We start from the raw sequence: 55,541 nt of genomic DNA, 5'->3' as shown, positions 1-55,541 counted from the left end.
AGATACCCCTTTGGCATCTGCGCTTTTGGGCAATGAGGATAAGAAAGAAGCTTCAAATAAAAGACATCCTTTGGGTAGGTATGGCCAGCCCGAAGATATTGCGGGTGCTGCTGTTTTTTTACTTTCCCAAGATGCTGCTTGGATGACCGGTCAGATTTTACATCTTGACGGAGGAATGTCTTCGGTAAAAGGCATGTAGTTTTGAAGATTTCAAACAATTAGTGAGGATTATTGTATTAGAGTTGGGTATTCTCCCTGAGTAAAAAGTATTAAATATTATGAGGACTCCACCAGAATCATTTTTGATTTTCAAGGAAGAACTGGAAAAGGCCAGACTGGAAAAGGAAAGGCTTAAGAAAGAGTATGAAGCCAAACTAGGAGACATGAATAGAGAACTTTCGAGGTTGAAAGAACAGATTCATTCCCAACAAGAGCTTATCAAGACAACTTTGGATTATGCTATACGTCTTGAAGAGAATCTAGGTAGCTTTAAGGAAGAAGTTACAAATGGTAAAAACATGAAAAACCGGTCTTTTCACTAATTACAATCCCAGACACCATCATGAATATCACTGCCAATACCATCGAGCTAAATAACTTTGAACTGATGTTTGAAGAAAAATATGCCAAGGTATACGCCAATCAAGAAAAGGGAATGATCATCTGTGAGTTGTTGACAGACTACATTCCGATTGATGACTTCAAAAATACCTTCGCCCATATCAGCTCCATTGTGGAAAAAGGAAAGTACAAAAAATTCATTTTTGATAAAAGATCACTGCGTGCCTTTCACCAGCCAAGCATGGAATGGTATTTTCTAAATTGGAAGAATAAAATGCTCGAACTTGGATTGGATCAGCACCGGAAAATTCTTCCTGAAGAAAAATGGTTTGAAAAAATGGTAATGATCGCCAAAGAACAAATCATAAAAAATAATCCTGACAATATCATCCACCTTTTGGATATCAAATATTGTAATTCCATAGAAGAAGCCATTTTGATATGAGGAAGCATTTCGATAAGGCTTCCATTTTGGAGGCCGAATCGTCTTTTAGAAGGGATTTTATCAATTGCCTTTCAGGGTACAAAAGCCTGAACCTCATTGGTACCAAAAGCCGGAATGGAGTCACCAATCTTTCTCCTTTCTCCCAGGTTTTTCATATCGGAGCCAGCCCTCCTTTGGTGGGGATTTTGTTCAGACCTCATTCAGTCGAAAGGCATACCCTCGAAAATATCCTCGAAACAGGGTATTTTACCCTTAATCATGTTACAGAAGATTTCTACAGGGAAGCCCACCAAACAGCGGCAAGGTATTCCGGTTCAGAATTCGAAGCCACAGGATTGGAAGAAGAATACTTCGGAGATTTTTATGCCCCATTTGTAGCCAAAAGTCCAGTGCAAGTAGGGTGCAAATTAGTAGAAACCCAAACCCTCCAGGTCAACGGTACGGAACTTCTCATAGGTGCTATTGAGCATGTTTGGGTTGAGGAAAAGGGTCTGAGATCAGACGGTTCACTGGATCTGAATGTATTGGGCACCGTTACGGTAACAGGTTTGGATGAATACCATGTAGGGAAAAAAATCGCAAGATTGAGTTATCCAAAGCCGGGAAAAGAACTTGAGGAGATTTAGGGTAAGGATGAGGGAGAAATGGGAAGGATGAGAGAGGAAGGAAATCTAAAAGTTTGGGATTGGGTTAAGGTAACGAGAAAAATATGAATCTGCTTGAATTGACGCCGTCAGGATTGTATTGTCCTAAAGCTGATATTTTTATTGATCCTTGGCGGCCTGTAGACAAGGCAGTCATCACCCACGCCCATTCAGACCATGCCCGATGGGGAATGAAGCATTATCTTTCTCATCATCATTCTAGAGAGGTGATGAAACTCCGTCTCGGTCAGGAGATTTCTTTAGAAACTCTCGAATATGGAGAAAAATTGGAGGTGAATGGGGTGATGTTGTCTCTCCATCCTGCGGGCCATATACCCGGTTCTGCTCAGGTCAGATTAGAATACAAAGGAAAAACCGTTGTCATTTCCGGAGATTATAAGACTGAAGATGATGGTCTTTCACAGGTTTTTGAACCAGTAAAGTGTCACGAGTTTGTGTCGGAATGTACCTTCGGCATGCCAGTTTATAAATGGCAGTCCCAAAAAGAAATCTTCAGCGATATCAATGCTTGGTGGAAGCAAAATTCTGTTGATGGGAGAAATTCAGTCCTTTTTGCCTATTCCTTGGGAAAGGCCCAAAGAATCATCAACCATCTTGACTTGTCTATTGGGGAGGTATTTGCCCATGGGGCTATTTGGAATACCAATCAGGCACTGATCGCCAATGGCATCAACGTCACAGACATCCCAAAAGTTACTGCCGAAATTTCCAAAAGCAGGTTCAAAGGAGCCATGATCATTGCTCCGCCATCTGCAATGGGTTCTCCATGGATGAAGCAATTTTCTCCCTACCAAACAGGAATCTGCTCGGGTTGGATGCAGGTGCGTGGCGCTAGGAGAAGGCGGGCAGCTGATGTCGGGTTTGTTTTGTCCGACCATGCAGATTGGGAGGGATTGATCACTTCCATCAAAGCGACAGAAGCTGAGAAAGTTTACCTGACCCATGGCAGCACTGCGGTTTTTGGAAGGTACTTGGAAGAAGTGGAGAAAATCCATGCAGTAGAATTGAAGACTTTGTTTGAAGGAGAAAACAGCAATCTGGAGGATTCTTAATCCATCTTTCTTAACTTATGGAAAAAATTCTATTCCATGAGAGTTTTAATCCCGCTTTTCCTATTTGTTATCGTATTTGGATGTACCCCTCAGGAAGCTGAGCAGGGTAAAATCTATTCCGTAAACGGAGAAATTTCCCCTTCCGAAATGGGTCTTACTTTGATCCATGAGCATATTTTGGTGGACTTTATCGGAGCAGATTCTACGGGATATCACCGTTGGGACAAGGATTCCGTGGTTCAGAGGGTTTTGCCTTTTTTGGAGGAAATCAAAGCAAGAGGTGTCAAAACCTTGGTGGAATGTACGCCTTCCTATTTGGGTAAAGATCCTGTTTTACTCCAAAAGCTTGCGGAAGCTTCAGACATTCAGTTTGTTTCCAATACCGGCTACTACGGTGCTGTGGAGGGGAAATACCTGCCGGCACATGCCTTCACTGAATCAGCAGAGCAATTAGCGAAAAGATGGGTTACAGAATTTCAGGAAGGAATAGAAGACACCGGCGTTAGACCAGGATTTATCAAAATCTCAGTCAATAGCGGCGCTCCACTTTCAGAGATGGATAAAAAACTGGTCAGGGCAGCAGCTTTTACCCACATGGAAACAGGGCTTTTGATCGTGTCCCATACCGGAAACTGGGAAACAGCCAATGCCGAAATCGAAGTTTTGAAAGAAGAAAAGATCGACCTTTTTCATTTTGTATGGGTACACGCACAGGCAGAGAAAGACTTTGAGAATTATAAGAAAGCCGCTGAAGAGGGAGTTTGGATCAGCTTGGATGGCATCGCTTGGGATATTCCCGGCCATTTGGAGAGGATCTTATATTGTAAGGAAAATGGGCTTTTAGACCATGTGCTACTTTCTCATGATGCGGGATGGTACAGTCCGGGCGAACCTGATGGGGGTGATTTTAAAGGCTTCACGGCTTTGTTCGATGAGTTGATTCCTATGCTTAGGGAAAAAGGATTTACCCAATCCGAGTTGGATTTGATGTTGGTCCAAAATCCGGGTAAAGCATTTTCGATTAAATAAAAAAACAGCTATAAAATCTATCCAGCTTCTTAATAAGCAGGATAACAGGGAAGCAGTTTGACCGTTAAACCTATGGCCAATTAACTCCATATCCATTAGCTTACCAATTTTCCAATCTTTCAATTTTGTAATTTTCCAAGCCCATTTTCCAAAATAATCTTCTGAAAATATTTCCCTTTCCTTTTTCCAATATCCCTGCCCTGTGTACCTTTGCGCATGGCAGAACAAATCCTCATCCTAGACTTTGGTTCCCAATACACACAACTCATCGCCCGCAGGGTGAGGGAACTCAATGTATATTGCGAAATCCACCCCTTCAATAAAATTCCTGAAATCACTTCTGACATCAAAGGAGTAATCCTTTCCGGCAGCCCCTGCTCAGTCAGAGATGCCGGATCCCCTGATTTAGACCTTGATAGGCTTCGCGGTAAATTACCGCTTTTGGGAGTTTGCTATGGCGCCCAGCTCTTGGCTAACAAATACGGAGGAGAAGTCCTTCCTTCAGAAATCCGGGAATATGGCCGCGCCAATCTCGATGACATTGACCTGCATTATGGTCTTCTCAAAGAAATGACCCATGGTTCGCAGGTATGGATGTCCCACGGTGACACCATCAAATCGCTTCCAGGTGGATTTGATGTCATCGCAAGTACTGCTTCAGTAAAAGTAGCTGCTTTCAAAGTGCAGGGGGAAGAAACCTACGGCATCCAATTCCATCCTGAGGTAACCCATTCATTGGAAGGAAAAAACCTATTGAGAAATTTTGTGGTGCATATTTGTGGATGTGCGCAGGATTGGACTTCTGATACTTTTATTGACACGACTATCGCCCAACTGAAAGCCAAAATTGGAAATGACAATGTGGTCATGGGCCTTTCCGGTGGCGTGGATTCTTCTGTGGCGGCGACATTGATCCACCGTGCTATTGGCAAAAACCTATACTGTGTTTTTGTAGACAATGGATTGCTCCGCAAAAATGAATACGAGGAAGTTTTGGAATCCTATAAAACTCTAGGCCTGAATGTCATCGGAGTCGATGCCAAGCAACGTTTTTATGATGCCTTGGCGGGATTGAGTGATCCTGAAGCCAAAAGAAAAGCAATTGGACGTGCATTTATTGAAGTTTTTGATGACGAGGCACACAAGATTGAGGGTGTCAAATGGCTTGGACAAGGCACCATCTATCCCGATGTGATCGAGTCCGTATCCGTCAAGGGACCATCTGCCACCATCAAATCCCACCATAATGTGGGAGGCTTGCCGGACTTTATGAAGCTTTCAGTAGTGGAGCCGTTGAACACCTTGTTCAAAGATGAGGTGCGAGAAGTAGGCAGGGCTTTGGATATTCCTGAGACCATCATTGGAAGACATCCTTTTCCTGGACCTGGACTCGCCATCAGGATCCTTGGTGATATTACTGCAGAGAAAGTCAAAACCCTTCAGGAAGTGGATTATATTTTCATCCAAGGACTCAAAGATTCAGGATTGTACAATCAGGTATGGCAGGCAGGAGCGATCCTTCTCCCCATCCAATCCGTCGGAGTCATGGGTGATGAGCGTACCTATGAAAAGGTCGTGGCGCTGCGGGCTGTGGGTTCTGTGGACGGCATGACAGCAGATTGGATCCATTTGCCTTATGAGTTTCTCGGGAAAATGTCCAATGAAATCATCAACCGTGTCAAAGGCGTCAACCGCGTGGTCTATGACATTTCTTCCAAGCCGCCGGCTACTATTGAGTGGGAATAGAAAATAAAATAATTCAAAAAAAAATAATCCATAAATCAAAGAAGGGACACCTAAAAATGTTCCTTCTTTTGCTTTTTCGGTATTTTCATTCCAATAAGGTTTTAAATATTACCTAGAATCAGTTAATTTGAAGGATGACAATTTCTTAAAGACCAAGATTTTTTCATTTGTAAACCACAACACATTTTGAGTTATGAGAAAAAGACAAATCATTGTTACAGCCTTTTTGGTACTTTGTATCATTGTGATTTTACTCTCTGATGTCCGTCACCATCATTGGCTTGTGTCTTTTTGCCTTATTTTGATGTTTATTTTTTATGGAAGAGAGCATTACAAATTGGTGATTAGGGGTGTTGGTGGGGAATTATTTTTGCGGAGGCAAAAAAAGAGTTTCAGAAAATGGACATTGGCCCTTGCAGTTGGCGGTACAATATTATTTTTTATTGGTGTTCCCATACCAAAATGGTCAATGGTCCTCTTTTGGTTGATCGTCCTTTATGAGTGTTTTTTATTCCTTTTGGTCAAAAACCTCAATCCCATTACCTTGGTATTGGATGGTTACCAATTGAAATTCCGAGGAGTCATCAATTCCCATCGCAATATCTCAGGAATGACCAAAATTGACCATAATGGTTCATCCGGCGGGTTACGGTTTTCCTTCAAGGATGAAAACGACATTCAGATCAAAAAGACAGATTACCTGGATTCGGATATTTTTCAGTTGATAGAAATCTGCAAAGAGCGGACCAAGGAAGACCTTGTTCTCTCCGAAAATCTGATCAGGCTGGATTTGAGGTAAATTGTTTTTGGGATCATTTTTGATCCACTATTTTTTATATCATACCAAGGTCCTTTCTGAATTGTTGGAAAAAGCAATCTAAATTAGTTACAGCGTTGTTTGGGAAAACAATATCCAATTAATATCCAATAGTACCGATAGGTGTGGAAGAGGCATAATAAAAACATAATCAGGATTACTGACTTAAGCCCGCATAAGTATGCTACTTTTGTGGCAGCAAATGAAAATCAAAGAATTCAAGTACTCAGAAAATTTTTGTGAGGAAAACATCTGGCATTTATGCCAAAATCCTGAACTCGAGGGATTTACCAAAAAGGTGTTGATCATCTCCAACAGCAACAGAAATTGTTCCTTCAGATTCCAAAAATCCCCTAACGGTTATGAAGTGGTATGGTGGGATTACCATGTGATTTTGTTGGCATTCAATTCTGAATCCCAATTGATCTATGATTTTGATTCTACTTTGGAATTTCCTTCTTCATTGAATCACTATTTGGATGCTACTTTTGTGGCTGACCCTGACCAAGACGGCAATGACCTTCCCGGATTCAAATCAATCGCATCTGAAGATTTTATCCACTCATTTATTTCCGACAGGGGACACATGAAGGACGATCATGGTAATTGGCTCTCTTCTCCCCCAAAATGGCCTACCATCGGCAATAACGGCAACCTTCCTTTGCCCGATCTTCTGGATTTTAGCGAAACGAGCAAAGAGCGGATCTTTAGTCTTGTAGAAATATATCTTGGTGACAAATTGAACTTGGACTGAAAGTCAATATTTGATTTTTTTTATTGTTGCACTGAGCAGTTTTTGATTAAGTGTTTATAACCAAAATATGCGATCCGTTTTTGTCATTGATTTGATTTCCTTTTTCAAATGAAAAGATTGTAATTTTGAAACATGACAATTGTTGATAAAAATATTGATCAGGTTAAGGAATTGTGCAATAAGCATATGGTGTCCAAATTATTTGTATTTGGATCCATCTTGGCTGACCATTTTGGGAAAACAAGCGACATTGATTTCCTTGTTGATTTTGAAGGTGTGGAAATATATGACTATGCAGATAATTACTTTGATTTTAAAAAATCACTTGAAAATCTTTTCCAAAGAAAAGTAGATCTACTTGAAAATAAAGCCATCAATAATCCTTTTTTGAGAGAAAATATCGATTCTTCTAAAAGACTGATTTATGGATAAGGAAATCAAGACATGGTTGTTTGACAGGATTCAAGCTATCAATGAAATTGAAAGTTTTTATGAAAATTGGCCTAAAAAATTTGAGAAATATGTAAATGAAATCAAAACGAAAAGGGCTATTGAAAGAGACCTGGAAATCATAGTTGAAGCTGCAAATAGAATTTATAAGAAGGATAAGAATTTCAAACTGTCAAATGTTGAAAAAATAATCGCAATCAGAAATCGGATAATACACGGTTATGACAAGATTTCTGATGATTTAATATTGAGCATAGTAATAAATTATATTCCTAAATTGAAGGAAGAAGTTAAGATGCTCCTAAAATAGAAATCCTAACCCAAAGTAATCCATCCAACATGAAATCCTCAGCCTTATTTTTATTGATCATTTTCATTTTTTCTTCCTGTCAGGAACAAAAAGAAAACAGCCATCAGAAGCACCTCGGCGGTATGGCTGCCATGGCCGAAATGGTCGCTGCGGACGTCAAGCCTATTGCCCTGAGCGAACCGATGGAATCAGCTGAGATAGATGCCATTTGGGCGGAATCGTCAGCGATTGCTGAAAAATATGGCGTGGAAGTATTTAGAGAAACTGAACTGATCAAAACCAAGCTGTTTCCTGAGTCCGTAGCTGACGGAAAAGAAGTCTTGGTTTTTCACAAGCCAAATGCTTTGGAAGCCTACCTTGATTTGAAAAAAACCATTGCCGAAGGCAAAAACAGTTTTGATGAAGCGCGCCGATTCGGGAGATTGTTGGGATATCCCAATCAGCATATCAATACCCTATTGGCCAAAAATACTGAGTTCAGGTCTTTGCCTGATTTTGATATTCAGGGAACCAATGTTTTTCTGTATTACAAAGATTTGGCTACTGCCAAAGACTTTTATCATCAGACATTGGGGATGGAAATTGTGTCAGATTATGGTTTTGCGGCCACAGTCCGCATCTCCCATGATGCCTTCCTGACTTTGGTGGATGAATCAAAAGGGATGCATAAAGCTTCCGAGCCAAAGACTGTTGCCATCGCTTTGTTGACTGACCAACTTCCTGAATGGTACGCCTACCTGCAAGGAAAAAATGTCCCCATCAAATACACTTACAAACCCAAAGAAAACAATGCCCATGACGGTTTTGTGGCCATCGATCCGGAAGGTTACCTGCTGGAATTTGAAATGTTCAAGCAACATGAAGAAAACGAATTGCTGATTCCCCAAATGAGAAAATACCCTGCCTTACCGACCGTTTCGGAAGGTGTGGCAGCGGGATTGGGTTTTTATGGTGCAGTGACTTGGACCTATTACCAAGATATGCTTGTGGCGGAGAAGTTTTATGAGGAAATCATGGGACTGCGGTTGATCGTCGATCAGGGTTGGGCCAAAGTTTATCAGGTATCTGAGACAGGCTATATCGGCCTCGTGGACGAACGTCGTGGCATGCATACCTTTTCTGATAGCAAAGCCGTGAATGTGTCTTTTTTGCTTGGTGATGTGTCAGGTTGGTTTGATTATGTCAAGAAAAGCAATTCCTTTCCCTTGAGACAGGATAGCCTTGAAGTAGGTACTGAAGGGAAATACAAAGGATTTGTGGGTTTTGATCCCGGAGGATATTTCCTCGAGTTTGACCAATTCTTCCCACATTCTGATAATTACAGATTGTTAGAGTTATTGGGAAAACTGCAAAAATGAAAGACGCAAAGTTTAAAGATTTGCCTTTTGGAAAGAATTGTTTTTTTTGGTCTTTGAATCATGCTCCCATTCCGCCTTTTGAAACCATTCCTCATCCTCAATCCAATTTTCCTTTCATTTTTTGGAATATTATTGCAGTTTTGCACAAATAATAACCTTTATGGCCGTACTGCTCCAATCGCTCAGGTTAATTGATTCACACAGGATCCATCCCCCAAAAAATTTCATTTTTACCGGTTCTGAAATCGTTGAATATAATGGTGATTCTGGATTGAAAATCAAAGAAACCATCGACTGTTCGGCTTTTTTTGCTTCCAGGGGATGGGCTGATTTGAGGTGTATGTCTGGCGAACCGGGAGAAGAATACCGCGAGTCCTTGGACAGCTTGGGGGATTTGTTGGCCGCAAGTGGTTTTGCCAAAGCCGTCTTGATTCCCAATACCAAGCCTGCCATCCAAACAAAAAATGAGATCCAATATGTCATGTCCAAAACCAAGAATTGGCTGACAGACCTGTGCATCATGGCGGCCGCAACCAAAGATTGCCATGGCGAAGATTTCACCGACATTCTGGATTTAAACAATGAGGGTGTTTTTGTTTTTGGTGACGGGATCCATCCGATTTCCAATCCAGACCGCTTTCTTAAGATTTTACAGTATTTGCAGAAGTTCGACGGATTACTGGTTGATCAGACCTATGATCCATATTTATCACTTTTTGGACAGATGCATGAGGGTGTCACTTCGACAAGATTGGGGATGAAAGGAATCCCAAATTTATCCGAAGAAGTAGCCGTGTACCGCAACCTTGAAATCCTCAAATATGCTGGGGGAAGGCTTCACCTGCAGACCATCAGCAGCAAAGGATCTGTAGATAAAATCCGACAGGCCAAAAAAGACGGTTTGAAAGTCACCGCGGATGTATCCCTTTACCAATTGCTTTTCTCTGATGAGGACATGGTCACTTTCGATACCAACCTGAAAGTTATGCCTCCTTTCCGTGGCAGGGAAGATAGGGATGGCCTGATTGAAGGTTTGAAAGATGGGACACTAGATGCCATTGTGTCAAACCATAATCCGCAGGATTTTGATTCCAAGTTTATGGAATTTGATTTGGCGGCATTTGGAATGTCAGGCCTGCAGACTTTTCTGCCGGGAATGGCGAAGTTGGCGAGCGAACTCACTTGGCCGCTACTGATCTCCAAAATTACCGAAGGACCTGCCAAAGTGCTTGGCTTTGATACTTCCAAAATGGAAGATCTGACCATTTTTGACCCTGAGGAAAACTGGGTTTTTGACCAAAAATCAAATAAATCACTTTCTGCCAATATGCCTTGGTTCAATAGCACTTTGAAGGGGAAAGTAAAATTTGTCATCAACAGAGGCCGTTTTGTCAAAATCTAGATGAAGCGGTATCTCGGATCAACTTACCTGTTTGGATTGATTGGGGGCGTGTTTTGTGTCCTCGCATTTTTATTGTTTAAGTGGATCGGATTTGATGCCACCAACCTCAGCATGTTGTTTGGCTATGTGCTGATCCCGATATTTCTCTTTCTGGGAATCCGGTTTTTTAGGAATGATATCAACAGCGGAGAACTTTCATTTGCCCATGGGATGACCATAGGATTTCTGATTTATACTATGATTGCGCTAATCGCAGGTTTGGGGATATGGCTGGTTTTGTTTTTGAGTCCGGAGTTTTTTCAGGAAATCAAAGCTACAAAAGTCGCTGTGATGGACACCAACAAAGACCTGATCGTAGGGCAGTTGGGACAGGAATCCTTTGACTTTACTTATGAAAAAATACAGGCTTTGACCGCTTTGGACATCGCTTTGAATGATTTTATATGGAAAATCCTTCCTGGATTATTCTTTACAATCATTATTTCTATAATTTTAAGGAGAACAAAATTTTAACTCTATGGAAAATCAAGAATCACCATTCAAAGCAGGACTCAATTCAGGTTTGATATTGGGTATCATTTCAGTTGTAATTACTTACATCCTTTACTTTATCGATCCCACCTTTTTGGTGGCGTGGTATGTAGGCATCGGGATTTTGGTATTGTATTTTGGACTGATCATCTATTTTGGCGGTCAATACAGAGCCTCTATCGGTGGATTTATGACCTTCGGAACTGCTTTTAATTTTGCATTCGTAGCCATGGTCGTTTCCGGGATAATCAGTATGCTTGGCAGTCTGTTGCTTTATAATGTTGTTGATCCGGCACTTCCGGGCGTGTTGATAGAAAGTCAGATGGAAACCCAAATGGCCATGTTGGAGAGGTTTGGTGCTGCAGATGCCATGACTTCTGAGCAGATTGATGATATCCGTACCAGCCTTGAAGGAGGCTATACTGTTTTGGGTCAAGTGAAGGCTTTTGGATTTCTGTTGATTGCCTATGCCATTATCGCACTGATCCTTGGAGCAATATTGAAGAAAAGAGACAAGTCTCTGGATTATTGATACTGATCCCCTAAGCCATTGGATATTAATTCCAATGGCTTAGGGTTATTTAAAGGAAAACCAAAAAAGAATAAGTGGATTCCTTTACCAATTTGATTTTCGTAAAACCAAAATGACTCAAATCTCAGTCGTTATACCTGTTTACAATGAGCAGGAATCTCTTGCCGAATTACATAACTGGATATGCCGGGTCATGGAAGGCCATGGTTTTTCCTATGAAATCATATTTGTCAATGATGGCAGCAATGATGGTTCATGGAAGGAAATCCAAAAACTCGCCAACCTCAATCCCTTTGTAAAAGGTATCAGTTTCGGTAGGAATTATGGCAAATCTGCGGCGTTGGACATGGGCTTCAGCAGGGCTGAGGGAGAAGTGGTCATTACTTTGGATGCTGACTTGCAGGACAGTCCCGATGAGATTCCTGAGCTGTACGACATGATCGTCAATGGTGGATTTGATATTGTTTCCGGGTGGAAAAAGACAAGACATGACCCCATCAGCAAGACGATACCGTCAAGATTTTTTAATTGGGTGACCCGGGTGATTTCGGGCATCAAACTTCATGATTTCAACTGTGGACTGAAGGCCTACGACAGGAAAGTCGTCAAAAATATCCACCTCTATGGTGAAATGCACCGCTACATTCCCTTGATCGGAAAATGGGCAGGCTTTTCCAAAATCGGTGAAAAAACCGTCGAACACCGGCCAAGGAAATACGGCTATACCAAATTTGGTTGGGAAAGATTCCTGAACGGTTTCCTCGACCTGATTTCCGTTTCTTTTGTCAACAGGTACAAAAAGCGGCCCATGCATTTCTTTGGAACCTTGGGCTCGGTCTCCTTTTTGGCGGGTTTTTTCATTACTTCCTGGCTTATCTTTCAAAAAATTTATGGACTTTATCAAGGCCGAGCGGTAAGGGAAATCACCGCGCAGCCTTTGTTCTTTTTGGCATTGGTGGCATTGATTGTGGGTGTTCAGTTGTTTTTGACGGGATTTCTCGCAGAGATGATGACCTCCAACAGCAGTCGAAAATCCGATTACAACATTGACTCCGAACTGAATTTCAAGGATTGATGGTTTTTTCGGTAATCATACCGGTGTACAACCGTCCCGATGAAATCAGGGAATTGCTTCAGAGTCTGACTACACAGACTTTTACTGACTTTGAGGTGATTATCGTGGATGATGGATCTGATAATCCCTGCAAGCTTGTCGTAGAATCCTTCAAAGAAGAACTCCAAGTACGTTATTTTTGGATTGAAAATATTGCCCAAGGCTTTGCACGGAACTTCGGGATGAATCTGGCCAAAGGCGATTATTTTGTGCTTTTTGATTCCGATTGCATCATTCCTTCTCAATATTTTGAGGTTTTGGATAAAGCCATCAAAACCCGGAAGCTCGATGCCCATGGCGGTCCTGATGCTGCTGAGGAGGGTTTTTCCAACTTCCAAAAAGCTATCAACTACAGTATGACCTCCCTATTAACTACGGGAGGAATCCGGGGAAAATTAAAAGATCCATCGAAGTACCAAGCACGTGGATTCAATATGGGTTTATCCAAAAAGGCATTTGAAGTGACCAAAGGTTTTGTCGACCCAAACAGGGGCGAGGATATCGAGCTGAGTATGCGGCTCAAAAAAATGGGTTTCAGGTTGGAATTGGTGGAGGAAGCTCTTGTATACCACAAAAGAAAAAACACTTGGCAGAGCTTTTTCAGACAGAGTTATTCCTTTGGCCAAAACCGAATTAATGTCAGCCGTTACCATCGGGATGCGGTGAAATTGGTACATCTGATGCCTGCGGTTTTTTTACTTGGATGGATAATGGTTATTGGGTTGATGGTTATTGGTTATTGGATTCCCGCCTTCTCGGTTTTCTTGACAGCAGGGTTCTTGGTTTATGGGCTATGGATTTTAGCTGTTTTCGTTCATTCTACTTTCATAAACAAATCACCTTGGGTAGGATTCCTTTCTGTTTTTACCGCTTTTGGGCAGCTGAGTAGCTACGGCGCTGGGTTGATTACTGAATGGGTGAGGAAGGTTTTTAAGGGATAAAATCCAATTAATTTTTTACACACAAATAGTCAGGAAAGCTGGTTGGATTTTTAGGGTATTAGTTTTATGTTTAGATGATTCAAATATTTCTGCAACTGTTGCTGTTTGTATTCCATATACCATACATATTGCAATGATTTCGTGAAGCAAAACGTTAGCTGCAGGAAAAAAAAAGACAAGGCTAGAACAATGAAAATTAAATACTTCTTGATAATTATTATTTCATTATTTTCATCATGTAAGGGACAGAACAGAACTGTCCCTGTTTGGGCGAAGTTTTTCGACAAAAAGGAATATAACTTTTTTATTGACATAATTGAAGAATATTTCAAACAAAAGAACTTTGAAATTTCAATAAACGATGGAGTTGTAATTGTGGAGAATGGGGACTTTGGATTAAACAATCTTGGATTAGTTAATCTTGCACAGATTTGTAAACAGGAAAATAGAAATGTATGGAAAGAGATTGTTTCAGACCATTTCAATAGAATGATTGAAGCCAATGAATTTCAGACTGACTTTAATAAAAAAATTAAGGATTTCGAACAAATTCAAAAATATATTGGAGTGAGACTTTACCATAAAGAATATATTGAGGCAGTTGGAAAAGAAAATACGGTTTACAAAGAGCTTACAGATGAAATTGTTGAACTACTTGTTTTTGATTTACCGCATACAGTAACAAGCATTAAACCTGAAAATGTAACCGCGTGGAACAGGCAGACAAAAGAATTGTTTGATATAGGTTTCAAAAATATCAAATCCAATTATCCACTTGAAATTTCGCAACAGGATATGAAGGATTATAAAATATGGTTAATACAAAGTGATAATGTCTTTGCATCAAATATTTTACTTGATAAGAAAGACTTAAAAAAATATATCGGAAAACACGGTGCATTGATTGGTGTGCCTCATAGACATGCTGTAATTATTTATCCAATTGAAAATTTGGAGGTTGCTAAAGCTATTAACTCCTTAATTCCTATAATCAAAGGGATGAATAATGAAGGCCCAGGTTCAATAAGTGACAGGCTTTATTGGTACAAGGACAACCAATTGATTAATTTACCTTACAATTTTCTTGACAATAAATTACAATTTTATCCACCAGATAATTTTGTATCGATGTTGAATGAATTAAAAAAGGAAGATTAATAATCTTCGGTTCCTAAATTACCTATAGGCAACAGGGGTTTTATGATTCAAGGTCAGTTCAGTGTTAGCACACAGTTTTCGTCTCCGAAATCTCAAACTTTTTAAACCCTCCAAAAGTTAGAGTGGATTAAAAGAACTCCCCACATTTTTGGAAAATGTTATCTTTTGAGATAACTTTGTAAATATGGTAAGGAAGATAATTTTTTATGAAAACCACTTTATTGAATTTTACCAAAATCAAGATGAAAAGGTAAAGAGTAAGATTCAATATGTTTTTGAGATGATCAAGCAAGTGGAAAGGGTGCCAGAGAAGTTTCTCAAACATCTGGAAGGAACTGAGAGCTTGTTTGAAGTTAGAGTGGAATGCCAATCAAACATTTATAGAATTTTCTGCTGCTTTGATGAAGGAAGGTTAGTCGTGCTCTTCAACGGTTTTCAAAAAAAGAGTCAAAAGACCCCAAAGAATGAAATAGAGAAAGCAGGAAGGTTAATGAAGGAATATTTTCAATCAAAGAAATAAGATTATGAAGGATTATAGCAAAGTCAAAACATTTGATGAACTGATTGAACTGGAACACGGCAAAGTCGGAAGTGAGAGCAGAAACAAGTATGAAGAAAATGCCCAGATGTTCATCATAAGCGAAATGCTTAAAGATGCAAGAAAGGAAGCAAACCTTACCCAGGAGCAATTGGCGGAAAAGGCAGGGACAAAGAAAAGTTATATCTCAAAACTTGAAAATGGAAAAGGAAATATCCAATTGTCAACCTTGATCCGGATTTTCGAACAAGGTTTGAATAAAAGAATTGGATTAACCTTCCTTTAAAGGGGCAAAAGGAATAAGGCACTCTAACATTACCTTGGATACAGCGGGCGGTACCGACTAACTACAAATGAAATGTCTTTTAGAAGTTAATGGTATACTTGAAAGGAACGTCTGCGAATGCCCGAGGTCTTCAAGCTGAATCCCGTATGATCAAAGGATTTTTACCCCTTTTTTTGAATCCCCCTTCTTCATTCTTAATTTTTCATTCTTTTATTCTCCCTTTTTTACAATAAAAAATCACCTCATTCTCAGGCAAAGCATTTTTCAAGACTACAGCGGGATCAAGGGTTTTGACAAATAGGTTTTCTCGGACTTCGAGTCCTGATTGGCGTAATTCCAAATGGGCAAGAAATAACATTTTTCGTATCATAACCGATTCCAATCGTATCAAATCGTATCGTTTTGGGCTAACCTTTTTATATCAAGGATCTTTGGATTCAATTCCTGCATTGATTTTTTGAAAGAGAAGGCTAGCTTTATTATTCAAAACTAGGCCATAATCCCTCAACAATCATTTTTTTTCATCCTTCCTCCCTCACCCTTCATCCTTTACTCCCTTTTTACAATAAAAAATCACCTCATTCTCAGGCAAAGCATTTTTCAAGACTACAGCGGGATCAAGGGTTTTGACAAATAGGTTTTCTTGGACATCGAGTCCTGATAGGCTGAGGCGCTTGGCGTAGTCATGCCCATATTTGCGGACGTGGTCCCTTTGGCCGAAGAGTCTTTCGCGCTCGGCGGCATCGGTGATGGTTTTGTCCTCTATGGTCTTGGGTATGTCGTAGACCGGGGATTGGATGATTCCCCAACCGTTTGGTTTGAGCACGCGGTTGATTTCGCTGCATGCGAGGATATCGTCGTCGACATGTTCCATGACATGGTTACAGAATACAACATCAAAAGTATTGGCCTCAAATGGGATCTGATGGACATCCATTTTGACTTTGGCTAAAGGAGACTCGATATCAGCGGTGATGTACTCCAGGTTTTTCATGGCTTCCATCCGGTCGATAAAGCAAAGCTCAGGAGCGATATGAAGTACTTTGAGTTTATCCGTAAAGAAGTTCGTCTCCTGCTGCAAAAACAACCACATCAGCCTATGCCTTTCCAAAGCAAGGCAGTTTGGGCAAAGGGCGTTGTCACGTCCCTTTCTTCCATACGGCAAAAATTTCCGGAAAGAATGGTCACAGACATTGCACGTCACCTGATTTCCCTGATAAAAGACCGCCATTATCCGCAGGAAAAAATGGGAAACAAGCTGCAAATATTTCCTTGGGATGTATCGGATAATAAAACTGATCAATGACTTCATATCAGGGTTTGGTCGGTTTTTGGGGAGGTAAAAACCCCAATGAGCGCGCAATTTATCAATTCCATTTCAATTTTTCGGTTTTCCGTTTCCTGCACTCAGGATAAATTATAAATTACTTTAATGGTTTTATAACATGCTTATTGGGCTGATGTTGCACTCATTTATGGCTAACTTTGACTACACCAAAATAACTGTCCAGTCATGCAAAGAAAGTATATTTATACAGGACTTGGGGTACTTGCAGCTCTGATTGTCATATACCGAATTTTTTTTTACTCAAGTAATGAGGGTAACTTCGAAATATTGACAGAAGTTAAAAAAGGGCAGTTTAAAGTAGAAATCACTTCTTCAGGCGAATTGCAGGCCTTGAATTCTATAGAAATCCTTGGACCCATCGAGGCAAGGAGATATCGGATCGGGAACTTCACGATCGAAACCATGGTCGATGAGGGTACTGTCGTCAAGAAGGGAGATTTCATTGCCGCCCTTGACAAAACAGAACTTTTTGGAAGATTGGAGGACAGGCGCCTGGACTTGGAACAGACTAGGGCCGCCTACGAACAGACACAGTTGGACACCTCCTTGGTCCTCAGACTCGAAAGGGATAACCTGATCAACTTGGATTATGAAGTTGGAGCCAAAAAATTGGTATTGGATCAGTCCCAATATGAACCGCCGGCCATCATCAAGCAAAATGAGTACAACTACCAAAAAGCCATCAGAGACCTACAACAGGCCAAAGAAAGGTATAGGATCAAATCCCTGCAGGAAAAAGCGAGGATGGTTGAGGTGTCTGCAAGGTTGAGAGAAGCGGAGTTGGAAGTTTCCCAAATGCAGGAAGCTTTGGAAAAATTCACCGTACTCGCGCCACAAAACGGCATGGTGATATACCGTCAGGGAAGGGGCGGAAAAGTAAAAGAAGGCTCACAGATCAGTTCCTGGGACCCTGTGGTAGCCACACTTCCCGATCTCAGCACGATGCAAAGCATCACGTACATCAATGAAGTGGATATCAGAAAAATCAAAGTAGGCCAATCTGTGGTAATCGGTTTGGATGCTTTTCCCGACAAAACATTGACAGGGAAGGTCATTCAGGTCGCTAATGTGGGACAACAAAGGCCAAATTCGGATGCCAAAGTTTTTGAAGTTTTGGTAAGGGTCAATGAAAGTGACGACCTCCTTCGTCCCGCAATGACTACCAGCAATTCCATTTTGATAGAGGAAAAAAGTGATGTGGTCTACGTGCCATTGGAGGCCATCAATGTAGAAAGTGACAGCATTAATTATGTCTACCTCAAAAACGGCAGAAAGCAGGAAGTAAAACTCGGCCTGGCCAATTCCAACGATGTGATTATCGAAATGGGATTGGAAGAAGGGCAGGATGTATTCCTTTCTACCCCCGAATGGTCCCAAAACACAAGTATCAGTTTATTGGCAGAATTAAATGGCAAAAGGAACCTCAAAATCGAGGTGCCAATTTCCGTACCGGATTCCTCTATGAGAACCGGGTATCAAGTCAGGCCTGTCAATAATTAAGATACATTTATGAATATTCTTTTCGACCGAAATGAAAGATTGAAGGCCAATTTCCACATCGCCTTAGAAGCGGTCCTTGCCAATAAATTAAGGTCTTTGCTGACAGCTTTGGGGATAATTTTTGGAGTTGCGGCTGTGATTGCGATGCTTGCCATCGGCAACGGCGCCCAACAGGAAATCCTCGAGCAAATCAGGCTGGTCGGTGTCAACAATATTGTCATTACCCCTGTGGTCAATCAAATTGAGGAAAATCTGGCCGAAGAATCAGACTTAGAAGAGGAAAGGGGAAAGTTTTCGCCCGGACTGAAACTCTCCGATGTCGAATCCATCATGAAGACCATTCCCGGAATCAAAAAAATCAGCCCTGAAATCGTATTGGAAACTAACCTGGTCAAAAGTGGAATCAGGCGCTCGGCCAAGTTGGTAGGCGTCACTCCTGCCTATTTTGAAGTCTTGGATTTCAAATTGCGGGAAGGAAAAATGTTTACCGAATCCAATCTTCTCCTCGGGGCTCCTGTTTGTATCATTGGGAGGTCGGTTCAGACCAAATTTTTTTCAAAGGAAAACCCAATAGGAAAGATGATCAAAAGCGGAAACCAATGGCTTGAAGTCATCGGAGTGATGGAAGAGCGGTTGGTCTCAGAGCAGAGCATTTCCAAATTGGGTATCCGGGATTTCAACATGGACGTTTATGTGCCTATCCAAACGATGCTGATCAGGTTCAAAAACAGGGATTTGGTGACAGGAGCAGGTGTGATGAACCAAGAATCAGCTTCCCTTTTCGTTGACCCCAATTACCATCAGATTGACAAAATAGTGGTGCAGGTAGAGGAAAGCGAATCCCTCAATCCTACTGCCGAGGTGATTTCCAAGCTTTTGGAGAGAAGGCATATGATGGTGGTAGACTTTGAGATTACGATTCCTGAGCTCTTGCTCAAACAACAGCAGCGCACCCAAAACATCTTTAACATTGTCCTCGGGGCCATTGCAGGGATATCACTTTTGGTCGGAGGGATAGGAATTATGAACATCATGTTGGCCTCAGTCATGGAAAGGATTAAAGAAATAGGATTAAGGCTTTCGTTAGGTGCAAAAAAATCCGATATTGTCAATCAGTTTCTGTTTGAAGCCATCATGATCAGTATCACAGGAGGGATTATAGGAGTTGCATTGGGTGTGCTTTTGGCCCATTTGGTGTCTACTTTTGGAGATTTTCCGACCATCATTACCCTTCCCTCCATATTTCTTTCTTTTGGCGTCGCAGCGACAGTCGGGTTGGTTTTTGGAATCGCTCCGGCAAGAAAAGCAGCAATGCAGGACCCTATAACTTCTTTAAGGTATGAGTAAACAGTATTATTGGAGTGTATTATTTGTTTGGTTGGTTGTTGTCCCCATCCAATCTTTTTCTCAAGAAAGAATTACTTTCACCCTCGAGGACATGGTAGCAAGGGCAAAGGCGAGGTCTCCGGCAGCCCTTCGCGCACAAACGCGAAAAGAAAACAGGTATTGGAATTATCGTTTTTACCAATCCAATTACAATCCACAGCTGAGACTAAGCGGAACGATTCCCGGATTCTCACAGGCATTCAACAATGTGACACAACCTGACGGTACCATCGAATTCAGGGAAGTAAGACAAAACTTCATGGACCTGGAATTGGGTATTGAGCAGCAAATAGCCGCTACCGGTGGGAATATTTCCATCAATTCATCAACCAACAGATTCGATAATTTTTTGGCTCCGGTCACCTCTTCACAGACCCAATGGAGTGGAGTTCCGGTAAACGTCCGGTTGAGGCAGCCTATTTTTGCCTTCAATCCTTTGAAATGGGACAGGAAAATTGAACCGTTGATTTTTGAAGAAAGCAAGAGAGGATATGTGGAGGAAATGGAACAGATAGGAATGACGGTAACTACCTTATTTTTCGATTTTTTGGTATCACAGGTTAATCTCGAGATCGCCACTAAAAACCTTGTCAATACGCAGGAAATTCTCAAAATCGAGCAGGGTAGGTACAATATAGGAACTACTTATGAAGATAAATTACTTCAGGTGGAGTTGCAAGTCCTTCAGGCAAGGCAGGATCTAGCCCAGGCACAATTGGATTTGGAAGCCAATAACCTTAGGCTCAAATCTTATATTGGCCTTAATGAGACAGCCGAATTGACCTTGATACCCCCTAATGTTATTGTTCCAATCGATATCAAGGTGGAGGAAGCCATTGAATTTGCATTTCTCAACAGGGCGGATGCCATGGGTTTTGATAGAAGAAAACTGGAGGCGGAATCAGGTGTGGCGCAAGCGAGGGGAGAGCGATTCAATGTCCTCCTAAATGCGAGCTATGGTCTCAACAATGCAGGTCTGACTTGGGGAGATATTTATGTGGATCCCAATAGACAGACCTTGGTCAATCTTGGATTTTCTATCCCGATCCTGGATTGGGGCAGGAATAAAGCAAGGATGGGTCAGGCACAGGCAAATAAGCAATTGGTGGAATACACCGTCGAACAGGACATCATCAATTTTGAGCAGGAGATTTTTACCAAAGTAAAGAATTTTGCTATGCTGCGCGATAGACTGAAAATCACTGAACTTTCTGATGAGGTAGCCGACAAACGTTATGAGATTTCTTTGAGAAGGTACCAAAACGGAAATGTGACCATCACTGACCTGAATATCGCACAGCAGGAAAAAGACCAAAACAGAAGGGCTTATATTCAATCTTTGAGGGATTACTGGACCGCATTTTATGAAATGCGTCAGCTGACATTATATGATTTTGAATTCAGGCAGTTGCTTTATAATCCGGATGCGGATTAAGAAAAAGACCCGGATCTATTCAGATTCCGGGTCTTTTTTTATTGGGGAAGGAAGTCTTCCTGACTTTTTCAGTGCTTCATGAATGATCCATTCCAGCTGTCCGTTGGCACTTCGAAACTCATCATCCGCCCACTTTTCTACAGCTTTCAAGAGATTCTCATCGATACGTAAAGCAAAAGGTTTCTTAGCTGCCATGGTTTCTGGATTTGTACTCTTCAAACACCCCAATTGCTATTTTTGCCTCTTCAGGTTTATGGGTACCAAGAAGGAATTTTTTGTCTTTGGTCTTCACTAGGATACCAAATTTTCCACCGGTATTGTATGCCCAAGAATCAAAATTGTACCTGATACCCCATCCTCCGTACTCCCAAGGAGAATTGTATTTCTTCAATTCCATGGATTCTATTTCCTTAAAATTGTATTTTCTTTTGCGGATAAAGGGGAAATAGCTAAAGGCCAAAGAATTGGTATCTATAGTAGTTTTGAGTACCATGGAAAGAAACAATGCAAACACAAGACCAATGATTCCCATGGGGATAAGTAAATCAATATATTTTACTTCTTCTAAACCGTAAGGGCTAAAAAAAACGATTCCTGCTATAAGGACCAACGGTATCCAAATCCACAACTGATTGAATTTTTGAGTTTCTTTAAAAGAGTAATCTTTCATTTTAATTCTCGTTTACAAATCCGTTTTCATTCCAGACAGCAACCATTTCCTTGATTTCATGGTGTTTCCGAGTGCTGAATACCAGCTTTTTTTTAGGAAGCTTCACCTCCACTACATGATCTGAAAAGAAGATATATGCCTTTACACTTCTTGAATACCTGACACCTATACCCCCATATTCCAAAAGGCCGTCCATTTTTTTGACTTGGATCGAATCGATTTCATTAAAAGGGATTTTTTGCCATTTGTTTTTCAGGGGAGGATTTCGGAATGAAATGGACTTATCGTCCATTCTCAATTCCAACTTGATGCTCATCAGAAAAAGAAAAGTGACCACAATGATTGCTCCAACAAACAAAACTGCAGGCAAGCCATCCTCTCCCAATTTTCCTTTTTGCCAAAGTACAATCAAAAGTACTAGAGTCGGGATTTCGAGCATGATCATTCCAAACATGATGATACTTCCCCGGAAACTTTGTGTCTCATTTACTACCATTTTCTATTGGTTCAAAGTCCCTACATTCAAAACCGGGCTCGCACTTCTGTCCGAGCATAGTACCACCATCAGGTTGCTGACCATGGCTGCTTTTTTGGATTCTTCAAAATCGATGATGCCTTTGATTTTGAGGTCTTCCAAGGCCATTTCGACCATTCCCACGGCGCCGTCCACGATCATCCTTCTTGCAGCGACGATGGCTGTGGCCTGTTGTCTCTGTAGCATGGCGGAGGCGATTTCGGAAGCATAAGCGAGATGGGAAATCCTTGCCTCAATGACTTTGATCCCGGCGGATTTCAGCCTGTCCGATATTTCAGCTTCAAGGGAATGGTTCACTTCCTCTACACCTGACCGGAGTGTGATTTCTGCATGTTGGTGCTCAAAATCATCGTAAGGATAAAGTCCCGCCATTTTCCGGACCGCGGCATCGGTCTGTAAATGAACGAAGTTTTCATAATCCTCCACTTCAAAGGAGGCCTTGAAGGTATTCTCAACCTGCCAGACCACGATCGTGCCGACCATGACCGGGTTGCCTATTTTGTCGTTCACTTTCAGCGGCTTGTTCTCAAAGTTTCTGACACGGAGAGAGATTTTCTTTTTGGTCATAAATGGGTTAACCCAAAAGAAACCGGTGTCCTTCACCGTGCCTTTATAAGCACCGAAGAGGACGAGCACCATGGCCATGTTGGGTTGTAAAGTAAAAAACCCAGGAGTAATCATGATAAAGGCAAATCCAAGGATCACCCCCAAAAGATGCCATTCATTGATAAATGAAAATGCTGTGGCCGGAATCAGTGCAATGACCACCAAAACCATCAAGTAGCCGGAAACAGGTTTAGTTATTTTTTCCATATTGTTATGATATTAAAATGATATCAATGCAATATACTTTCTTTGATTTAAAAAGTTGCATGCAAGGGGGAAATATTTTTTTTAGGCCTTTTGATTTTCTTTGAAAAAGGCAAGACAAATAATTTTTAGGGTATATTTAATTATATTTTTAGAACCGAATCCTAATGAAAGCCATAGAAATCAAAGCCAAAACAGACGAAAACGGGAATTTATTGATTTCTGAAAAGCTTCATTTTTCAAATAAAGAGGTGAGGGATTTGATTTTGGTTGAGGACGAGGATATTGATGAAAAATCTTGGTTAAAAGCACTTTCCAAAAACCCTTCTTTTGATTTTTTGTCTGAACCCGAAGAGGATATTTACACAACCAAACACGGAAGGCCATTTCATGATTAGAATTTTTTTTATTTTTTAACAAAATGAGATACAATCCAAATTAAAATTACTTTTTGGGATTAAATCATAGTATACAATAACCAGATTTATCGACTAATCTGTTATTTTCGGATTATGCTCAAAAGTCCCTTTTCCCAAATTCTGTTTTTGTTTGTTTCTATTACCCTGTTTTCCTGTGAAGAAAAGGCTTCTGATGAAATATATGTTGGGAAGCTTGAGGAATTGGCTGTAGAGGATTGGATTTTTTATAAAGATACAGAAACCCCTAATATCCAATATTTGAAAACCATTCCCGATCATGATGATGTGGTAATTTTGGCTTCGGGCCTGTTAGACAATAGTGGATTAGAAATTAAGTTTTATGATATCCGGACCTCAAAAAAAACACAGCAAATAAAAATACCCTATGAAGGGCCCCAATCTATTAAAGGTGGAATGGGAGGAAAGATACTGGTGCGTGACATGAACACTATTTTATTGTTTGGGAGAACTGGGAGGTTGGGTTTTTATGATATTTTGGGTCAGAAAACCAAAGAGATTGGTATAGACTCGATTTTAGACGAGCAGGTAATTGATTTTGATAACTTCATGAATGGAAATGGTATCCTCATATCAGGTGAAACCTGGCTTCAGATAAACCAAAATCCCGCTAAAACCTACTTCGATATCAGTTCAGGCCTAGGGAAAGCAGATTTTCCTGTTGAATTCAAAAACTGGTTTACCCAAATCAATCTCAAAACCGGTGAGGTAAGACACTCTGATTTTAAAATACCATCAGGATATGAATTTTTTAAAGGAGATGGATTTGCAACGAATTTGATCGGTGTTTTAGACACAAAAAGAGGTTATTATTATTTTTCCTGGCCCTACTCTGATGCTGTCTACAAGTTAAATAATTTAATCCTTGAAGAAGAAATCATCCCAGAAACAAAGGTTAACTTTACCTACATCCCCGGAAAGGAAACTCCTTGGGGTGAAGGATTTACGGTTTTTGCGGCCCCTAAAGAGGCCTCATCCCATATTTTCCTGCTTTACGATTCATCCAATGATTTATTCGTAAGAGCTTCTAAAACCCATGAATCGGGGGAAGGGGAAACCAAATTTGAAAGAACCAAACATTATGTATTGTCCTTTTACTCCGGAGATTGGGAACCCTTTGGAGAATATTTCTTTGACTTTGAAGGTGAATTGGATTTGGAAAACTGGTTTTTGACAGGAGGGAGATTATTTATCAATAAACCCGAACAGCCCAATGAAGACCAATACGAGTTCTACAGATTGGATCTCAGCAAAATCAAAAAACCCTAACCGGGATATTCCGACCAGGGCTTTTGAACATTCTAAATTCTAAAATTTTCTAGTTTCTCGCCTCTCGCTTCTTGTCTCTCGCTTCTCAAGTTAGCATCGCTCCATCTACTTGGATGACTTGTCCTGAGATATACGAACTCATATCCGAAGCTAGGAAAACGCATGCATTGGCAACTTCTTCCGGTTGGCCTCCCCGCTTCATCGGAATACCGTCTCTCCAGCCCTGGACAGTTTTCTCATCCAATACCGCTGTCATTTCAGTTTCGATAAATCCCGGAGCCACGGCATTTGCCCTGATATTTCTTGATCCCAATTCTAAAGCTACAGATTTGGTAAAACCGATAATCCCGGATTTGGAGGCGGCATAATTGGCTTGTCCGGCATTGCCTTTGATGCCGACGACGGAGGTGATGTTGATGATGGAACCTGACTTGGCTTTCATCATTGGACGCGTTGCGGCTTTGACGGTATTAAAGCAGGATTTGAGGTTGACTCCGATGACTTCATCCCAAGCTTCCTCAGTCATTCTCATCAGGAGATTGTCACGTGTGATACCGGCATTGTTGACCAAGATGTCCAAACTGCCGAATTCCGCCACCACGCCGTTAACAAGTTCCTCGGCAGCTTTGAAGTCAGAGGCATCCGAACGGTACCCTTTTGCTTTGATCCCAAAGGCTGTCAGTTCTGCCTCAAGAGCCTGTCCTTTTTCTACACTTGATAGGTAAGTGAAGGCCACATTGGCACCTTCTTGGGCGAATCTTACTGCTATCGCTTTGCCGATTCCTTTGGATGCCCCGGTGATCAGAGCTGTTTTTCCGCTTAATAATCCCATGTTATTTTCTTTGGTTGGTTTCTGTTAAAAACCCAAAAATAAGAAAAATTTGTCTTAATGGGTTGCTCACGCAGAGACGTGGAGACGCAAAAAGAGAAAAGAAAGGAATTATTAACATTAGGATGTAATATTCAAAATCGGTTTTCCATTTTCAAGTTTGTGGTTATTGATCTTCCAATCCGTTCACTATTCTTCGGATCCCATCTTTGATCAAGTTTTCATTGAAATTAATCAATAAGCCAAGTTTCAGATTTGTCAATTTCAAGTAGGTCAAAACTTGTTTATAATGCTTTTTGGAGATTTCTTCCACAGATTTTAACTCCACCAAAACTTTTTCTTCTACAATTAAATCCGCTCTAAAGCCTTGTTCAAAAACCAATCCATCCCATATCACATCAATTGGTATTTCTTTTTGGACTTTCAGTCCTTTTTTGACCAATTCATAAAAAAGGATATTCTCATAGACACTTTCATAAAGCCCCGGACCCAATTGGCTGTGGATTTTGTAACAGGCATCTACGACTTCTCTTGATATCTCATTTTCTTTCATATTGTCTTTGCTTTTCCTGACATCCAAAAATTAGCTTATTATTTTGCAAAGTTCAGCGTCCTTTGCCCAACTTAGTCGACTAATTGAATGTGGGTTACACTCATATTTAACCTCCTTTTATTTTTCTCTGCGGCTCTGCGTGATGCAAATCATGTCTATTTTCGATTTTTTTCTCTGCCTAAAAGCCCTATTTTTGCGAAGCTTATTTTAATATTAACCAGTAAGAATATGTCTTCAACAAAATATGATGTGATTGTTTTGGGTTCCGGTCCGGGTGGGTATGTTGCGGCGATCCGCGCTTCTCAGTTGGGTCTGAAAACTGCCATAGTGGAAGCCGCCGAGTTAGGTGGTATATGTCTGAACTGGGGTTGTATTCCTACCAAAGCTTTGATTAAAAGTGCGCAGGTATTCGAATACATCAGCCATTCTGAAGATTATGGTATCAAGGTAAATGGTGCGGAAGTGGATTTTCCAAACATGATCAAAAGAAGCCGTGATGTGGCAGCCGGAATGTCCAAAGGAGTTCAGTTTTTGCTTAAGAAAAATAAAATAGACCAGATTTTAGGTTGGGGCAAAATCCAGCCCGGCAAAAAAATCGAAGTCTCGGACAGCGAAGGTAAAAAAACCGTCTATGCTGCAGACCATATCATCATCGCGACAGGCGGCCGTGCAAGAGAACTTCCCGCAGTGAAGATTGACAACGATAAAATCATCGGTTACCGCAAGGCAATGGTCTTGGAAAAGAAACCTGCTAAAATGGTTGTCGTAGGTTCCGGTGCGATAGGCGTTGAGTTTGCTTACGTCTACAGTTCTATAGGCACTGAGGTGACGATCGTGGAGTTTTTGGACAGGATTGTGCCCAATGAAGATGAGGAAGTATCCAAAGCATTGGAAAAAATATATAAGAAAAACGGCATCAAAATCATGACCTCCACAGAGGTGACTGCGGTGGACACCAAAGGCAAAGGATGCAAGGTGACCGTCAAGGATAAAAAAGGAGCAGAAACAGTCATCGAATGTGACGTGGTGCTGTCCGCTGTCGGAGTAGTGTCCAATGTTGAAAATATAGGATTGGAGGATGTTGGGATATTGGTGGAAAGAGGAAAAATCAAAGTTGACGAATTCTACAAGACCAATATGCCGGGTTACTATGCCATCGGTGATGTGACCACAGGCCCTGCTTTGGCACACGTGGCTTCTGCCGAGGGAATCATTTGCGTAGAAAAAATCGCCAACCACCATCCTGAACCGCTTGATTATAACAATATCCCCGGATGTACTTATTGTATTCCTGAGATTGCCTCTGTCGGGTATACCGAAGCCAAAGCAAAAGAAGCAGGCTATGAAGTGAAAGTCGGCAAGTTCCCCTTCTCTGCCTCAGGAAAAGCTTCCGCTGCAGGAGCAAAAGACGGGTTTGTGAAATTGGTATTTGATGCCAAATACGGAGAGCTTCTTGGCGCACATATGATCGGAGCCAATGTGACAGAAATGATCGCTGAAATTGTCGCCATCCGCAAATTGGAGACTACGGGTATGGATTTGATCAAGACGGTCCACCCGCATCCAACGATGTCTGAAGCCATCATGGAAGCCGCTGCACAGGCTTATGGTGAAGTGATCCACCTTTGATTCAGATTGCTTTTTAAGAACAAACGAAGCCCGGAAGTCTTTCCGGGTTTTTGTTTTTTATCCCAAATCTTATTTAAATTGAACCAACCATGGAACTCAAAATATCCACACCTGCCCTTCTTTTTTCGGCGATTACCCTGATGATGCTCGCTTTTACCAATAGGTTTTTGGCCGTTGCGAGTTTGATTAGGGGACTTCATAAAAAATTTCTGGAAAACCCCGATCAGGAAATTATCATTGAACAGATTCACAACCTCAAGCGCCGTCTCAGCATGATCAAATACATGCAGCTGTGCGGGGTTTTGAGTTTCTTTCTCTGCGTGATATGTATGTATCTCATCTTTAGGGAAATTCAGCCTGCCGCCGATTATGTGTTTATTGCCAGTATGCTGACGTTGCTCGTTTCTTTAGGGATATCTTTAATAGAGATATTTATTTCCAACCAAGCCCTTAACCTGGAATTGCAGGATATGGAAAACCTATTTGAGAAAAGAAAAAGCAGCCTTGATTTTTGGTTCAAAAAAGATAAAAACGATGAGTAAATTCAAAAACATATTCAGAATTGTATTGCTGGGATTGATTCTTTTTTCCTGTAATACTTCCAAACCGGGAAATACCAATACAAATCCAAAACCTACTGAATTCCGGATTGGCGTAGAATCGACAAAAGAAGCCAAAGAGTTTTACTCTTGGACTTCGGACCGGATTCCATTGGTCAGCGCGCACCGCGGTGGACCTTATCCCGGTTTTCCTGAAAATGCCCTTGAGACATTCCAAAACGTCATCGAACATACCCCTTCCATCATTGAATTTGACGTGGCACTTTCCAAAGATTCTGTTTTGGTTTTGATGCACGACAATACTTTGGATAGGACGACCAATGGTTCAGGAAAAGTCATTGACCATACTTTTGAGGAAATCAGGAAACTGAAGCTGGTTGACAATGAAGGAAAAGAAACAGATTTTCAGGTACCTACTTTAGAAGAGGCTTTGATTTGGGGCAAAGGAAAGGTGTTGTTCACGGTGGATATCAAGCGTGAAGTTCCGTTTGAAATGGTCGTGGAAGCCATCAAAAAATATCAGGCGGAAGCTTACGCCGCGGTAATCACATACAGTGTGGACGCTGCTAAGAAAGTTCATAGTCTTCATCCTGATCTGATGCTTTCAGTCACCATCCGCAATGAGGAAGAATTAAAGAGATTTGAGGAATCCGGTATACCTGTGGAGCAATGGATAGCTTTTACAGGCACTTCCGAAAGAAGTCCCGAGTTCAACACCAAGTTGCATGAAATGGGGGTTTTTACGATTTTGGGTGTATTGGGAAACCTTGACAAAAGTGCTGTTGCAAGAGGTGATCAGTTGTATGTTGATTTTGTCAAAGACGGAGCGGATATCCTTGCCACAGATAGACCGATCGAGGCAGCAGAGGCGATCAAGTCCTTAATTCCTGAAAAGAGCTCGAAAAGCAAATATTTTGAAATAAAGTAGAAATACGATCGAATAAAGTAGAAATACGGTAGATATAATGTTGAAATACAACGGAAATACAATGGAAATACGATCGAAATAAAGTGAAAATACATTTGAAATATAGTAGAAATAGATTAAAAATACGGTAGAAATAAGGTTGAAATACAATGGAAATACGTTAGAAATAAGGTTGATATACAATTGAAATAGAGTAGAAATATGAAAGAAATAAAGTTGAAATATGGTAGAAATACGATTGAAATAAAGTTGATATAAAATGGAAAATAAGGCTTGATGCTGTAAGATTATTTCGCCGTAGGCATACTTCCACATATTTCGCAAAGCCTATTTCAATAAAACACATATTTCGGCGCAAACATATTTCCATTTATTTCGCGAAGCATATTTCCATTAATATTTCGCCGAATGCATATTTCCATTTATTTCGCGTAGCATATTTCATTTAAATCAATTCATCCAAATGATTATAGACTTACGTTCAGATACCCTCACCAAGCCTACCCAAGGCATGTTGGAAGCCATGTGGTCAGCCCAAGTGGGCGATGATGTATTTGGGGAAGATCCGACTGTCAATGCTTTGGAGCAGAAGTTGGCTGATATGTTTGGCATGGAAGCTGGGCTCTTTTGCCCTTCCGGTACCATGACCAATCAGATTGCGATCCGGCTCCATACCCGGCCCCAGACCGAGCTGATCTGTCACAAGTATTCCCACATTTACCTCTATGAAGGAGGAGGAATTATGTCAAATTCCCATGCTTCGGTCAAACTTTTGGATGGGGAATATGGTAAAATCAGTCCCTCTGACATCGCCGATGCCATCAATCCTGATGATGTACATGCGCCTGAGACAACTTTGGTTTCTCTCGAAAACACCATGAACAAAGGCGGAGGCAGTATTTATACTTTAGAAGAAATAAAACCAATTAAAGCCCTTTGTGATCAGCATGGGATCAAACTCCACCTGGATGGAGCAAGGATTTTCAATGCTTTGGTAGTCACTGGCGAAAGTCCCAAAGCTTGGGGAGCGATGTTCGATACCATTTCTGTTTGCCTGAGCAAAGGATTGGGTTGTCCGGTAGGTTCTGTCCTTCTAGGGTCAAAAGAAGACATCAAGCGTGCCAGAAAAGTCAGAAAATCTTTTGGTGGCGGAATGAGGCAGGCGGGTTTTTTGGCGGCAGCGGGAATCTATGCCCTCGATCACCAAGTCAAGAGACTTGCCGAAGACCATGACAGGGCAAAGAAATTGGGGGAGATCCTGGAGCAACATCCTTTGGTATCGGAAGTTTTTCCCGTCGTCACCAATATCGTTATTGCGAGATTGAAGGACATCACTCCGGCCGAAATGCTTCAAAAATTGGATGCTGAAGGCATTAAAGCCGTCCGCTTCGGCAAAGACCAAATCAGGTTTGTCACCCATTTGGATTTTGGAGATGAGGGATTGGAGGAGTTTGGAAAAAGGATCAGGGAAATAAGATAGAAATATGCTCTGCGAAATAGGTTGAAATAATTTGAACAGAAATACTGAGAGAATTTGCCGTTTCAGTAATGGTACCGGCACTGTAAAATAAAAACCGAATCGTTTTCTACTCGATAAACCAACCTATGCTCCAGGTCTATTCTCCTTGACCACCATCCTGCAAGGTCATGTTTCAATGGTTCAGGTTTTCCATTCCCTTGAAAAGGACTTCTTTGGACTTCTTTAATCAGTGCATTGATTTTTTTAAGGGTTTTCTTATCAGTGACCTGCCAATACAAATAATCCTCCCATCCGGTACTGAGAAAAATCAGTTTCATAGAGTTCAGGATTATTCAACCAATTCTTTTTCCTGACCCAATCCTTTTTCATATTCTTCAAGACCAAGAAGTAGCCGTTCTGCATTCTTCGGACTTTTCATCAAATAAAAAGTTTCCTGCATGCTTTCGTAATCTGATTTTGAAAGTACCACCACATCCTCTCCATTTGCCCTTGTTACAAAAAGGGGACTGTGGTCAGTAAATACTTTATCTAGAAAAGTTTTAAGATTTTGCCTGAAGTTGGTATATGTTGTGATTTCCATCGCCTTGCTTTTTTGTAAAAATAAGAATAATTTACATTATGTACAATAAACTGTACAGATGTATTTACCTTAGATCAATTAATCCTAAAATATGCATCCTTACATTCCACATTTGCTCGAAGATATTGCGAATGCTTACAGGAAGAAATCCAAAGAAGAATTCCCAAAGCCCCAGACCATAGAAGAACATTTTGAAGAAATCGAAAATTGGATTGCGCAAGATCCACCAAAAACCTTTGGTGATTATTGTGGTTTGAAAGCAGAAGATTTCCCTCCCTCCAACCAACTTTCTGATGATGATATGAAGATCGTCTGCAAAGCTTTCAATAAAATGATGTCAAGTTGGAACCTCGATATTGATCTGCCTGAAAATCTGCCCATACCAATTTCATATTGGATGACAGTGGACACACTCAATCAAAAAACTTCAATTGTAAATCATGGCTTTATGACTTTTGATTATTGCTCGGGTTCTCCTGACGGTTGCATTTTTAAAGAGTATTGTCCATGTATCGACAGACTTAAAGACCTTCCAAAAGATTTTGACTTGGATTTTGGAGATGAAGAGCTTACTTCCTAATCTCTTATAAAACAAAAAAAGCCCGCATTTCTGCGAGCTTCTATGTACCCAGAGCCGGAGTCGAACCGGCACGAGTGTAACCTCATTGGTGTTTGAGACCAACGCGTCTACCAATTCCGCCATCTGGGCATTTCAATCATTTTCCGTCCCTTGCTGAACGGGATGCAAATATGAGTAAAGATTTTTTTTCCTGCAACACCTTTCAGGGCAGTTTTTGGATTTTTTTGGAACTGAAAGCAACAGGTTTTTCTGCAAAAAGGGTTTTGGTAAATGACCATACAGATTTAAACAGCTGGGAATCACGGTATTGATTCAGAGACTCTTCACTTTGCCAATGACTATAGGTCATGAAAATATTTTTGTTGTTCTCGTCTTGCCACAGTTCCAGATGGCTACATCCTGGGAAATTTCTGATTTTTTGCTTGTTGGCTTCAAAATTTTCTAAAAAAGCTTCTACCGCTTCCTCTCTAAAAGTCATCCTTACTACCCTTATTAGCATATCATTCAATCTCATAATTGATAAAAACAGGACTGTCATGTCTCAATCCCAACAAATCTGCACCATGGCCATGGTTGATGCCGATTTCCAGGAGTTCGATGCTGTTGAAGAAAGCGAAGCAATCGCCGGAGTCTACATTGTCATAGGTTTTGTGTAGTCTGTTGATACTTTCTCTACCAAATTCCACATTGTATTTACCGGGATTGAGTTTGTCAAAAACTTCTTTGGGAATATTGGTAATCAGGTTGCCATAGTTATCGATACGGATGACGTGGCCGATTATCTGTTTTTTGGTGGCTTTGAATTGTCTTGGAATCATCTTTTTGATCTGCATCAGTGGTCCACCAAAATCATGGATGGCAGCACCGGAAGCTACTTTGGCCGCGATGGGTGCAAGGATGTCTTTGACAGGGAAAGTACTTTCCTTGATATGCATTTCAGAAAAAAGCACACAAATCCCCGGATCATAATCGGATAGCAGACTGAGTACGCCGTTGTTTGGCCCCAAAAAAATATGTTCTTCCAACTTGATACCTATGTAGCCTTCTGTGCTGGCGCTTGTGCTGTTCATCGCGACAAGGTGTACCGTTCCTTTTGGGAAATCCTTGTAGATTGCTTTAAGGACAAAAGCGGCATGTGCAATATCGTAAATATTGATTTTGTGGGTGATGTCTACGATGTTCAACTGGGGGTTGATGGATAACATTTTGGCCTTCACCGCCGGTACATAGTAGTCGGCGTCTCCAAAATCTGAGGTGAATGTTATCAATGCCATGGAAGCAAGTCTGTTAAAATTTTGTACTTTTGTAGCGGTGTGAACAAAATTAGGAATTTTATGCTTACACCCTCTATAGACTTCACAATTCAAGGAAATTAGATTGGTAGAAAAAATAATCACTCTGGAAAACATCCCGCTACTGGACTTTTTAGGCTCAGAAAACGAGAACATCCGCCGCATTGCTGATGCTTTTCCCCAAAGTAAGATAGTATCTCGCGGCAATGAAATCCGTATTCAAGGCCGTGCCCCCGAGATTCTCCGAATCAATGATGTGATCAATATGCTCCTGCAGCATTTCCACCGATTTGGCCATGTGACCCCAGACAATGTAAAGGAATACATTGCTTTGGAAGGTCAGCCATTTGAAGAAAATGAAAAGAATGATGTCATTTTGTATGGTAACAAGGGGCTTGTTGTCAAGCCCAAATCTCCCAACCAACGCAAACTTGTAGAGTCAGCTTTTAAAAATGACCTTGTCTTTGCTTTGGGTCCTGCAGGTACAGGAAAAACTTACATTGCCGTTGCTTTAGCAGTCAGGGCATTGAAAAACAGAGAAGTCAAAAGAATCATCATCACCCGCCCGGCTGTGGAGGCAGGCGAAAATCTAGGATTCCTTCCGGGAGACTTACAGGAAAAACTGGATCCCTATCTAAGACCGATTTATGATGCTTTGGCCGACATGGTGCCTGCTGAGAAGCTGAAATATTATCAGGAAACAAGAGTTATAGAAATAGCTCCTCTTGCCTATATGAGGGGGAGAACTTTGCATGACGCTTTTGTCTTGTTGGATGAGGCGCAGAATACGACAAGTGAGCAGATCAAAATGTTTCTGACCCGGATGGGGCCCAATTCCAAGGTTATCATCACAGGGGATCAGACCCAGGTAGACCTTCCCACCAAAAAGAAATCCGGACTCACTGAAGCCTTGCATATCCTCAAAGATGTCAAAGGTATCGGCGTTGTAAGCCTGAGTGGAAAGGATGTCATCCGCCATAAATTAGTCAAATCGATCATTGAAGCATACGAAAAAGATGAATCCCAAAGAGACGAAAGAAGAGAAGCCTATCTCCGTAGAAAAAGTACTGACGGAGGAGCAGCTTAAAACAGTTTTTGGCATCCGTGAGGAAGTTTTTGTCATCGAGCAAGAAGTCGATCCTGCTGAGGAATATGACGAGTTTGAGGATACTTCCATCCATTTTTTAGCAAAATCAACAGGAGATCCTGCCGGAACTGCGAGATGGAGATTCACTGACAAAGGCGTGAAACTTGAGCGCTTTGCAGTATTGAAACCGATGCGCGGAAAAGGAGTGGGCTTTGCTTTGGTCGATGCAGTGGTACAGGACATCAAACTTCACCCGGATTCAAAAGGCAAAAAACTTTACTTACACGCCCAATTGGACGCCATGCCTCTATATGCAAAATTTGGATTTCAGAAAGTTGGCGACATGTTTGAGGAGTGTAATATCAAACATTTTAAAATGGAATTATACCTTTGATTTCCGTAAGGATAAATTTTACCGTAAACCGACACTTTTGATATGAAAAAATTATTGTTTGCTGTTATATGTTTTGTCTTTTTTCAGGCAAATTCTTTTGCTCAATCCTTGGAAGATCCGAAAGGTGAGATCAGGCTTAATTTTCTAAACACTATTGTTCTTGGCTCTGTGGAATTGGGATATGAGAAATTTTTAAAACCTGATCAATCATTGGGACTCGAAGTCCATCTCAATGACCGGTTCGGTTACAGGACTCAGGGTAATGGCAGTAATTTTTCTGCCACCTCGTTTTTAGTGTCCTACAACTTTTACTTCGCAGGAAACAATGATGGCAAGATGTATATTTCGCCTTATTTCAAATACAGGATCGGAGAATTTACAGAAGTGGTGAATAATGCCAACGTAGTAACGAGTCTGAACAGTGCTTACATTGGTTTGATAGGAGGTTACAGATGGAACTACAATAATTTTGCTTTTGGACCTTTTGGGGCAATCGGCCGGGGCTTATCGCAAAGCGTGGCTGACAGGTTTTCAATAATTGAGCTGAAGGCAGGGTTCAATGTCGGTTACCGTTTCTAAACAATATTAAACGTTTAAATTAGGGGAAAAGGAGTCAGGGATGATTCCTTTTTCTTTTTTTGTTTTTAAATTCCACGAAACATTGCTGCCATGCGTTTTTCGGAATTTCCATTTTTGCGATATGCTCTTTTCTTTATCCTCGGGATAGTTTTGTATCCTGTTTTAAGCCAAATCGGAATTTGGGTAATAATTGGAGCTGCAGCCGCTTCCGGTTTGATTTACCTCTCTTTGGTTTTTGCCAAAGACGATTACAGAAGGTATAGATTCCAAATCATCCTTCCACTTTTGGCTTACATCCAATTGGCTGCCGCCGGTTTTTTTTTCACTTATCAAAAAGACATCAAAAATCATCCAAACCATCTTCTGAATTCCAATAAAGAAATCAAGGCTTATATAGGTACGGTAATAAGCTATGACGAAGCAAAGCCCAATTCGATAGCAAACAGGAACAATGTCAAAAAGGTATTTGATGGGAATAGGTGGGAAGAAACGAAGGGTGAAGTACTGATTTATCACAGGTCAGAACAAGGGCTTTACTCGGGTGATTTGGTCTTGGTATCAGGTAGTCCTCAAAAAATCCAAGCGCCAAACAATCCTTTTGAATTTGATTACCGCAAATTCATGCAAAACCAAAAGGTTTCCCATCAGCATTTTATTGGAGAAAAATTTGAAAAAATAGGAAACCTGACTGAAAATCCCATCGAGGCTTTTTTTATCAGTATCAGATCCGAAATCCTCTCAGGAATGGACAGTCTCATACATGACAGGCAAGCAAATCAGATTGCAAAGGCGATTTTGTTAGGACAAAAGAAAGATATGGATCGGGATATTTCAGATGCCTATGTCACTGCCGGAGCCATGCATATTCTGGCAGTTTCGGGATTACATGTGGGGATCGTGTATGGGTTCTTTTTTCTATTCATAAAACCGTACAGGCTTAAAGTCAAAAAAAGGGTAATTTACCTCAGCATAATCATTTTATTGATTTGGGGGTATGCGTTGCTGACTGGAATGTCACCTTCAGTCATGCGGGCTGCGACGATGTTTTCACTGATGGCCATGGCACAGATGAAATCCCGCAATCCCTCGATATTCAACGCCATTGCTTTGTCAGCGGTAGTTTTATTACTGTATGATCCTTTTCTGATCTATGCTGTCGGTTTTCAGCTTTCCTACCTGGCACTGATCGGAATTTTGGTGATTCAGCCCTTATTGGTGCGTCTTTGGAGTCCTACAAATAGGATTGTCGACTATATTTGGCAAATTACAACAGTCAGTTTTGCCGCCCAACTAGCCACTTTCCCTATCTCTGCTTACTACTTTCACGTCTTCCCGACATATTTTGCAATCGCTAACTTGGTGGCCATTCCCGGGGCGTTTTTGATGATGGCTTTGGGAGTTCCCCTGATGCTTTTGATTAAAGTCCCTTATATTTCTTTGGTCTTGGCTTGGTTGACAGAAAAAACGATTATTGTGGTCAATACGCTGATTTTTTGGTTTCAGGAATTACCCGGTTCGAGGATTTCAGATATTTATTTTTCATCAGGGTTTATTTGGGTGTATTGGCTGATACTTTCAGTATTCATTTTACTTTGGCTCTATCCCGGAAGGAAAATGGCCTTTACTTTATTGGTATTGTTAGGATTGGTTGGGATAATGCGGTTTGTTTTTGCTTTTATTCCAAAGGAAAAAAATGAAATCACTTTATATGTTGCAGGAAAGGGATTTGCCATTGATTACCAAATTGGAGAAACGCTTTTTTGGTATGACCAAGCTTCAGAACAGGATATCAGCTTCAAGGTACTGCCAAACAGAAATGCATCCACGGCTAAATCCCGATTTCCAATGGTGGCTTTTGAAACCCCGAAGGGGCTTGAAGTTCCAATTCCCGGTCTTAATCAAAATCTGATTATTCAGAAGAATGTTTTTCGCTTACCGCGAGAGAGTGATTATTCAGTATATAGATGGGATGAAAAAAAATGGGAATCGATTCCCAAAACAGATTCCATTTTCTTGGACACCTATTCATACAAAATAATATTAAACTCTCTCTAACCTTGGAAGAGCAAAAGCAGTCGGTTATCTTTCAATTATAGATTTTCACAAGCTCGTAGAATTTCCCTTCGCCATGGACCAACCTATAATAACGCAGATCAAAGACAGGATAGGTTACATCATCCTCAACAGACCCGAAAAAAGAAATGCCTTAAACGGCGAAATGATCTCTTTTCTCGATGCTGCGCTTACGGATTTTGAAAGGGATGATACAGTCAAAGTAATTGTGATAAAAGCCGAAGGGAAAGTCTTTTGTTCAGGCGCTGACCTTGCGGCACTACATGCTCTTCAGTTTAATTCTTTCGAGGAAAACCTGATTGACAGCCGTGGCCTTAAAGACCTTTTTCACAAAATTTATACTTTCCCCAAGGTCATCATTGCTCAGATTCAGGGACATGCCTTGGCTGGTGGATGTGGCTTGGCAAGTATCTGTGATTTTTCATTTGCCGTTTCCGAAGCAAAATTTGGTTATACTGAAGTCAAAATCGGATTTATTCCCGCTATTGTCATGGTTTTTCTCCTTCGGAAAATCGGGGAAGGCAAAGCCAAGCAGCTGCTGCTGGAAGGGGACCTGATTTCTGCTACCTATGCCCAATCCATGGGTTTGATCAATAGGGTGGTGGAAGCTCCCGAATTGGAAGAAAAGGTTTATGGATTTGCACAAAAACTGATTGAACAAAACTCGGATGAAGCCATGTCGCTTACCAAAGAGATGATAGGAAGGGTGCAGGAAAGGACCTTGGAAGAAGCTTTGGAGTATGCTGCTTCCATGAATGCCAAGGCAAGGGGAACTGAAGATTGCAAAAAGGGAATTGCCGCGTTTCTGAAAAAAGAACAAATCAAATGGTAAATTGAAAGAAAAGGCTTTCCATATTCTCAGTACGGTTTTTGGATACAGTGACTTCCGTCCTGTTCAGTTGGATATCGTGCTTTCTGTTTTGGAAGGAAAGGATACACTTGCACTTTTGCCCACCGGTGGGGGAAAATCCATTTGTTTCCAGGTTCCGGCCCTGACGATGGACGGAATCTGTGTGGTGGTGAGCCCGCTGATTGCATTGATGAAAGATCAGGTGGACAACCTTCGGAAAAAGGGGGTTTTGGCTGCAGCGATTTATTCAGGGATGGGAAAAAGAGAGATCGATACCGTATTGGACAACTGCATTTACGGTAATTACAAGTTCCTTTACGTTTCCCCAGAGCGGCTCAAAACCGAGATTTTTATTGAGCGCTTCAAAAAAATGAAGGTCAATCTGATCGCTGTTGATGAAGCGCATTGCATCTCACAATGGGGATATGATTTCAGACCGCCTTATTTGGAGATTGCGCTGATCCGTGAATTTCACCCGAATGTTCCATGTCTTGCCCTGACTGCTTCCGCTACTTTGAAAGTAAAGGCAGACATCATTGAGAAGTTGGAGCTCAAAAAACCATCGGTCTTTGTTCGTTCTTTTTCCCGCAAAAACCTCAGCTATTCGGTCAGATTGGTGGAAAACAAGCTTGAAAAAGCCATTGAGATTCTGAATAAAATCCCCGGCTCGGCCATTATCTATGTCAGAAACCGGAAAGGCACCAAGGATATCGCCAATGTGCTCAATCAGATGGGGATATCGGCGAGTTTTTACCATGCCGGCCTAGACAATGAGACGAGAGACAAGCGGCAAAATGAATGGAAGAAAAACCAAATCCGGGTCATCGTCGCCACCAATGCTTTTGGGATGGGTATCGACAAGCCGGATGTCAGGTCAGTCATCCATATGGACCTGCCCGAAAACCTGGAAAACTACTATCAGGAAGCAGGCCGTGCAGGGCGGGACGAACACAAAGCTTATGGGGTTTTGCTCACCAATGAGCAGGACATGATGGTCTTGGAAGAGCGTGCCGCAATGGCTTATCCTCCGATTGATTTCTTGAAGAAAGTATACCAAAGTCTGGCAAACCAATACCGGATAGCGGTGGGAAGCGGATTTATGGTCAGTTATGATTTTGACATGTCTTCCTTTACGTCGACATATGGGCTTGATTTGCTGACAACGTATAATGCTTTGAAAGTTCTTCAGGAAGAAGCGTTTCTGGAACTGAATGAAAGTTTTTATTCGCCTTCGACCATTCATTTTTTGGTTGACCAAAGCAAACTATACGAATTTCAGATCGCCAATGCCAAATTGGACCCTTTGATCAAAGTCTTGATGCGAACCTACGGCGGGGAGCTTTTTGTCGAATACCTCAAAATCCAAGAATCTAAAGTGGCCAAAAACGCCAAGATGGAGGAGTCCGACCTGATCAAGCAACTCGAGTATTTGGATCAAGTGGGGATTTTGGCTTACCATCCCAGAAAAGACAAGCCCCAAATCACTTTTCTGACAGCAAGATTTGATGCCGGAAAACTTCCGTTGGATGCCAAAAGAATTGAGGAAAGGAGGCAAAACGCCATTTCCAAAGCCAAATCGATGGTAGGCTATATCAAAAATGTTTCTCTCTGCCGGGCAAATCAGATATCCTCTTATTTTGGGGAAGAAGGAGATGACTTTTGCGGAATTTGCGATGTCTGTCTGGAAAACAAGAAGCAACATGATACCGAAGCAGAAAAGGTCAGAAAAAAGATTATTCAAACTTTAAGTGGCGGAACCTTGTTTTCCCTTCATCAAATCCATGAAATCCCCGGCCTGAAAAACGATCCTTTTACAGTCAGGATTTTGAGAGAACTTGAAGAAGAGGGATTGATCATGACAGAACCAAACGGCACCTATAAAATCAAACACTGATGGCCTCATTTATTGATGATATTTTGGGGAAATTATTTCCTAAAAAATCAGCTCCCATGAACGTCAAAGAGAATTTTTCCCAATCCGAAGGGGAAAAGGACATGGTCGTGAATTGGATGGAATCAGAAGAGGGGTTGGCGATGCTGAAGCTCATCAACAAAAATTACCATTTCAAAAAGTCAGGAATCACGGGTTCCCCTGAGGTACATATCCTCAATTCTCCATATGCCAACGGATTCGCAGTTACTTTTGAAAGCCCTTTGGACGAAAAAACTTTTTCCAATCTTTTCTTTGCTTTTGGCAGACGAATGTTAGATTTGGGATATCATCGTGTAAGTCTGGACAGGAAAATGGAGGAAATTCAGGAAAATGTCAGGACTACTGAAAAACAGTATTTCAAGCCACCCCTGAGTAGCACTGATTTTTCCCAAAAGATTGACCAGATGTTTGGCAATGTGAGCATCGAAAAGGTCACTATCAACGATAAACCCAGCTTCCTCAAAGTTTTGGTCACGGTCTATTCAGATCATCTGTATCAAAACGCCAAGCCCTTTGACCAGTTTATCGACGATTTATTTCAAACCTACCCATAGTATGGACCGAAAATCACTTAGAGAAAACCTTGAAAATTATAGAACACCCTTTGAAGATGAATCTTCGTTTGTGGATGATTTCATCGAACTGACTTTTGATGACAATGCTTTTGTCAGGGAAAGGTTAGAGGGGCATTTTACCGGATCGGCTTGGATTGTCAATAAGAGAAGGACACATACACTATTGACTTTGCACCGCAAACTTAACAAATGGCTCCAACTCGGAGGCCATGCAGATGGGCATGAAAACCTTCTCGAAGTGGCCATGGCTGAAGCGCAGGAAGAAAGCGGGTTGACGTCTTTGAGGATTGTGGATTCAAGGATTTTTGACATCGACAGGCACACGATTCCACAGAGAGGCGATGTTCCTGAGCATTTCCATTATGATGTGCGGTTTTTGTTTGAGGCTGAAATGAACGAGCCTTTGCAGATTTCGGAAGAAAGCAAGGACCTTGCCTGGATACAGTTTGATGCAGTCGAAGATATGGTCGGTCCCAATCCGTCAATTTTGAGGATGTTGGAAAAAACCTCCAAATCAGAAATTTTGATGTAAGCAGAAAATATTTTAGATGGGTATCCTCTTCTTTGCCATTAATCCTATATTTTTCTTCAAACGGGACGGAAGACCGAAGTCGGAAGACGGATGTACCGGGCAATTAAGTCGGCAAACCAGAATTTGAATAGGTATCCTATCTACTGGCATCATTGCGAACACACATATAATTATTTATCCATGAATAAATATCAACCGGAGGATGTACTGTCCTCTTTTTCTTTTTCAGTCCCGATCCAGGTCCGTTTTTCGGATATCGATGGCTATATGCACGTCAACAACGGGATCTATTTCAATTATCTTGAGCATGCCAGGGCAGAATTTTTATTCAGGGTCTGCGAATGGGATATTTTTAAAGTAGGTACTGTAGTGGCCAATATCAATATTGACTATCGGACTCCTGTCCATGTTGAAGACAGGCCCGAGGTCTACGTAAAATGTACCGGAATCGGGAATACTTCTTTTGTATTGGAGCAGGTATTGATGGGAAAATCAAAAGACGGCGGGGATAAAATCTTTGCGCAAGCTTCCACCACCATGGTGTTTGTGGACATGCAGACCATGCGGCCGGTACCGGTACCCAAAGACTATGCTGCAAAATTGTTGGGAGAATCTTCCAAAGAGGCATAATTCTTTATCTTTGCCCAAAATTATAAACCTGTGAAAAAAAATCTCCTTTGCCTGATGGCCATTATCGCGTTTTGGTCCTGTAGTCCTTCCGAGCAAGAGCTCTTTGATGAGGGAATCAAAATGATGGAAACCGAGCAATATGACAAAGCCATTGGGTTCTTTGACAGGACCATCGAAAAAAATCCCGCAAATACCACCGCACTGAATGCCAAAGGAGTTGCCCTTTTCCAACAAAGTAAATTTGATGAAGCCATAGCCTCTTTTTCAGCTTCAATTGATGTGGATTCCACTTCTTACAAACCATACTTCAACAGAGGCAATGCCTATCTGGAGAAAAAATCCTACAAAGAAGCCCTGTTGGATTACATTACCGCCAATGGACTTGATCCAAAACAAAACGACATTTACTACAACAGAGGCCTTGCCTTATTGGCTTTGGAACAATATGAAGATGCCATCTTCGATTTTGATGTGGCGCTACAGGCCGATCCAAACAATGCCTTGGCACAATTCAACAAAGCAAAAGCTCAGCTTGGCAACAATGACCCTGTCTCAGCCATCAACTCACTGATCAATACAGTCAACCTAGACAAGCAAAACGGAGCGGCTTATTACCTTTTGGGTGTGACGCAGATGAGTGCTTTCGGTCAGAAAGAAGACGGTTGTGCCAATCTCAAGCTTGCCTTGAGCTTAGGATATGCGGAAGCAAAGACTTGGATAGACGATTTTTGTAAAGAATAATGGCCATAATCGGTAAGGACATATCGAAAGCAAAAACCCTGCTCGAGCAAGGACAATTGGTCGGAATTCCAACCGAAACGGTTTATGGATTGGCTGGTAATGCCCTCAATCCTGATGCTGTGGCAATGATTTTTGCAACCAAAAACCGACCGGATTTTGATCCTTTGATCTTGCACACTTCCGCCATGCAACGGGTCAATGATTTTGTCAAAGAAATCCCTTTTCCTTTGGATTTATTGGCATCGAAATTTTGGCCGGGGCCACTGACTTTGCTTCTGCCAAAAAAGGAAATTGTACCTGACTTGGTTACCAGCGGGTTGGATACAGTGGCAGTAAGGGTGCCTAGTCATCCACTGACCAACGAACTGCTATCAGAATTGGATTTTCCCTTGGCAGCTCCGAGTGCCAATCCCTTCGGCTACATCAGTCCTACCAAAGCAAGCCATGTCAATGACCAATTGGGGGACAAAATCGCCTTTATCCTTGACGGAGGGGACTGTGAAGTCGGACTGGAAAGTACCATTGTAGGATTGGAAGAAGGGGAAGTGACAGTGTACCGTTTGGGAGGTTTGGACCTGAATGCCATCCGGGAAGTGGTCGGCGAAGTGAAAGTAATGACGCATTCGAGCTCCAATCCAAAGTCACCGGGAATGCTCAAGAGCCATTATTCCCCAAAAAAACCATTTATTCTTGGTGAATTAGAAGATCTTGTGTTGGAATATTCCACAAAAGGAATTCCATTCGCGATTTTATCTTTCTATCAAAAATATCCATCCCTAGTTCCATCCAAACAAATCCAACTGAGCCAAACAAAGGATTTGAATGAGGCAGCAAAAAATCTATTTGCAGCCATGAGGGCTTTGGATACCATGGATGTTTCCGTAATTTTATCAGAGCTTTTGCCTGATGAAGGATTGGGTAGGGCGATCAATGACAGGCTACGGAGAGCGGCTGTGCAGTAGGCAGTTTTCAGTAGGCGGTATTCTAGTTTTCAGAATTTTATGAAAAGTCAAAATCAAGAATTTAGCACAACTTCTTACTTCTTACCTCCAAACTTCCAAACCTCCAACTTCCCACTTCCCACTTCCATACATCTTCAAAACCTTTTAAACAACAATAAATATGAACAACAGAATCAAAAGTGTGGACAATCTTGATTTTAAGGGTAAAAAAGCCCTTGTCAGGGTAGATTTCAATGTCCCTTTGGATGAGCATCAAAACGTATCGGACGATACCCGGATAAGTGCGGCTGTTCCTACGATCGAGAAAATACTGAAAGACGGCGGTTCAGTGATCCTGATGTCGCATCTTGGAAGGCCAAAAGATGGTCCTGTAGAGAAATATTCCCTAAAACATGTCATCAATAATCTCCAAAAATTATTGGGACAATCCGTGAAATTTGCGCCGGACTGTATCGGTGAGGAAGCCAAAAACCTGGCTGCAGGCTTGAAACCGGGGGAAGTGCTTTTGCTTGAAAATCTCAGGTTTTACAAGGAAGAAGAAAAAGGAGATGAAGCTTTTGCAGAAAAGCTTTCCAAATTGGGTGATGTGTATGTGAATGATGCCTTTGGCACCGCCCACCGTGCGCATGCTTCCACGGCTGTGATTGCCAAATTTTTCAGTACCAAAGCTGCCGGTTACCTGATGATTTCAGAGCTTGATAATTCTGACAAAGTTCTTGAAAATCCTGAGCGACCATATACTGCCATCATGGGTGGAGCGAAGATTTCGGATAAGATTTTGATCATCGAAAGGTTATTGGACAAAGTAGATAACCTCATCATCGGTGGTGGCATGTCCTATACTTTCTCTAAAGCAAAAGGCGGAAATATCGGAGATTCTCTCTGCGAGCCTGACAAGTTGGACTATGTGTTAGAGTTGATGAAAAAGGCAGAGCAAAAAGGGGTGAAAATCATCCTTCCATTGGACACGGTTACTTCTAAGTCTTTTGCCAATGATGCCGAACAGGGTTTGGCCAAAGCCGGAGAAATTCCCGACAATTGGATGGGATTGGATATCGGGCCGGAGACAAGAAAATTGTTTGGTGAGGTCATCAAAAACTCCAAAACCATTCTTTGGAACGGCCCAATGGGGGTTTTTGAAATGAGCAGTTTCTTAAATGGGACTGTTTCTGTAGCCCAAGCCATCGCAGAAGCAACGGAAGCAGGAGCATTTTCCCTCATCGGCGGGGGTGATTCGGCCGCGGCTGTCAACAAATTCGGTTTTGGTGACAAAGTGTCTTATGTATCCACCGGGGGAGGTGCATTGCTAGAGCACATGGAAGGCAAAGTGTTGCCGGGAGTGGCAGCTTTGATGCCTTGATAAAAGCTAATAGAAAGTAAGTGAAAATATTACGATAAAAGGCCGACAAAATCGGCCTTTTTTTATTTATCTTTTTTGCAATAAATGATTCTAGAAAGAATAATCCAATCCTCCTTGCGTTTTGCTACAAAATTGTAATTTTGGCCATAATTGTTAAATCTTCATCCATGAAAAAAATCTTTTTAGCTTTCATTATTGCCTTGGTATTGTCAGGTTGCCTCTCAGATATTGAAGAAATTACAGGTACCTGCACCGTCCTTCTAAAAGACGGGACTATCCTGGAAATCAGTCAGGACATCAGGCAGGATACAAAAACAGGAACCATAACTTACCGTGATGAGGACGGTAAATTATGGTCCATATTCAAAGAAGACTATGAGTCTTTCGAATGCGGTTCTTGATTTCCGCGAAGGGCTTTTACTTTTTTTGGTACTTTTCAGTTCTTGAGTCTTTGATTACTCCTTTCCAATTTAGCCCAAAAGCAAAATTGTAAGTGTTTCCTGCCTCATCCACATGGCAATCCATGTCATGTGCCACATCTTCAAATTGGCGCTCTACGGTCTCCATATTGGCAGGCATCTGTATCGGCAATAATCCGCTTGGTTCTGCTGCACCTGATAAAATATCCAAAATTGCCTGATCCTGAACATTGAAGTGGAGGATGATACCCTGAACTTCTTTTTCAAATTCTGAAAAAACCATTGGGTTGGAAGCCGAAATGATGGCTACAACAGGTTTTCCGTTCATGGCTTTTTTGGTATCCATGATGTTTTGAAGGTCTTTCAGATTGGATGCTGTGATGGTTTTGTTTTTGTAAGACCTGTTGGTAACCTGTGGAGCTAGTACAGGATCTCCTGCCGCAATGCTTTGTTCTCGGGCAGTAGCCGCAGTATATGTGCCGTATTGGAGACTGATAGGGACATAACCATTGCCTCCGTTCATCCTGTCAGCAGGGTCATAGCCTGTTCCGGACTCGGGATTGCTGACAAAGACCAAGGCAAAATCTGCTTCTTCGGGATTATCGGTAACCTGAAAGTATTTTTTGGCGATTTCAAGGTTCAACGCATCAACCCATTGTTCTTCCGATTTGACTCCCCACCAATTGGTAGTGGACGGAATAAATTTCTTAGGGATAAAGACCTTGCTGTTTTTGACGATAGGAAGGACGTTTTCTTTATTCTTCAACATGACCACTGACTTGACTTGGGCCTGAAATCCTTCTTCCATAAACACAGGATTTCCAACAGTTTCCTTGGTATGGGAGATTTCGAGGTAGGGGTTTTCAAATAATCCGGCCTGGAAAATATTCCTCAACAACCTCACCGCTGACTTTTCAAATCTTGCTCTCATCCATTCTTCTCCGTGTTCTTTTACGCCTAACTGATAAGCCTCCAAGACGGGTTTGATGTCATTGTTGCCGCCAAACTGATCCCCTCCTGCCATGATGACCCTGTAATGTCTCTCCGCGATGCTGGCAGTTTCCATACCCCACGGTTTTCCGGCAAAGACTTCGACATTGTCTCTTTCATTGCCTGTCACTCCCCAATCGGTACAGACGACGCCTTCATACCCATATTTTCCTCTCAATAAATCTGTAATGAGATATTCGCTGTAGGCATTGGCTACATTTTCTCCGTTTTTGCTGTCCTGCCCATAAGAAATGGTATAGTAGGGCATGACTGCTGAGGCAGATTTGGTTTTTCCGGTCAGTTTAAATGCGCCTTCAGTGAAGGGTACCAAATGTTCTTCGAAGTTGTTCCCGGGATACACCGCAAACTTTCCATAAGCAAAATGTCCGTCCCTTCCTCCTTCTTCAGGCCCGCCACTTGGCCAGTGTTTGACCATGGCATTGACACTTTGAAAGCCCCAACCTCCAGAGATTTCATATTCAGGTGCAGAAGACTGAAACCCGTCTACGTATCCCCTTGCCATGTCCGCCGATAGTCTTGAATCCTCTCCAAAAGTGCCTTTCAACCTGTTCCACCTTGGTTCGGTACCGAGATCTATCTGCGGAGAAAGTGCTGTCGTCAATCCCAAAGCCCGATATTCTATGGAAGCTACTTCTCCAAATCTTTGCACCAAATCCGGATCAAATGTTGCTGCCAATCCAAGAGCTTCAGGCCACATGGAGATATTGCCTCCTGCACCTGCGTTGTATTCCGTACTCGCGATTGGGCTATGTCTTGGATCTGAACTGTTGTTGGTTGGAATCCCCATACCCAAACCTTCGACATAAGCTTGGGCATTGTTGTTCCATTGGGCAGCTACTTCGGGGCTTTCTACCCTAGTGATCAGGACATGCCTGAGATTGTCTTCTGTCAAAAACTTCTTTTGTTGGTCGGAAAGTGAGGAAGAAGGCATGCCGCTCTCAGGAAATGGTTTTCCCTGGTAAGTACCTGCACCAAATCCCACCGGTGCAGCAGGGATGGCCTGATGGGAACTGTAGAGCATCAGTCCTGCGATCTGTTCGACTGACAACTTGGACGCTAGGTCTGTTGCCCTTTCCTCGAAGGAAAGCCTCCAGTCTTCGTATTTGTCAAGTTCTCCGTTCTTGTTCAGGTCCTTGAATTTCAATCCTTTTTCATCAATAATGTTGACACCCGAAGATTTTGAGTAACCGAGTTTAGCACCTGCTGATTGGCTTATGATAGTGATATTTTCATCTAATTGGGTTTCTTCCACCACATTTTTTTCACAGGACATCAACATGGCTGTTATGGCAAACATGGGGATGGTTTTTTTGGTTATTTGTTTCATGGTCAGCGTATTTATATCCAAATGTATTTCAAAATGTAAAAAATACATAATGAAATTTTTTCACCTCGTATTTATTGCTTAATATTTGCGATTGGTTTTAAAAATTAAACCAATCTTACGGCCAAATGCCCATTTAAATGATTCATTTGCAAGCTCATTGAGAATCTCCTTATATTTCCAAAAAACAATAACCTATGTTAACCTTGAATTCCTTGAAAAGAAGTTTATTTCTTCTAGTGATGGTCTTGGTGGTTTTTTCTTCCTGTAACAAAAGAAGTGGAAAACCAAAAGTCCTTGTATTTAGTAAAACAGCCGGATTTTACCATGAATCCATCGTGGATGGGGTGGCTGCCATTCAAAAACTGGGTGCAGAAAACGAGTTTGAGGTGGATACCACGACCAACGCCGAAATGTTTACAGAGGAGAACCTGAAGCAATATTTAGCTGTCATTTGGTTGAGTACCACAGGTGATGTGCTCAACCATTATCAGGAAGCAGATTTTGAGAGATATATCCAAGCAGGAGGAGGCTATGTAGGAATCCACGCAGCAGCGGATACAGAATATGAGTGGGGATGGTACAGTAGACTTGCCGGCGCTAATTTTTCTTATCATCCCGGCATTGGTGACCCACATCCAAATGTTCAGGATGGTAAATTGAATGTCACAGACAGAAACCATCCCACGACCCGTTTTTTACCTGAGATTTGGAACAGAAGAGACGAATGGTATCATTTCCAAAAGCTGAATCCTGATGTCAATGTATTGATGGACATTGATGAATCAAGCTACTTGCACACCAAACCTATGGGATTCCATCCGATGGCTTGGTACCATGAGTTTGATGGTGGAAGGGCATTCTATACCGCAGGAGGGCATACCAAAGAATCATATTCGGAGGAATTATTCCTTCAGCATATATTGGAAGGAATCAAGTATGCTATCGGTGAAAACAAAGAGTTAGATTATTCCAAAGCAAAGACCCAAAGGGTTCCTGAAGAAAACAGGTTTGAGAAAATCAACCTTGTAGTCGGTGAATTTACCGAACCTACGGAAATGACCATTTTGCCCAATCTTGACATCTTGATAGCCCAGAGAAGAGGTGAGGTCATGCTGTACAAAAACGGCGATTCCACGGCGAAGGAGATTGCAAAACTTGACGTGTATTGGAAAACAAGTACGCCTGGTGTCAATGCCGAGGAAGGTTTGATGGGGATTCAAAAAGATCCTAATTTTGCTAAGAACAATTACATTTTCATGTTTTACAGCCCTACCGGCAAGGAAGTCAACAGGCTTTCCAGGTTCAAATTTGAAAATGACAAGCTGGACTTGGCTTCTGAAAAAATCATCTTGGAACTGTATTCCCAAAGGGAAATTTGCTGCCATACCGGAGGGTCCATTGCTTTTGACAAGGATGGTTTGCTTTACCTTTCGACAGGTGACAACTCCACGCCTTTTGACCAGAAAGACAGCAAATTTGTCAACAGAGGCTTTGCACCTTTGGACAACAGAGATGGTTTCGAGCAATATGACGCTAGGAGAAGCTCGGGAAATGCCAATGACCTTCGTGGAAAGATATTGAGAATCAAAGTCAATGAAGATGGTAGCTATGATATTCCTGAAGGCAATCTATATCCAAAGGGTACAGAAGGCACAAGACCTGAAATATATGTTCAGGGAAACAGAAATCCTTATAGAATTTCCGTCGATCAAAAAACCGGATTCCTTTATTGGGGAGAAGTAGGTCCTGATGCTGCCAACGACAGCTTGGATACTCGAGGTCCACGGGGCTATGACGAAGTCAATCAGGCAAGAAAAGCGGGCAATTTTGGTTGGCCGTATTTTGTGGGCAACAATTATCCTTACAGGGAATTCGACTATACCACCGGAACTCCGGGAACTCCTTTTGATCCTGAAAAACCTACCAACAATTCCAAAAACAATACCGGGGTGAAAGTAGTGGCACCTTTGTCTCCTGCTTTCATTTGGTATCCATATGGGGTTTCTCCGGAATTTCCACAGTTGGGCACAGGCGGAAGAAATGCCATGGCAGGTCCGGTTTATTACTCAGACATGTATCCTGCCGATACCAGATATCCTTCCTACTATGACGGGAAGTTCTTTATGTATGATTGGGTAAGGGGTTGGATCAAAGTAGTGACGATGTTGCCAAATGGTGACTTTGACAAAATGGAGCCTTTTATGTCCAAGACCAAATTCAATGCCTTGATAGACATGGAAGTAGGTCCTGATGGGAAAATTTACGTCTTGGAATATGGGAATGGTTGGTTTACCAAAAATGCAGATTCCGGTTTGGCTAGAATCGATTTTAACGCAGGAAACAGAACACCGGTGGTTCAGTCCATTTCAGTTGATCAGAAATCCGGTTCCATTCCTTTCACTGCTACATTTACCGTAGAGGCCAATGATCCTGAAAATGATCCTATGAGTTTTGTATGGGATCTTGGAAACGGTGAGACTGTGACTACCTCAGAGCCAAAACTGACGCATACTTTCAGTGCCGTCGGGGATTATGATGTACAGGTGACTGTAAGTGATCCCGGTAAGTTGAGTGCGAAAAGTACCATTGCTTCTGTCTATGCAGGAAATATCGCACCGATAGTCAACATTCAAATCAAAGGAAACCAGACTTTCTATTTCCCTGGCAAAAAAGTGGCGTATTCCGCCACTGTATCTGATCCGGATGATGCAGAAGCAGGTAATGATCTTTCCACATTATATTTATCAGCAGATTACATCTCAGGATTGGATCAGGCAGAGGCAGCCAAAGGCCACCTCATCATGACAGATGCCATGACCGGAAAAAGTATCATCAGTTCTCTGACTTGTAAGACTTGCCACAAAGAAGATGAAGCATCGATCGGCCCTGCCTATGTTGATGTGGCAAGAAAATATAGAAGAAACCCTGAAGCTGCCACGGCTTACCTTGTCAATAAAATCCAAAAAGGTGGAGGCGGTGTCTGGGGTGAAACAGTGATGCCTGCAAATCCAAACTTGAAAAATGAGGACGCCAAAAAAGTGGTAGCTTACATCCTTTCGCTCGGACGCAGAGATGCTGTGGAGAAGCCTTCCTTGCCTGCCACCGGATCTGTTGACCCTATTGTAGGAAAAACCCTGAGTGATAATGGTGTGTTTGTCCTTTCAGGAAGCTTTACCGACCGTGGAGGAGAAGGTGTCAAACCTTTGACCGGAAACAGTGCAGTAACCCTCCGGAATCCAAAAATGGGAATGGATCAGGCCAAAAATCTTGTTGATTTCTCTACCATGACTTTTGGAGGGATGACCTTAATGATGATTCCTGATAAGGAGGCATCCTTTTCTTTCCAGGGAATTGACCTGACTGATGTAGCCTCTATCCAAGTATTGGGAGGTGGTCAGGAACCTAGTAAAGAGGGTTTTGTCATTGAAGTCAGATTGGATTCACCTTCAGGTAAGAAAATCGGCGAAACCAAGTTGATGACTTATCCTGGTGGTCCCGGAGGACGCGCAGGAGGAATGACTAACATCGCCATTGAGCCAATTACTGATGGCAAAAAGCATGATGTTTATTTCGTCACCAGACCTGCTGTGGCAGGAGAACCCTCAGCGATTTTGGTTTCAGCAGAATTCAAAGCAAAGTAAAATTCAACCAAAAGGGCATTAAACAGTACACCTGATTTATAGCCAAATGAAATGCCCCAAGAAGATCAATCGATTTTCTTGGGGCTTTCTTAATTATGAGAGGCTGTCAGATAAGTTTAGGAAACGTGGCAGTCAAAGGGGTGCAAAGTTGCATTTGTTGTTTCCAAGTGGGCATTTCAAAATCATTCAAACCACAGTAAAATGGGTCAAGCACGAAGGAATAATAGGAAGGTTTTGTCAGCTTTGAGGTTGATAACATGGATTGGATACTCACATTCAGGAGATTTTGATTATAAGTCAAGCTCAAATCTTATTCAACCTTATCGAAAATTGGGAAGTCCTGATGTCCTAAATAAAGCAATCTTTAAATTATGACTAATTATCCCCAGGAAGGGAGACTCATCGAATTCAATTTTCCAAAAATTCTCTGAGTTTTGCATCATAATCCATAAAGGCCGGATAAGAATGGAGAAGTACCTTTACGTCAATTCCTTTTTGTTGCAAACCTTCGGATAGGCGCTCAGCTGTCAAAAACTTTTTTTCAATAAATAGCTCAACGATTGCTTTGAAAGCTACTTTGTTTTGTTCTAGTAGGCCTTCTGCTAGGTCAGTTGCTTTTTGCAACTGGAAACTTACCCATTGTTTGACACGGTCATCTTCTTCCTGTAAAACCCCATTGCCTTTGGTTATTGATTCAAATGTAGCATCAAATCCTGCAACCGAACCCTCTCGAGATGCTCCTACCAACCTACGAGTGGCAGTCTTTAAGTCCGTTTCGCAACCTGTAGTATTATTGCCTTTTCCGAAAACCAATTCTTCTGCCTTTTTGCCTGCCAATAGCACGGCAGCGTCTCTGATCAAATATTCATAATCTTCAAAATCATAATAAGTATTTCCCTCTACAAAGCCCCCCGAAAAATGGTCTGATGAGGTGATTGTAAGGTTTTTGGGAAACTTTCCAAAAAGGATAGAATATACCAGGGCATGACCTGCTTCGTGTACAGCAGTTATGGCAGTGTAACGTGGGTTTAGTTTTTTCCTTTTGGCTTCTTTGACAGGAAGATGCAACCTCTTTTTGGATGTTATAATCCCATCAGACCGAAGGATGAGATCATCTGACTCAAGGTCCACATATAGCCTGCTGCCATATTCATAATAACAGCTGTGGAGCATATCTACCAAAGAAGATTCGATAATATAGTGTATGCTGGAGCGTAATGGCCTGAATCCCTGCGTAGCTGTGACGCCTTCTTCATAGAGCATTTCATTTACCCTGCTGCTAAAATCCAACTGACACTGATAGGCATTTTCAAACCTGGCAGCGATCTCCTGTAATTCATGCTCAATAAATCTGCGGTAAACTTGGCTGTTAAGGGAAGGATAAATAATATGGATATTTCCAAGTCTAGCGATTTCTTCCATCCTAAACCTCTCTTTCAAAGCCTCTTTCACATTGCTAAAGGTGATTTTTTTACTATCTTCATACATCAGGTCCGGATCCTGATCTGCCGATACTATCCCGCTCATACCAAACGCCTCATCCAAATTTCCCAACACAAAAATCAGCGATTTCGAAAAATCCAATTCAGTGGTGACACAGGCTTTCTTTTCCACTTTTTTGATATAATCCACTAACTCCTGTCCGTCAAGTTGGAATAAAAAATCTCTGAAAAGAGGCCTGTAGGGAAAATCTAATCGGACAATTTCATGAAGATTTTCAATGTCTGACTTGGGGATAAAATCCCTTTCTTCCATCTCTGAGGAAGACCTGTGCCTCGGTTCATCGGTAGCCATGATGTTTTGGTAGGTAGTCCAGCCCTCTACTACTTTTCCACCCACTACTTTTACACCCCTTTCCAGGCATATTTCCAATCCAACGACCAGATTTCTGAGAGATTTGATATCATGCCAACCGGGAGAAAAACTAAATTTCCCATTATCCATTAACTGCCATATCATTCGGTCGATAGGGGTTTCCATTTCTTTTGTCCCATCTACCATCGTTTTGGCATGTTGAAATTCATCAAATATAAATACGGAGGGCTTTCCATTGAGTGAGTACATGTATTCCATGGAATTTAACATGTCCCTTACATTATTTTTACTTCCCATATTAAATGACACCACACTCTCGTCATTGTCCCAAAGTTTTAAGAATCGCTTTACCAAGGAAGTCTTTCCTACTCCGGTCAAACCCCATAAATTGACTACAAGAGGACTTTTCTGACTGTCTGCCATGCAGCACCAGGGATTGACGGCCTGAATAAATTGATCAATTATTTCATCCAAACCAATAAATTCTGTTTTGAGCTTATCCTTGATGCTTTCAAGTCTAAAGGATATTCCAGTAAGTTGTTCCATAGTAATATTGAGATTTAAAGGCAAAGGTATTTCAATTCCCTATGCCTGAGTTTTGTTTGCAAGCTTGCAATTCATATTGCCGGTATATTTAGGTCTTATTGACCAAAGCTTCTTAAATTAGCCTTTTCCTTTGCCGGCATTAATTTTTTCCCGCAGACATCGCAGAAATGAAAGTCCTACTGCTTTTTGTTTTCTCCATTCTACTCCTAATTGTTCACTGCGATGCCTGCCAAGGTTTGGTGGAAGGTGAAAACGTAGGTTCTTCTGTTTTCTTTGTTCCTATTGTGGTTTAATATTTCCCGCAGATACCGCAGACACCGCAGAAATGAAAGCCCTACTGCTTTTTGTTTTCCCCAATCCACTCCTAATTTTTCACCGCTAAGACATAGGAGAAGGTGAAAACGTAGGTTCTTCTGTTTTCTTTGTCCCTATTGTGGTTTATTATTTCCCGCAGATGGCGCAGACATCGCAGAAATGAAAGTCCTACTGCTTTTTGTTTTCTCCATTCTACTCCTAATTGTTCACTGCGATGCCTGCCAAGGTTTGGTGGAAGGTGAAAACGTAGGTTCTTCTGTTTTCTTTGTTCCTATTGTGGTTTAATATTTCCCGCAGATACCGCAGACACCGCAGAAATGAAAGCCCTACTGCTTTTTGTTTTCCCCAATCCACTCCTAATTTTTCACCACTAAGACATTGGAGAAGGTGAAAACATAGGTTCTTCTGTTTTCTTTGTTCCTATTGTGGTTTATTATTTCCCGCAGATGGCGCAGACACCGCAGAAATGAAAGCCCTACTGCTTTTTGTTTTCTCCAATCAATTCCTAATTGTTCACTGCGATGCCTGCCAAGGTTTGTGAGAAGGTGAAAACGTAGGTTCTTCTGTTTTCTTTGTCCCTATTGTGGTTTATTATTTCCCGCAGATGGCGCAGACACCGCAGAAATGAAAGTCCTACTGCTTTTTGTTTTCCCCAATCAATTCCTAATTGTTCACTGCGATGCCTGCCAAGGTTTGGGAGAAGGTGAAAACGTAGGTTCTTCTGTTTTCTTTGTTCCTATTGTGGTTTAATATTTCCCGCAGATACCGCAGACACCGCAGAAATGAAAGCCCTACTGCTTTTTACTTTCCTCAATCAATTCCTAATTGTTCACTGCGATGCCTGCCAAGGTTTGGTAGAATGTGAAAACGTAGGTTCTTCTGTTTTCTTTGTTCCTATTGTGGTTTAATATTTCCCGCAGATACCGCAGACACCGCAGAATTGAAAGCCCTACTGCTTTTTGTTTTCCCCAATCAATTCCTAATTGTTCACTGCGATGCCTGCCAAGGTTTGGTGGAAGGTGAAAACGTAGGTTCTTCTGTTTTCTTTGTCCCTATTGTGGTTTAATATTTCCCGCAGATACCGCAGAAATGAAAGTCCTACTGCTTTTTGTTTTCCTCAATCAATTCCTAATTGTTCACTGCGATGCCTGCCAAGGTTTGGGAGAAGGTGAAAACGTAGGTTCTTCTGTTTTCTTTGTTCCTATTGTGGTTTAATATTTCCCGCAGATACCGCAGACACC

Annotated in this window: 61 protein-coding genes and 1 tRNA gene (1 of these 62 running past the window's edge); 47 read left to right on the top strand and 15 right to left on the bottom strand. The window is 41.6% G+C overall.

Annotated features, from left to right (window positions below):
- From MMU07_RS16015 to MMU07_RS15920, 20 genes are all read left to right on the top strand, one after another.
- Positions 1 to 199, top strand: partial view of an SDR family NAD(P)-dependent oxidoreductase gene (locus MMU07_RS16015; protein WP_241127150.1) — the end only. The gene continues 488 nt to the left of window position 1, outside the view; 199 of the gene's 687 nt are visible here — the last part of the coding sequence; the start codon falls outside the window, past its left edge; it ends in the stop codon at positions 197 to 199.
- Positions 200 to 278: 79 nt separating this feature from the next.
- Positions 279 to 542: a hypothetical protein gene (locus MMU07_RS16010; RefSeq protein WP_241127148.1), complete on the top strand. Its 264-nt coding sequence runs from the start codon at positions 279 to 281 to the stop codon at positions 540 to 542.
- Positions 543 to 562: 20 nt separating this feature from the next.
- Positions 563 to 1,006: a hypothetical protein gene (locus MMU07_RS16005; protein WP_241127146.1), complete on the top strand. Its 444-nt coding sequence runs from the start codon at positions 563 to 565 to the stop codon at positions 1,004 to 1,006.
- Positions 1,003 to 1,632 (top strand): flavin reductase family protein, encoded by a 630-nt coding sequence (locus MMU07_RS16000; RefSeq protein ID WP_241127144.1) that lies wholly within the window; start codon positions 1,003 to 1,005, stop codon positions 1,630 to 1,632. Before MMU07_RS16005 ends, MMU07_RS16000 begins: the two co-directional genes overlap by 4 nt.
- Positions 1,633 to 1,715: 83 nt before the next feature.
- Entirely contained in the window at positions 1,716 to 2,723 is a 1,008-nt protein-coding gene (locus tag MMU07_RS15995; protein WP_241127142.1) for a ligase-associated DNA damage response exonuclease, read from the top strand.
- Positions 2,724 to 2,759: 36 nt separating this feature from the next.
- On the top strand, positions 2,760 to 3,752 hold the full coding sequence (locus MMU07_RS15990; protein WP_241127140.1) for a phosphotriesterase family protein: 993 nt from the start codon (positions 2,760 to 2,762) through the stop codon (positions 3,750 to 3,752).
- 216 nt (positions 3,753 to 3,968) lie between these two features.
- Positions 3,969 to 5,498 carry a glutamine-hydrolyzing GMP synthase gene (gene guaA, locus MMU07_RS15985; protein WP_241127136.1) on the top strand — a complete coding sequence of 510 codons (1,530 nt, stop codon included), beginning with the start codon at positions 3,969 to 3,971 and terminating at the stop codon, positions 5,496 to 5,498.
- Positions 5,499 to 5,691: 193 nt separating this feature from the next.
- Positions 5,692 to 6,297 carry a hypothetical protein gene (locus tag MMU07_RS15980; protein ID WP_241127135.1) on the top strand — a complete coding sequence of 202 codons (606 nt, stop codon included), beginning with the start codon at positions 5,692 to 5,694 and terminating at the stop codon, positions 6,295 to 6,297.
- Positions 6,298 to 6,496: 199 nt separating this feature from the next.
- Entirely contained in the window at positions 6,497 to 7,069 is a 573-nt protein-coding gene (locus MMU07_RS15975) for a protein N-terminal glutamine amidohydrolase (RefSeq protein WP_241127133.1), read from the top strand.
- Positions 7,070 to 7,201: 132 nt separating this feature from the next.
- Positions 7,202 to 7,501: a nucleotidyltransferase family protein gene (locus MMU07_RS15970; RefSeq protein WP_241127131.1), complete on the top strand. Its 300-nt coding sequence runs from the start codon at positions 7,202 to 7,204 to the stop codon at positions 7,499 to 7,501.
- Positions 7,494 to 7,829, top strand: a complete 336-nt coding sequence (locus MMU07_RS15965; RefSeq protein ID WP_241127129.1) for a HepT-like ribonuclease domain-containing protein — start codon at positions 7,494 to 7,496, stop codon at positions 7,827 to 7,829. Before MMU07_RS15970 ends, MMU07_RS15965 begins: the two co-directional genes overlap by 8 nt.
- 29 nt (positions 7,830 to 7,858) lie before the next feature.
- The gene (locus MMU07_RS15960; protein ID WP_241127127.1) at positions 7,859 to 9,187 is read left to right on the top strand and encodes a VOC family protein; all 1,329 of its coding nucleotides are present in this window, start codon (positions 7,859 to 7,861) and stop codon (positions 9,185 to 9,187) included.
- 160 nt (positions 9,188 to 9,347) lie between these two features.
- Positions 9,348 to 10,589, top strand: a complete 1,242-nt coding sequence (locus tag MMU07_RS15955; RefSeq protein ID WP_241127125.1) for a dihydroorotase — start codon at positions 9,348 to 9,350, stop codon at positions 10,587 to 10,589.
- Positions 10,590 to 11,102 carry a DUF4199 domain-containing protein gene (locus MMU07_RS15950; protein ID WP_241127124.1) on the top strand — a complete coding sequence of 171 codons (513 nt, stop codon included), beginning with the start codon at positions 10,590 to 10,592 and terminating at the stop codon, positions 11,100 to 11,102.
- Between the two features lie 4 nt (positions 11,103 to 11,106).
- On the top strand, positions 11,107 to 11,652 hold the full coding sequence (locus MMU07_RS15945) for a DUF4199 domain-containing protein (RefSeq protein ID WP_241127122.1): 546 nt from the start codon (positions 11,107 to 11,109) through the stop codon (positions 11,650 to 11,652).
- Between the two features lie 112 nt (positions 11,653 to 11,764).
- Positions 11,765 to 12,727 carry a glycosyltransferase family 2 protein gene (locus MMU07_RS15940; protein ID WP_241127120.1) on the top strand — a complete coding sequence of 321 codons (963 nt, stop codon included), beginning with the start codon at positions 11,765 to 11,767 and terminating at the stop codon, positions 12,725 to 12,727.
- Entirely contained in the window at positions 12,727 to 13,707 is a 981-nt protein-coding gene (locus MMU07_RS15935) for a glycosyltransferase family 2 protein (protein WP_241127118.1), read from the top strand. Before MMU07_RS15940 ends, MMU07_RS15935 begins: the two co-directional genes overlap by 1 nt.
- A gap of 141 nt (positions 13,708 to 13,848) precedes the next feature.
- Positions 13,849 to 14,865, top strand: a complete 1,017-nt coding sequence (locus MMU07_RS15930; RefSeq protein WP_241127116.1) for a hypothetical protein — start codon at positions 13,849 to 13,851, stop codon at positions 14,863 to 14,865.
- A gap of 184 nt (positions 14,866 to 15,049) precedes the next feature.
- A complete protein-coding gene (locus MMU07_RS15925) occupies positions 15,050 to 15,385 on the top strand; it encodes a type II toxin-antitoxin system RelE/ParE family toxin (RefSeq protein WP_241127114.1) in 336 nt (111 codons plus the stop codon).
- Between the two features lie 4 nt (positions 15,386 to 15,389).
- On the top strand, positions 15,390 to 15,689 hold the full coding sequence (locus tag MMU07_RS15920) for a helix-turn-helix domain-containing protein (RefSeq protein WP_241127113.1): 300 nt from the start codon (positions 15,390 to 15,392) through the stop codon (positions 15,687 to 15,689).
- A 202-nt stretch (positions 15,690 to 15,891) separates the two neighbouring features.
- Here MMU07_RS15920 and MMU07_RS15915 read toward each other — a convergent pair whose 3' ends face one another.
- Both MMU07_RS15915 and MMU07_RS15910 read right to left on the bottom strand, forming a co-directional pair.
- Positions 15,892 to 16,047 carry a hypothetical protein gene (locus tag MMU07_RS15915; RefSeq protein ID WP_241127111.1) on the bottom strand — a complete coding sequence of 52 codons (156 nt, stop codon included), beginning with the start codon at positions 16,045 to 16,047 and terminating at the stop codon, positions 15,892 to 15,894.
- Positions 16,048 to 16,224: 177 nt separating this feature from the next.
- Complete coding sequence (locus MMU07_RS15910; protein ID WP_241127109.1) at positions 16,225 to 17,001, bottom strand: class I SAM-dependent methyltransferase; 777 nt, start codon at positions 16,999 to 17,001, stop codon at positions 16,225 to 16,227.
- A 201-nt stretch (positions 17,002 to 17,202) separates the two neighbouring features.
- Between MMU07_RS15910 and MMU07_RS15905 the strand changes: the two genes are divergently transcribed.
- From MMU07_RS15905 to MMU07_RS15895, 3 genes are read left to right on the top strand one after another with little or no spacing between them, the layout of a single operon-like run.
- Positions 17,203 to 18,537, top strand: coding sequence for an efflux RND transporter periplasmic adaptor subunit (locus MMU07_RS15905; RefSeq protein ID WP_241127107.1), 1,335 nt, complete (start codon positions 17,203 to 17,205; stop codon positions 18,535 to 18,537).
- A gap of 9 nt (positions 18,538 to 18,546) precedes the next feature.
- Positions 18,547 to 19,884 (top strand): ABC transporter permease, encoded by a 1,338-nt coding sequence (locus MMU07_RS15900; RefSeq protein WP_241127105.1) that lies wholly within the window; start codon positions 18,547 to 18,549, stop codon positions 19,882 to 19,884.
- Positions 19,877 to 21,358: a TolC family protein gene (locus MMU07_RS15895; protein WP_241127103.1), complete on the top strand. Its 1,482-nt coding sequence runs from the start codon at positions 19,877 to 19,879 to the stop codon at positions 21,356 to 21,358. The genes MMU07_RS15900 and MMU07_RS15895 overlap by 8 nt, the downstream gene beginning before the upstream one ends.
- Positions 21,359 to 21,373: 15 nt before the next feature.
- Here the strand turns inward: MMU07_RS15895 and MMU07_RS15890 are convergent, their stop codons facing one another.
- From MMU07_RS15890 to MMU07_RS15875, 4 genes are read right to left on the bottom strand one after another with little or no spacing between them, the layout of a single operon-like run.
- A complete protein-coding gene (locus MMU07_RS15890) occupies positions 21,374 to 21,553 on the bottom strand; it encodes a type II toxin-antitoxin system antitoxin (protein ID WP_241127101.1) in 180 nt (59 codons plus the stop codon).
- On the bottom strand, positions 21,543 to 22,028 hold the full coding sequence (locus MMU07_RS15885; protein ID WP_241127099.1) for a hypothetical protein: 486 nt from the start codon (positions 22,026 to 22,028) through the stop codon (positions 21,543 to 21,545). Before MMU07_RS15885 ends, MMU07_RS15890 begins: the two co-directional genes overlap by 11 nt.
- Position 22,029: 1 nt before the next feature.
- Complete coding sequence (locus tag MMU07_RS15880; RefSeq protein ID WP_241127098.1) at positions 22,030 to 22,524, bottom strand: hypothetical protein; 495 nt, start codon at positions 22,522 to 22,524, stop codon at positions 22,030 to 22,032.
- Positions 22,525 to 22,527: 3 nt separating this feature from the next.
- A complete protein-coding gene (locus tag MMU07_RS15875) occupies positions 22,528 to 23,376 on the bottom strand; it encodes an SPFH domain-containing protein (RefSeq protein ID WP_241127096.1) in 849 nt (282 codons plus the stop codon).
- A gap of 164 nt (positions 23,377 to 23,540) precedes the next feature.
- On the opposite strand from MMU07_RS15875, the gene MMU07_RS15870 reads away from it, so the two are divergent.
- Together MMU07_RS15870 and MMU07_RS15865 are read left to right on the top strand one after the other, a co-directional pair.
- Positions 23,541 to 23,771, top strand: a complete 231-nt coding sequence (locus MMU07_RS15870) for a hypothetical protein (RefSeq protein WP_241127094.1) — start codon at positions 23,541 to 23,543, stop codon at positions 23,769 to 23,771.
- Between the two features lie 114 nt (positions 23,772 to 23,885).
- Positions 23,886 to 25,079 (top strand): DUF4221 family protein, encoded by a 1,194-nt coding sequence (locus MMU07_RS15865; protein ID WP_241127092.1) that lies wholly within the window; start codon positions 23,886 to 23,888, stop codon positions 25,077 to 25,079.
- Between the two features lie 85 nt (positions 25,080 to 25,164).
- Here MMU07_RS15865 and fabG read toward each other — a convergent pair whose 3' ends face one another.
- On the bottom strand, positions 25,165 to 25,911 hold the full coding sequence (gene fabG, locus MMU07_RS15860; RefSeq protein WP_241127090.1) for a 3-oxoacyl-[acyl-carrier-protein] reductase: 747 nt from the start codon (positions 25,909 to 25,911) through the stop codon (positions 25,165 to 25,167).
- A 163-nt stretch (positions 25,912 to 26,074) separates the two neighbouring features.
- Complete coding sequence (locus tag MMU07_RS15855; RefSeq protein WP_113925807.1) at positions 26,075 to 26,461, bottom strand: GxxExxY protein; 387 nt, start codon at positions 26,459 to 26,461, stop codon at positions 26,075 to 26,077.
- Positions 26,462 to 26,689: 228 nt separating this feature from the next.
- On the opposite strand from MMU07_RS15855, the gene lpdA reads away from it, so the two are divergent.
- From lpdA to MMU07_RS15835, 4 genes are all read left to right on the top strand, one after another.
- A complete protein-coding gene (gene lpdA / locus MMU07_RS15850; RefSeq protein ID WP_241127088.1) occupies positions 26,690 to 28,090 on the top strand; it encodes a dihydrolipoyl dehydrogenase in 1,401 nt (466 codons plus the stop codon).
- A gap of 89 nt (positions 28,091 to 28,179) precedes the next feature.
- Complete coding sequence (locus tag MMU07_RS15845; protein ID WP_241127086.1) at positions 28,180 to 28,632, top strand: DUF2721 domain-containing protein; 453 nt, start codon at positions 28,180 to 28,182, stop codon at positions 28,630 to 28,632.
- Complete coding sequence (locus tag MMU07_RS15840) at positions 28,625 to 29,578, top strand: glycerophosphodiester phosphodiesterase family protein (protein ID WP_241127085.1); 954 nt, start codon at positions 28,625 to 28,627, stop codon at positions 29,576 to 29,578. The genes MMU07_RS15845 and MMU07_RS15840 overlap by 8 nt, the downstream gene beginning before the upstream one ends.
- Before the next feature lie 463 nt (positions 29,579 to 30,041).
- Complete coding sequence (locus MMU07_RS15835) at positions 30,042 to 31,058, top strand: threonine aldolase family protein (RefSeq protein WP_241127083.1); 1,017 nt, start codon at positions 30,042 to 30,044, stop codon at positions 31,056 to 31,058.
- A gap of 62 nt (positions 31,059 to 31,120) precedes the next feature.
- Here MMU07_RS15835 and MMU07_RS15830 read toward each other — a convergent pair whose 3' ends face one another.
- Together MMU07_RS15830 and MMU07_RS15825 are read right to left on the bottom strand one after the other, a co-directional pair.
- Positions 31,121 to 31,375: a Txe/YoeB family addiction module toxin gene (locus MMU07_RS15830; RefSeq protein WP_241127081.1), complete on the bottom strand. Its 255-nt coding sequence runs from the start codon at positions 31,373 to 31,375 to the stop codon at positions 31,121 to 31,123.
- A gap of 11 nt (positions 31,376 to 31,386) precedes the next feature.
- Positions 31,387 to 31,638 carry a type II toxin-antitoxin system Phd/YefM family antitoxin gene (locus tag MMU07_RS15825; RefSeq protein ID WP_241127079.1) on the bottom strand — a complete coding sequence of 84 codons (252 nt, stop codon included), beginning with the start codon at positions 31,636 to 31,638 and terminating at the stop codon, positions 31,387 to 31,389.
- 91 nt (positions 31,639 to 31,729) lie between these two features.
- Here MMU07_RS15825 and MMU07_RS15820 point away from each other — a divergent pair, with 91 nt between their 5' ends.
- Entirely contained in the window at positions 31,730 to 32,218 is a 489-nt protein-coding gene (locus tag MMU07_RS15820) for a hypothetical protein (RefSeq protein ID WP_241127078.1), read from the top strand.
- A 45-nt stretch (positions 32,219 to 32,263) separates the two neighbouring features.
- On the opposite strand, the gene MMU07_RS15815 is transcribed toward MMU07_RS15820, so the two are convergent.
- The 3 genes from MMU07_RS15815 to MMU07_RS15805 all read right to left on the bottom strand — a co-directional run bounded on the left by MMU07_RS15815 (position 32,264) and on the right by MMU07_RS15805 (position 33,492).
- Positions 32,264 to 32,347 (bottom strand) — tRNA-Leu (locus tag MMU07_RS15815).
- Positions 32,348 to 32,420: 73 nt separating this feature from the next.
- Positions 32,421 to 32,717, bottom strand: coding sequence for a putative quinol monooxygenase (locus MMU07_RS15810; RefSeq protein WP_241127076.1), 297 nt, complete (start codon positions 32,715 to 32,717; stop codon positions 32,421 to 32,423).
- Between the two features lies 1 nt (position 32,718).
- Positions 32,719 to 33,492 (bottom strand): SAM hydrolase/SAM-dependent halogenase family protein, encoded by a 774-nt coding sequence (locus MMU07_RS15805; protein WP_241127074.1) that lies wholly within the window; start codon positions 33,490 to 33,492, stop codon positions 32,719 to 32,721.
- 103 nt (positions 33,493 to 33,595) lie between these two features.
- On the opposite strand from MMU07_RS15805, the gene MMU07_RS15800 reads away from it, so the two are divergent.
- From MMU07_RS15800 to MMU07_RS15740, 13 genes are all read left to right on the top strand, one after another.
- Positions 33,596 to 34,597 carry a PhoH family protein gene (locus MMU07_RS15800; RefSeq protein ID WP_241127073.1) on the top strand — a complete coding sequence of 334 codons (1,002 nt, stop codon included), beginning with the start codon at positions 33,596 to 33,598 and terminating at the stop codon, positions 34,595 to 34,597.
- Positions 34,527 to 34,991 carry a GNAT family N-acetyltransferase gene (locus MMU07_RS15795; RefSeq protein WP_241127070.1) on the top strand — a complete coding sequence of 155 codons (465 nt, stop codon included), beginning with the start codon at positions 34,527 to 34,529 and terminating at the stop codon, positions 34,989 to 34,991. Before MMU07_RS15800 ends, MMU07_RS15795 begins: the two co-directional genes overlap by 71 nt.
- A gap of 42 nt (positions 34,992 to 35,033) precedes the next feature.
- Positions 35,034 to 35,570, top strand: coding sequence for a DUF3575 domain-containing protein (locus MMU07_RS15790; protein WP_241127068.1), 537 nt, complete (start codon positions 35,034 to 35,036; stop codon positions 35,568 to 35,570).
- 90 nt (positions 35,571 to 35,660) lie between these two features.
- On the top strand, positions 35,661 to 37,625 hold the full coding sequence (locus MMU07_RS15785; protein ID WP_241127066.1) for a ComEC/Rec2 family competence protein: 1,965 nt from the start codon (positions 35,661 to 35,663) through the stop codon (positions 37,623 to 37,625).
- A 73-nt stretch (positions 37,626 to 37,698) separates the two neighbouring features.
- Complete coding sequence (locus tag MMU07_RS15780; RefSeq protein WP_241127064.1) at positions 37,699 to 38,475, top strand: enoyl-CoA hydratase/isomerase family protein; 777 nt, start codon at positions 37,699 to 37,701, stop codon at positions 38,473 to 38,475.
- A gap of 1 nt (position 38,476) precedes the next feature.
- Positions 38,477 to 40,387, top strand: a complete 1,911-nt coding sequence (locus tag MMU07_RS15775; RefSeq protein ID WP_241127062.1) for a RecQ family ATP-dependent DNA helicase — start codon at positions 38,477 to 38,479, stop codon at positions 40,385 to 40,387.
- Positions 40,387 to 40,980, top strand: a complete 594-nt coding sequence (locus tag MMU07_RS15770) for a hypothetical protein (protein ID WP_241127060.1) — start codon at positions 40,387 to 40,389, stop codon at positions 40,978 to 40,980. The genes MMU07_RS15775 and MMU07_RS15770 overlap by 1 nt, the downstream gene beginning before the upstream one ends.
- 1 nt (position 40,981) lies before the next feature.
- Entirely contained in the window at positions 40,982 to 41,533 is a 552-nt protein-coding gene (locus MMU07_RS15765; RefSeq protein WP_241127058.1) for an NUDIX hydrolase, read from the top strand.
- A gap of 180 nt (positions 41,534 to 41,713) precedes the next feature.
- Positions 41,714 to 42,163: an acyl-CoA thioesterase gene (locus MMU07_RS15760; protein ID WP_241127057.1), complete on the top strand. Its 450-nt coding sequence runs from the start codon at positions 41,714 to 41,716 to the stop codon at positions 42,161 to 42,163.
- 54 nt (positions 42,164 to 42,217) lie between these two features.
- Positions 42,218 to 42,904 (top strand): tetratricopeptide repeat protein, encoded by a 687-nt coding sequence (locus tag MMU07_RS15755; protein ID WP_255737566.1) that lies wholly within the window; start codon positions 42,218 to 42,220, stop codon positions 42,902 to 42,904.
- On the top strand, positions 42,904 to 43,866 hold the full coding sequence (locus tag MMU07_RS15750; RefSeq protein WP_241127052.1) for an L-threonylcarbamoyladenylate synthase: 963 nt from the start codon (positions 42,904 to 42,906) through the stop codon (positions 43,864 to 43,866). Before MMU07_RS15755 ends, MMU07_RS15750 begins: the two co-directional genes overlap by 1 nt.
- 160 nt (positions 43,867 to 44,026) lie before the next feature.
- Positions 44,027 to 45,226, top strand: a complete 1,200-nt coding sequence (locus MMU07_RS15745; protein WP_241127042.1) for a phosphoglycerate kinase — start codon at positions 44,027 to 44,029, stop codon at positions 45,224 to 45,226.
- A gap of 167 nt (positions 45,227 to 45,393) precedes the next feature.
- A complete protein-coding gene (locus MMU07_RS15740) occupies positions 45,394 to 45,627 on the top strand; it encodes a lipoprotein (protein ID WP_241127039.1) in 234 nt (77 codons plus the stop codon).
- 16 nt (positions 45,628 to 45,643) lie between these two features.
- On the opposite strand, the gene MMU07_RS15735 is transcribed toward MMU07_RS15740, so the two are convergent.
- Positions 45,644 to 47,983 carry a glycoside hydrolase family 3 protein gene (locus MMU07_RS15735; protein WP_241127037.1) on the bottom strand — a complete coding sequence of 780 codons (2,340 nt, stop codon included), beginning with the start codon at positions 47,981 to 47,983 and terminating at the stop codon, positions 45,644 to 45,646.
- A 212-nt stretch (positions 47,984 to 48,195) separates the two neighbouring features.
- On the opposite strand from MMU07_RS15735, the gene MMU07_RS15730 reads away from it, so the two are divergent.
- Positions 48,196 to 51,624: a ThuA domain-containing protein gene (locus MMU07_RS15730; RefSeq protein WP_336246201.1), complete on the top strand. Its 3,429-nt coding sequence runs from the start codon at positions 48,196 to 48,198 to the stop codon at positions 51,622 to 51,624.
- Positions 51,625 to 52,032: 408 nt separating this feature from the next.
- On the opposite strand, the gene MMU07_RS15725 is transcribed toward MMU07_RS15730, so the two are convergent.
- Positions 52,033 to 53,985, bottom strand: a complete 1,953-nt coding sequence (locus tag MMU07_RS15725) for a hypothetical protein (protein WP_241127033.1) — start codon at positions 53,983 to 53,985, stop codon at positions 52,033 to 52,035.
- Between the two features lie 167 nt (positions 53,986 to 54,152).
- Here MMU07_RS15725 and MMU07_RS21735 point away from each other — a divergent pair, with 167 nt between their 5' ends.
- The 3 genes from MMU07_RS21735 to MMU07_RS21725 all read left to right on the top strand — a co-directional run bounded on the left by MMU07_RS21735 (position 54,153) and on the right by MMU07_RS21725 (position 55,050).
- On the top strand, positions 54,153 to 54,278 hold the full coding sequence (locus tag MMU07_RS21735; protein ID WP_255737520.1) for a hypothetical protein: 126 nt from the start codon (positions 54,153 to 54,155) through the stop codon (positions 54,276 to 54,278).
- A gap of 181 nt (positions 54,279 to 54,459) precedes the next feature.
- Entirely contained in the window at positions 54,460 to 54,585 is a 126-nt protein-coding gene (locus MMU07_RS21730; protein ID WP_255737520.1) for a hypothetical protein, read from the top strand.
- Positions 54,586 to 54,924: 339 nt separating this feature from the next.
- On the top strand, positions 54,925 to 55,050 hold the full coding sequence (locus tag MMU07_RS21725; protein ID WP_255737518.1) for a hypothetical protein: 126 nt from the start codon (positions 54,925 to 54,927) through the stop codon (positions 55,048 to 55,050).
- The last annotated feature ends 491 nt before the right edge of the window (positions 55,051 to 55,541 follow it).

Source organism: Cognataquiflexum nitidum (assembly GCF_022538055.1).
GTDB lineage: Bacteria > Bacteroidota > Bacteroidia > Cytophagales > Cyclobacteriaceae > Cognataquiflexum > Cognataquiflexum nitidum.
Note: the sequence above shows the minus strand (reverse complement) of the source record. Positions and strands in the feature narration are given on the sequence as shown.

What these genes read in the sequence shown, in the direction of transcription:
- lpdA (WP_241127088.1), top strand. Translation starts at nt 26,690, where the DNA reads ATGTCTTCAACAAAATATGATGTGATTGTTTTGGGTTCCGGTCCGGGT.
- MMU07_RS15795 (WP_241127070.1), top strand. Translation starts at nt 34,527, where the DNA reads ATGAATCCCAAAGAGACGAAAGAAGAGAAGCCTATCTCCGTAGAAAAA.
- MMU07_RS15750 (WP_241127052.1), top strand. Translation starts at nt 42,904, where the DNA reads ATGGCCATAATCGGTAAGGACATATCGAAAGCAAAAACCCTGCTCGAG.
- MMU07_RS15810 (WP_241127076.1), bottom strand. Translation starts at nt 32,717, where the DNA reads ATGCTAATAAGGGTAGTAAGGATGACTTTTAGAGAGGAAGCGGTAGAA.
- MMU07_RS15935 (WP_241127118.1), top strand. Translation starts at nt 12,727, where the DNA reads ATGGTTTTTTCGGTAATCATACCGGTGTACAACCGTCCCGATGAAATC.
- MMU07_RS15805 (WP_241127074.1), bottom strand. Translation starts at nt 33,492, where the DNA reads ATGGCATTGATAACATTCACCTCAGATTTTGGAGACGCCGACTACTAT.
- MMU07_RS15940 (WP_241127120.1), top strand. Translation starts at nt 11,765, where the DNA reads ATGACTCAAATCTCAGTCGTTATACCTGTTTACAATGAGCAGGAATCT.
- MMU07_RS15865 (WP_241127092.1), top strand. Translation starts at nt 23,886, where the DNA reads ATGCTCAAAAGTCCCTTTTCCCAAATTCTGTTTTTGTTTGTTTCTATT.
- MMU07_RS15830 (WP_241127081.1), bottom strand. Translation starts at nt 31,375, where the DNA reads ATGAAACTGATTTTTCTCAGTACCGGATGGGAGGATTATTTGTATTGG.
- MMU07_RS16000 (WP_241127144.1), top strand. Translation starts at nt 1,003, where the DNA reads ATGAGGAAGCATTTCGATAAGGCTTCCATTTTGGAGGCCGAATCGTCT.
- MMU07_RS15910 (WP_241127109.1), bottom strand. Translation starts at nt 17,001, where the DNA reads ATGAAGTCATTGATCAGTTTTATTATCCGATACATCCCAAGGAAATAT.
- MMU07_RS15980 (WP_241127135.1), top strand. Translation starts at nt 5,692, where the DNA reads ATGAGAAAAAGACAAATCATTGTTACAGCCTTTTTGGTACTTTGTATC.
- MMU07_RS21725 (WP_255737518.1), top strand. Translation starts at nt 54,925, where the DNA reads ATGAAAGTCCTACTGCTTTTTGTTTTCCCCAATCAATTCCTAATTGTT.
- MMU07_RS15790 (WP_241127068.1), top strand. Translation starts at nt 35,034, where the DNA reads ATGAAAAAATTATTGTTTGCTGTTATATGTTTTGTCTTTTTTCAGGCA.
- MMU07_RS15915 (WP_241127111.1), bottom strand. Translation starts at nt 16,047, where the DNA reads ATGTTATTTCTTGCCCATTTGGAATTACGCCAATCAGGACTCGAAGTC.
- MMU07_RS15735 (WP_241127037.1), bottom strand. Translation starts at nt 47,983, where the DNA reads ATGAAACAAATAACCAAAAAAACCATCCCCATGTTTGCCATAACAGCC.
- MMU07_RS15945 (WP_241127122.1), top strand. Translation starts at nt 11,107, where the DNA reads ATGGAAAATCAAGAATCACCATTCAAAGCAGGACTCAATTCAGGTTTG.
- MMU07_RS15975 (WP_241127133.1), top strand. Translation starts at nt 6,497, where the DNA reads ATGCTACTTTTGTGGCAGCAAATGAAAATCAAAGAATTCAAGTACTCA.
- MMU07_RS15855 (WP_113925807.1), bottom strand. Translation starts at nt 26,461, where the DNA reads ATGAAAGAAAATGAGATATCAAGAGAAGTCGTAGATGCCTGTTACAAA.
- MMU07_RS15970 (WP_241127131.1), top strand. Translation starts at nt 7,202, where the DNA reads ATGACAATTGTTGATAAAAATATTGATCAGGTTAAGGAATTGTGCAAT.
- MMU07_RS21730 (WP_255737520.1), top strand. Translation starts at nt 54,460, where the DNA reads ATGAAAGTCCTACTGCTTTTTGTTTTCTCCATTCTACTCCTAATTGTT.
- MMU07_RS15870 (WP_241127094.1), top strand. Translation starts at nt 23,541, where the DNA reads ATGAAAGCCATAGAAATCAAAGCCAAAACAGACGAAAACGGGAATTTA.
- MMU07_RS15825 (WP_241127079.1), bottom strand. Translation starts at nt 31,638, where the DNA reads ATGGAAATCACAACATATACCAACTTCAGGCAAAATCTTAAAACTTTT.
- MMU07_RS21735 (WP_255737520.1), top strand. Translation starts at nt 54,153, where the DNA reads ATGAAAGTCCTACTGCTTTTTGTTTTCTCCATTCTACTCCTAATTGTT.
- MMU07_RS15725 (WP_241127033.1), bottom strand. Translation starts at nt 53,985, where the DNA reads ATGGAACAACTTACTGGAATATCCTTTAGACTTGAAAGCATCAAGGAT.
- MMU07_RS16005 (WP_241127146.1), top strand. Translation starts at nt 563, where the DNA reads ATGAATATCACTGCCAATACCATCGAGCTAAATAACTTTGAACTGATG.
- MMU07_RS15845 (WP_241127086.1), top strand. Translation starts at nt 28,180, where the DNA reads ATGGAACTCAAAATATCCACACCTGCCCTTCTTTTTTCGGCGATTACC.
- MMU07_RS15890 (WP_241127101.1), bottom strand. Translation starts at nt 21,553, where the DNA reads ATGGCAGCTAAGAAACCTTTTGCTTTACGTATCGATGAGAATCTCTTG.
- MMU07_RS15765 (WP_241127058.1), top strand. Translation starts at nt 40,982, where the DNA reads ATGGACCGAAAATCACTTAGAGAAAACCTTGAAAATTATAGAACACCC.
- MMU07_RS15760 (WP_241127057.1), top strand. Translation starts at nt 41,714, where the DNA reads ATGAATAAATATCAACCGGAGGATGTACTGTCCTCTTTTTCTTTTTCA.
- MMU07_RS15875 (WP_241127096.1), bottom strand. Translation starts at nt 23,376, where the DNA reads ATGGAAAAAATAACTAAACCTGTTTCCGGCTACTTGATGGTTTTGGTG.
- MMU07_RS15900 (WP_241127105.1), top strand. Translation starts at nt 18,547, where the DNA reads ATGAATATTCTTTTCGACCGAAATGAAAGATTGAAGGCCAATTTCCAC.
- MMU07_RS15905 (WP_241127107.1), top strand. Translation starts at nt 17,203, where the DNA reads ATGCAAAGAAAGTATATTTATACAGGACTTGGGGTACTTGCAGCTCTG.
- fabG (WP_241127090.1), bottom strand. Translation starts at nt 25,911, where the DNA reads ATGGGATTATTAAGCGGAAAAACAGCTCTGATCACCGGGGCATCCAAA.
- MMU07_RS15780 (WP_241127064.1), top strand. Translation starts at nt 37,699, where the DNA reads ATGGACCAACCTATAATAACGCAGATCAAAGACAGGATAGGTTACATC.
- MMU07_RS15770 (WP_241127060.1), top strand. Translation starts at nt 40,387, where the DNA reads ATGGCCTCATTTATTGATGATATTTTGGGGAAATTATTTCCTAAAAAA.
- MMU07_RS15745 (WP_241127042.1), top strand. Translation starts at nt 44,027, where the DNA reads ATGAACAACAGAATCAAAAGTGTGGACAATCTTGATTTTAAGGGTAAA.
- MMU07_RS15955 (WP_241127125.1), top strand. Translation starts at nt 9,348, where the DNA reads ATGGCCGTACTGCTCCAATCGCTCAGGTTAATTGATTCACACAGGATC.
- MMU07_RS16010 (WP_241127148.1), top strand. Translation starts at nt 279, where the DNA reads ATGAGGACTCCACCAGAATCATTTTTGATTTTCAAGGAAGAACTGGAA.
- MMU07_RS15885 (WP_241127099.1), bottom strand. Translation starts at nt 22,028, where the DNA reads ATGAAAGATTACTCTTTTAAAGAAACTCAAAAATTCAATCAGTTGTGG.
- MMU07_RS15895 (WP_241127103.1), top strand. Translation starts at nt 19,877, where the DNA reads ATGAGTAAACAGTATTATTGGAGTGTATTATTTGTTTGGTTGGTTGTT.
- guaA (WP_241127136.1), top strand. Translation starts at nt 3,969, where the DNA reads ATGGCAGAACAAATCCTCATCCTAGACTTTGGTTCCCAATACACACAA.
- MMU07_RS15990 (WP_241127140.1), top strand. Translation starts at nt 2,760, where the DNA reads ATGAGAGTTTTAATCCCGCTTTTCCTATTTGTTATCGTATTTGGATGT.
- MMU07_RS15755 (WP_255737566.1), top strand. Translation starts at nt 42,218, where the DNA reads ATGGCCATTATCGCGTTTTGGTCCTGTAGTCCTTCCGAGCAAGAGCTC.
- MMU07_RS15965 (WP_241127129.1), top strand. Translation starts at nt 7,494, where the DNA reads ATGGATAAGGAAATCAAGACATGGTTGTTTGACAGGATTCAAGCTATC.
- MMU07_RS15950 (WP_241127124.1), top strand. Translation starts at nt 10,590, where the DNA reads ATGAAGCGGTATCTCGGATCAACTTACCTGTTTGGATTGATTGGGGGC.
- MMU07_RS15820 (WP_241127078.1), top strand. Translation starts at nt 31,730, where the DNA reads ATGCATCCTTACATTCCACATTTGCTCGAAGATATTGCGAATGCTTAC.
- MMU07_RS15840 (WP_241127085.1), top strand. Translation starts at nt 28,625, where the DNA reads ATGAGTAAATTCAAAAACATATTCAGAATTGTATTGCTGGGATTGATT.
- MMU07_RS15880 (WP_241127098.1), bottom strand. Translation starts at nt 22,524, where the DNA reads ATGGTAGTAAATGAGACACAAAGTTTCCGGGGAAGTATCATCATGTTT.
- MMU07_RS15960 (WP_241127127.1), top strand. Translation starts at nt 7,859, where the DNA reads ATGAAATCCTCAGCCTTATTTTTATTGATCATTTTCATTTTTTCTTCC.
- MMU07_RS15740 (WP_241127039.1), top strand. Translation starts at nt 45,394, where the DNA reads ATGAAAAAAATCTTTTTAGCTTTCATTATTGCCTTGGTATTGTCAGGT.
- MMU07_RS15925 (WP_241127114.1), top strand. Translation starts at nt 15,050, where the DNA reads ATGGTAAGGAAGATAATTTTTTATGAAAACCACTTTATTGAATTTTAC.
- MMU07_RS15785 (WP_241127066.1), top strand. Translation starts at nt 35,661, where the DNA reads ATGCGTTTTTCGGAATTTCCATTTTTGCGATATGCTCTTTTCTTTATC.
- MMU07_RS15835 (WP_241127083.1), top strand. Translation starts at nt 30,042, where the DNA reads ATGATTATAGACTTACGTTCAGATACCCTCACCAAGCCTACCCAAGGC.
- MMU07_RS15995 (WP_241127142.1), top strand. Translation starts at nt 1,716, where the DNA reads ATGAATCTGCTTGAATTGACGCCGTCAGGATTGTATTGTCCTAAAGCT.
- MMU07_RS15920 (WP_241127113.1), top strand. Translation starts at nt 15,390, where the DNA reads ATGAAGGATTATAGCAAAGTCAAAACATTTGATGAACTGATTGAACTG.